Annotated in this window: 63 protein-coding genes (2 of these 63 running past the window's edge); 26 read left to right on the top strand and 37 right to left on the bottom strand. The window is 59.0% G+C overall.

The features are described 5' to 3' along the window. The 6 genes from recF to mutM form a co-directional block, all read right to left on the bottom strand. Nucleotides 1-638 carry the 5' portion of a DNA replication/repair protein RecF gene (gene recF, locus GOW09_RS19585; protein WP_171120207.1) on the bottom strand. It extends 460 nt beyond the left edge of the window, so the window shows 638 of its 1,098 coding nt (coding positions 1-638); its start codon is at nt 636-638; the stop codon falls past the left edge of the window. 59 nt (nt 639-697) lie between these two features. Beyond that, nucleotides 698-1,819: a DNA polymerase III subunit beta gene (dnaN, locus tag GOW09_RS19580; protein WP_171120205.1), complete on the bottom strand. Its 1,122-nt coding sequence runs from the start codon at nt 1,817-1,819 to the stop codon at nt 698-700. 225 nt (nt 1,820-2,044) lie between these two features. After that, on the bottom strand, nt 2,045-3,430 hold the full coding sequence (gene dnaA / locus GOW09_RS19575) for a chromosomal replication initiator protein DnaA (RefSeq protein WP_170345655.1): 1,386 nt from the start codon (nt 3,428-3,430) through the stop codon (nt 2,045-2,047). 555 nt (nt 3,431-3,985) lie between these two features. Next, the gene (rpsT, locus tag GOW09_RS19570; RefSeq protein WP_152459792.1) at nt 3,986-4,249 is read right to left on the bottom strand and encodes a 30S ribosomal protein S20; all 264 of its coding nucleotides are present in this window, start codon (nt 4,247-4,249) and stop codon (nt 3,986-3,988) included. Between the two features lie 221 nt (nt 4,250-4,470). Beyond that, on the bottom strand, nt 4,471-5,247 hold the full coding sequence (locus GOW09_RS19565; protein ID WP_117870917.1) for an enoyl-CoA hydratase: 777 nt from the start codon (nt 5,245-5,247) through the stop codon (nt 4,471-4,473). A 66-nt stretch (nt 5,248-5,313) separates the two neighbouring features. Beyond that, nucleotides 5,314-6,165, bottom strand: coding sequence for a bifunctional DNA-formamidopyrimidine glycosylase/DNA-(apurinic or apyrimidinic site) lyase (gene mutM, locus GOW09_RS19560; protein ID WP_171120203.1), 852 nt, complete (start codon nt 6,163-6,165; stop codon nt 5,314-5,316). 86 nt (nt 6,166-6,251) lie between these two features. Between mutM and ubiE the strand changes: the two genes are divergently transcribed. Then, complete coding sequence (gene ubiE, locus GOW09_RS19555; RefSeq protein WP_171120200.1) at nt 6,252-7,004, top strand: bifunctional demethylmenaquinone methyltransferase/2-methoxy-6-polyprenyl-1,4-benzoquinol methylase UbiE; 753 nt, start codon at nt 6,252-6,254, stop codon at nt 7,002-7,004. Between the two features lie 3 nt (nt 7,005-7,007). Continuing rightward, the gene (ubiB, locus tag GOW09_RS19550; RefSeq protein WP_171120198.1) at nt 7,008-8,537 is read left to right on the top strand and encodes a 2-polyprenylphenol 6-hydroxylase; all 1,530 of its coding nucleotides are present in this window, start codon (nt 7,008-7,010) and stop codon (nt 8,535-8,537) included. Nucleotides 8,538-8,633: 96 nt separating this feature from the next. Here ubiB and GOW09_RS19545 read toward each other — a convergent pair whose 3' ends face one another. Then, the gene (locus GOW09_RS19545) at nt 8,634-9,809 is read right to left on the bottom strand and encodes an acetyl-CoA C-acyltransferase family protein (RefSeq protein ID WP_171120195.1); all 1,176 of its coding nucleotides are present in this window, start codon (nt 9,807-9,809) and stop codon (nt 8,634-8,636) included. Between the two features lie 116 nt (nt 9,810-9,925). On the opposite strand from GOW09_RS19545, the gene GOW09_RS19540 reads away from it, so the two are divergent. The 6 genes from GOW09_RS19540 to GOW09_RS19515 all read left to right on the top strand — a co-directional run bounded on the left by GOW09_RS19540 (nt 9,926) and on the right by GOW09_RS19515 (nt 15,559). Next, on the top strand, nt 9,926-10,489 hold the full coding sequence (locus GOW09_RS19540) for a helix-turn-helix domain-containing protein (RefSeq protein ID WP_171120193.1): 564 nt from the start codon (nt 9,926-9,928) through the stop codon (nt 10,487-10,489). Between the two features lie 110 nt (nt 10,490-10,599). Beyond that, nucleotides 10,600-11,787: a glycine C-acetyltransferase gene (locus GOW09_RS19535; RefSeq protein ID WP_171120191.1), complete on the top strand. Its 1,188-nt coding sequence runs from the start codon at nt 10,600-10,602 to the stop codon at nt 11,785-11,787. Further along, the gene (locus tag GOW09_RS19530) at nt 11,784-12,734 is read left to right on the top strand and encodes a PLP-dependent cysteine synthase family protein (RefSeq protein ID WP_171120189.1); all 951 of its coding nucleotides are present in this window, start codon (nt 11,784-11,786) and stop codon (nt 12,732-12,734) included. The genes GOW09_RS19535 and GOW09_RS19530 overlap by 4 nt, the downstream gene beginning before the upstream one ends. Nucleotides 12,735-12,753: 19 nt before the next feature. Beyond that, nucleotides 12,754-13,782: an L-threonine 3-dehydrogenase gene (gene tdh, locus GOW09_RS19525; RefSeq protein WP_171120222.1), complete on the top strand. Its 1,029-nt coding sequence runs from the start codon at nt 12,754-12,756 to the stop codon at nt 13,780-13,782. 64 nt (nt 13,783-13,846) lie between these two features. Then, nucleotides 13,847-14,731 carry a tryptophan 2,3-dioxygenase gene (locus tag GOW09_RS19520; RefSeq protein WP_171120187.1) on the top strand — a complete coding sequence of 295 codons (885 nt, stop codon included), beginning with the start codon at nt 13,847-13,849 and terminating at the stop codon, nt 14,729-14,731. Between the two features lie 3 nt (nt 14,732-14,734). Then, nucleotides 14,735-15,559, top strand: coding sequence for an alpha/beta hydrolase (locus tag GOW09_RS19515; RefSeq protein ID WP_171120185.1), 825 nt, complete (start codon nt 14,735-14,737; stop codon nt 15,557-15,559). A 74-nt stretch (nt 15,560-15,633) separates the two neighbouring features. Here GOW09_RS19515 and infB read toward each other — a convergent pair whose 3' ends face one another. The 6 genes from infB to pip form a co-directional block, all read right to left on the bottom strand. Further along, complete coding sequence (infB, locus tag GOW09_RS19510; protein ID WP_152459782.1) at nt 15,634-18,108, bottom strand: translation initiation factor IF-2; 2,475 nt, start codon at nt 18,106-18,108, stop codon at nt 15,634-15,636. A gap of 8 nt (nt 18,109-18,116) precedes the next feature. Continuing rightward, nucleotides 18,117-18,740, bottom strand: a complete 624-nt coding sequence (locus tag GOW09_RS19505; RefSeq protein WP_171120183.1) for an RNA-binding protein — start codon at nt 18,738-18,740, stop codon at nt 18,117-18,119. Between the two features lie 22 nt (nt 18,741-18,762). After that, complete coding sequence (nusA, locus tag GOW09_RS19500; RefSeq protein WP_171120181.1) at nt 18,763-20,382, bottom strand: transcription termination factor NusA; 1,620 nt, start codon at nt 20,380-20,382, stop codon at nt 18,763-18,765. Beyond that, nucleotides 20,382-20,972, bottom strand: a complete 591-nt coding sequence (rimP, locus tag GOW09_RS19495) for a ribosome maturation factor RimP (RefSeq protein ID WP_170386826.1) — start codon at nt 20,970-20,972, stop codon at nt 20,382-20,384. Before rimP ends, nusA begins: the two co-directional genes overlap by 1 nt. Nucleotides 20,973-21,132: 160 nt before the next feature. Continuing rightward, nucleotides 21,133-21,954: an ABC transporter substrate-binding protein gene (locus tag GOW09_RS19490; RefSeq protein ID WP_171120179.1), complete on the bottom strand. Its 822-nt coding sequence runs from the start codon at nt 21,952-21,954 to the stop codon at nt 21,133-21,135. Continuing rightward, on the bottom strand, nt 21,951-22,928 hold the full coding sequence (gene pip / locus GOW09_RS19485; protein ID WP_171120177.1) for a prolyl aminopeptidase: 978 nt from the start codon (nt 22,926-22,928) through the stop codon (nt 21,951-21,953). The genes GOW09_RS19490 and pip overlap by 4 nt, the downstream gene beginning before the upstream one ends. 48 nt (nt 22,929-22,976) lie before the next feature. Between pip and ubiG the strand changes: the two genes are divergently transcribed. Beyond that, nucleotides 22,977-23,723 carry a bifunctional 2-polyprenyl-6-hydroxyphenol methylase/3-demethylubiquinol 3-O-methyltransferase UbiG gene (gene ubiG / locus GOW09_RS19480; RefSeq protein WP_171120175.1) on the top strand — a complete coding sequence of 249 codons (747 nt, stop codon included), beginning with the start codon at nt 22,977-22,979 and terminating at the stop codon, nt 23,721-23,723. A 4-nt stretch (nt 23,724-23,727) separates the two neighbouring features. Here ubiG and GOW09_RS19475 read toward each other — a convergent pair whose 3' ends face one another. Genes GOW09_RS19475 through GOW09_RS19460 form a run of 4 tightly spaced genes read right to left on the bottom strand, consistent with a single transcriptional unit; the run spans nt 23,728 to nt 26,071 of the window. Next, complete coding sequence (locus tag GOW09_RS19475; protein WP_171120173.1) at nt 23,728-24,168, bottom strand: MarR family winged helix-turn-helix transcriptional regulator; 441 nt, start codon at nt 24,166-24,168, stop codon at nt 23,728-23,730. A 12-nt stretch (nt 24,169-24,180) separates the two neighbouring features. Continuing rightward, the gene (locus tag GOW09_RS19470) at nt 24,181-25,011 is read right to left on the bottom strand and encodes a carbon-nitrogen hydrolase family protein (protein ID WP_171120171.1); all 831 of its coding nucleotides are present in this window, start codon (nt 25,009-25,011) and stop codon (nt 24,181-24,183) included. Next, nucleotides 25,011-25,268: a glutaredoxin 3 gene (grxC, locus tag GOW09_RS19465; protein ID WP_152459773.1), complete on the bottom strand. Its 258-nt coding sequence runs from the start codon at nt 25,266-25,268 to the stop codon at nt 25,011-25,013. The genes GOW09_RS19470 and grxC overlap by 1 nt, the downstream gene beginning before the upstream one ends. Nucleotides 25,269-25,306: 38 nt before the next feature. Continuing rightward, nucleotides 25,307-26,071 (bottom strand): double zinc ribbon domain-containing protein, encoded by a 765-nt coding sequence (locus GOW09_RS19460; RefSeq protein WP_371808060.1) that lies wholly within the window; start codon nt 26,069-26,071, stop codon nt 25,307-25,309. On the opposite strand from GOW09_RS19460, the gene GOW09_RS19455 reads away from it, so the two are divergent. Both GOW09_RS19455 and hemH read left to right on the top strand, forming a co-directional pair. After that, nucleotides 26,052-26,882, top strand: coding sequence for an SAM-dependent methyltransferase (locus tag GOW09_RS19455; protein WP_171120167.1), 831 nt, complete (start codon nt 26,052-26,054; stop codon nt 26,880-26,882). The genes GOW09_RS19460 and GOW09_RS19455 overlap by 20 nt on opposite strands. A gap of 55 nt (nt 26,883-26,937) precedes the next feature. Continuing rightward, nucleotides 26,938-27,987 carry a ferrochelatase gene (gene hemH / locus GOW09_RS19450; RefSeq protein ID WP_171120165.1) on the top strand — a complete coding sequence of 350 codons (1,050 nt, stop codon included), beginning with the start codon at nt 26,938-26,940 and terminating at the stop codon, nt 27,985-27,987. A gap of 71 nt (nt 27,988-28,058) precedes the next feature. Here the strand turns inward: hemH and GOW09_RS19445 are convergent, their stop codons facing one another. Together GOW09_RS19445 and GOW09_RS19440 are read right to left on the bottom strand one after the other, a co-directional pair. Beyond that, nucleotides 28,059-28,241 carry a hypothetical protein gene (locus GOW09_RS19445; protein ID WP_117870963.1) on the bottom strand — a complete coding sequence of 61 codons (183 nt, stop codon included), beginning with the start codon at nt 28,239-28,241 and terminating at the stop codon, nt 28,059-28,061. A 139-nt stretch (nt 28,242-28,380) separates the two neighbouring features. After that, a complete protein-coding gene (locus tag GOW09_RS19440) occupies nt 28,381-28,980 on the bottom strand; it encodes a L,D-transpeptidase (protein ID WP_152459769.1) in 600 nt (199 codons plus the stop codon). A gap of 169 nt (nt 28,981-29,149) precedes the next feature. Here GOW09_RS19440 and GOW09_RS19435 point away from each other — a divergent pair, with 169 nt between their 5' ends. Further along, nucleotides 29,150-29,665 carry a CAP domain-containing protein gene (locus GOW09_RS19435; protein WP_171120163.1) on the top strand — a complete coding sequence of 172 codons (516 nt, stop codon included), beginning with the start codon at nt 29,150-29,152 and terminating at the stop codon, nt 29,663-29,665. Between the two features lie 55 nt (nt 29,666-29,720). On the opposite strand, the gene ptsN is transcribed toward GOW09_RS19435, so the two are convergent. The 7 genes from ptsN to GOW09_RS19400 all read right to left on the bottom strand — a co-directional run bounded on the left by ptsN (nt 29,721) and on the right by GOW09_RS19400 (nt 34,504). Beyond that, entirely contained in the window at nt 29,721-30,185 is a 465-nt protein-coding gene (gene ptsN / locus GOW09_RS19430) for a PTS IIA-like nitrogen regulatory protein PtsN (protein ID WP_117872900.1), read from the bottom strand. A gap of 59 nt (nt 30,186-30,244) precedes the next feature. Beyond that, nucleotides 30,245-30,808, bottom strand: a complete 564-nt coding sequence (gene hpf / locus GOW09_RS19425; protein WP_171120161.1) for a ribosome hibernation-promoting factor, HPF/YfiA family — start codon at nt 30,806-30,808, stop codon at nt 30,245-30,247. A 252-nt stretch (nt 30,809-31,060) separates the two neighbouring features. Further along, nucleotides 31,061-31,819 (bottom strand): LPS export ABC transporter ATP-binding protein, encoded by a 759-nt coding sequence (gene lptB, locus GOW09_RS19420; protein ID WP_152459766.1) that lies wholly within the window; start codon nt 31,817-31,819, stop codon nt 31,061-31,063. Next, nucleotides 31,819-32,310 carry an LptA/OstA family protein gene (locus GOW09_RS19415; protein ID WP_371807913.1) on the bottom strand — a complete coding sequence of 164 codons (492 nt, stop codon included), beginning with the start codon at nt 32,308-32,310 and terminating at the stop codon, nt 31,819-31,821. The genes lptB and GOW09_RS19415 overlap by 1 nt, the downstream gene beginning before the upstream one ends. Before the next feature lie 3 nt (nt 32,311-32,313). Further along, nucleotides 32,314-32,895: an LPS export ABC transporter periplasmic protein LptC gene (lptC, locus tag GOW09_RS19410; RefSeq protein WP_253283988.1), complete on the bottom strand. Its 582-nt coding sequence runs from the start codon at nt 32,893-32,895 to the stop codon at nt 32,314-32,316. Between the two features lie 29 nt (nt 32,896-32,924). Further along, entirely contained in the window at nt 32,925-33,893 is a 969-nt protein-coding gene (locus GOW09_RS19405; RefSeq protein WP_171120156.1) for an SIS domain-containing protein, read from the bottom strand. Continuing rightward, on the bottom strand, nt 33,890-34,504 hold the full coding sequence (locus GOW09_RS19400) for a ribonuclease D (protein WP_171120154.1): 615 nt from the start codon (nt 34,502-34,504) through the stop codon (nt 33,890-33,892). Before GOW09_RS19400 ends, GOW09_RS19405 begins: the two co-directional genes overlap by 4 nt. A gap of 133 nt (nt 34,505-34,637) precedes the next feature. On the opposite strand from GOW09_RS19400, the gene GOW09_RS19395 reads away from it, so the two are divergent. The 8 genes from GOW09_RS19395 to GOW09_RS19360 all read left to right on the top strand — a co-directional run bounded on the left by GOW09_RS19395 (nt 34,638) and on the right by GOW09_RS19360 (nt 41,806). After that, nucleotides 34,638-34,895 (top strand): metal-sensing transcriptional repressor, encoded by a 258-nt coding sequence (locus GOW09_RS19395; RefSeq protein ID WP_171120152.1) that lies wholly within the window; start codon nt 34,638-34,640, stop codon nt 34,893-34,895. A 3-nt stretch (nt 34,896-34,898) separates the two neighbouring features. Beyond that, nucleotides 34,899-36,218 (top strand): MFS transporter, encoded by a 1,320-nt coding sequence (locus GOW09_RS19390; protein WP_171120150.1) that lies wholly within the window; start codon nt 34,899-34,901, stop codon nt 36,216-36,218. Between the two features lie 52 nt (nt 36,219-36,270). Next, nucleotides 36,271-36,699: an Lrp/AsnC family transcriptional regulator gene (locus tag GOW09_RS19385; protein WP_171120148.1), complete on the top strand. Its 429-nt coding sequence runs from the start codon at nt 36,271-36,273 to the stop codon at nt 36,697-36,699. Between the two features lie 73 nt (nt 36,700-36,772). After that, complete coding sequence (locus tag GOW09_RS19380; RefSeq protein WP_371808059.1) at nt 36,773-37,471, top strand: transglycosylase SLT domain-containing protein; 699 nt, start codon at nt 36,773-36,775, stop codon at nt 37,469-37,471. A gap of 9 nt (nt 37,472-37,480) precedes the next feature. Continuing rightward, nucleotides 37,481-39,568, top strand: a complete 2,088-nt coding sequence (flhA, locus tag GOW09_RS19375; protein ID WP_171120146.1) for a flagellar biosynthesis protein FlhA — start codon at nt 37,481-37,483, stop codon at nt 39,566-39,568. Then, nucleotides 39,565-40,338 carry a flagellar biosynthetic protein FliR gene (locus GOW09_RS19370; protein ID WP_171120144.1) on the top strand — a complete coding sequence of 258 codons (774 nt, stop codon included), beginning with the start codon at nt 39,565-39,567 and terminating at the stop codon, nt 40,336-40,338. The genes flhA and GOW09_RS19370 overlap by 4 nt, the downstream gene beginning before the upstream one ends. After that, nucleotides 40,335-41,423: a flagellar type III secretion system protein FlhB gene (flhB, locus tag GOW09_RS19365; protein ID WP_171120141.1), complete on the top strand. Its 1,089-nt coding sequence runs from the start codon at nt 40,335-40,337 to the stop codon at nt 41,421-41,423. Before GOW09_RS19370 ends, flhB begins: the two co-directional genes overlap by 4 nt. Further along, complete coding sequence (locus tag GOW09_RS19360; RefSeq protein ID WP_171120139.1) at nt 41,420-41,806, top strand: hypothetical protein; 387 nt, start codon at nt 41,420-41,422, stop codon at nt 41,804-41,806. Before flhB ends, GOW09_RS19360 begins: the two co-directional genes overlap by 4 nt. 33 nt (nt 41,807-41,839) lie before the next feature. Here GOW09_RS19360 and GOW09_RS19355 read toward each other — a convergent pair whose 3' ends face one another. From GOW09_RS19355 to GOW09_RS19315, 9 genes are read right to left on the bottom strand one after another with little or no spacing between them, the layout of a single operon-like run. Next, complete coding sequence (locus GOW09_RS19355; protein ID WP_171120138.1) at nt 41,840-42,346, bottom strand: flagellar basal body-associated protein FliL; 507 nt, start codon at nt 42,344-42,346, stop codon at nt 41,840-41,842. A gap of 9 nt (nt 42,347-42,355) precedes the next feature. Continuing rightward, nucleotides 42,356-43,087, bottom strand: a complete 732-nt coding sequence (gene flgH / locus GOW09_RS19350) for a flagellar basal body L-ring protein FlgH (RefSeq protein WP_171120216.1) — start codon at nt 43,085-43,087, stop codon at nt 42,356-42,358. After that, on the bottom strand, nt 43,087-43,503 hold the full coding sequence (gene flgA / locus GOW09_RS19345) for a flagellar basal body P-ring formation chaperone FlgA (RefSeq protein ID WP_171120136.1): 417 nt from the start codon (nt 43,501-43,503) through the stop codon (nt 43,087-43,089). Before flgA ends, flgH begins: the two co-directional genes overlap by 1 nt. Next, nucleotides 43,503-44,288 carry a flagellar basal-body rod protein FlgG gene (gene flgG, locus GOW09_RS19340; protein WP_171120134.1) on the bottom strand — a complete coding sequence of 262 codons (786 nt, stop codon included), beginning with the start codon at nt 44,286-44,288 and terminating at the stop codon, nt 43,503-43,505. Before flgG ends, flgA begins: the two co-directional genes overlap by 1 nt. A gap of 12 nt (nt 44,289-44,300) precedes the next feature. Further along, nucleotides 44,301-45,020, bottom strand: coding sequence for a flagellar hook-basal body complex protein (locus GOW09_RS19335; RefSeq protein ID WP_171120131.1), 720 nt, complete (start codon nt 45,018-45,020; stop codon nt 44,301-44,303). After that, on the bottom strand, nt 45,020-45,292 hold the full coding sequence (locus GOW09_RS19330) for a flagellar biosynthetic protein FliQ (protein WP_152459750.1): 273 nt from the start codon (nt 45,290-45,292) through the stop codon (nt 45,020-45,022). Before GOW09_RS19330 ends, GOW09_RS19335 begins: the two co-directional genes overlap by 1 nt. A 4-nt stretch (nt 45,293-45,296) precedes the next feature. Beyond that, nucleotides 45,297-45,587 carry a flagellar hook-basal body complex protein FliE gene (gene fliE, locus GOW09_RS19325; RefSeq protein ID WP_171120129.1) on the bottom strand — a complete coding sequence of 97 codons (291 nt, stop codon included), beginning with the start codon at nt 45,585-45,587 and terminating at the stop codon, nt 45,297-45,299. A gap of 12 nt (nt 45,588-45,599) precedes the next feature. Continuing rightward, nucleotides 45,600-45,986: a flagellar basal body rod protein FlgC gene (gene flgC, locus GOW09_RS19320; RefSeq protein WP_170345698.1), complete on the bottom strand. Its 387-nt coding sequence runs from the start codon at nt 45,984-45,986 to the stop codon at nt 45,600-45,602. An 11-nt stretch (nt 45,987-45,997) separates the two neighbouring features. Further along, nucleotides 45,998-46,384 carry a FlgB family protein gene (locus GOW09_RS19315; RefSeq protein WP_171120127.1) on the bottom strand — a complete coding sequence of 129 codons (387 nt, stop codon included), beginning with the start codon at nt 46,382-46,384 and terminating at the stop codon, nt 45,998-46,000. A 132-nt stretch (nt 46,385-46,516) separates the two neighbouring features. On the opposite strand from GOW09_RS19315, the gene GOW09_RS19310 reads away from it, so the two are divergent. From GOW09_RS19310 to GOW09_RS19285, 6 genes are all read left to right on the top strand, one after another. Beyond that, entirely contained in the window at nt 46,517-47,809 is a 1,293-nt protein-coding gene (locus GOW09_RS19310) for a FliI/YscN family ATPase (protein WP_371808062.1), read from the top strand. Nucleotides 47,810-47,894: 85 nt separating this feature from the next. Continuing rightward, entirely contained in the window at nt 47,895-48,734 is an 840-nt protein-coding gene (locus tag GOW09_RS19305; protein ID WP_171120122.1) for a flagellar motor protein MotB, read from the top strand. Nucleotides 48,735-48,825: 91 nt separating this feature from the next. Next, a complete protein-coding gene (locus GOW09_RS19300; protein ID WP_171120121.1) occupies nt 48,826-50,121 on the top strand; it encodes a flagellar hook protein FlgE in 1,296 nt (431 codons plus the stop codon). Nucleotides 50,122-50,153: 32 nt separating this feature from the next. Beyond that, the gene (gene flgK / locus GOW09_RS19295) at nt 50,154-51,605 is read left to right on the top strand and encodes a flagellar hook-associated protein FlgK (protein WP_171120120.1); all 1,452 of its coding nucleotides are present in this window, start codon (nt 50,154-50,156) and stop codon (nt 51,603-51,605) included. Between the two features lie 2 nt (nt 51,606-51,607). Then, the gene (locus tag GOW09_RS19290; protein WP_171120119.1) at nt 51,608-52,615 is read left to right on the top strand and encodes a flagellin; all 1,008 of its coding nucleotides are present in this window, start codon (nt 51,608-51,610) and stop codon (nt 52,613-52,615) included. After that, complete coding sequence (locus GOW09_RS19285) at nt 52,612-53,706, top strand: flagellar basal body P-ring protein FlgI (RefSeq protein WP_171120118.1); 1,095 nt, start codon at nt 52,612-52,614, stop codon at nt 53,704-53,706. The genes GOW09_RS19290 and GOW09_RS19285 overlap by 4 nt, the downstream gene beginning before the upstream one ends. A gap of 54 nt (nt 53,707-53,760) precedes the next feature. Here the strand turns inward: GOW09_RS19285 and GOW09_RS19280 are convergent, their stop codons facing one another. Both GOW09_RS19280 and GOW09_RS19275 read right to left on the bottom strand, forming a co-directional pair. Beyond that, entirely contained in the window at nt 53,761-54,405 is a 645-nt protein-coding gene (locus GOW09_RS19280; protein ID WP_152459741.1) for a DUF1523 family protein, read from the bottom strand. A 10-nt stretch (nt 54,406-54,415) separates the two neighbouring features. After that, on the bottom strand, nt 54,416-54,570 hold the 3' portion of the coding sequence (locus tag GOW09_RS19275; RefSeq protein WP_171120117.1) for a hypothetical protein. The gene runs 112 nt beyond the window's last position; 155 of the gene's 267 nt are visible here — the last part of the coding sequence; its start codon lies beyond the right edge, outside the window; its stop codon occupies nt 54,416-54,418.

Genomic DNA, 54,570 nt, shown 5'->3' with positions numbered 1-54,570 from the left:
AAAGCCGTTTCCGCCTGGTCCTGCGCCACCCGCAGATGGCTCAACGCCGCCAATCGCGCTGCGTGGATACGATGCCCCATCTCGGCCAGCTGACCCTCAAGCGCAGCATACCAATGCGCGTCCCGAACCTGCTCTTTCAGCAAACGGTTCCGTTCGCGCATTGCTTTTTCGTACGTCAGCGAGGCCTCTGCATGAGACGGATCAAAACTGAGCGCAATGCGATCAAGAAACCGGCGCCGGCCTTCGGCCCCTTCAATCCACAGGCGGTCCATGGATGGAACCAGCCAGACCACCCGCGCAAGTTTACTCAGATCAATCTGGGTGGCGGGTTTTCCATCAATCCTCACCTGCCGTGCTGCACCACCCTCAGACCAGGTTTCGATTTCGAAATTCTGACCCTGCGATTGCAACAGTCCCGACAGTTTCCAGCCCAACGCCTCGGGCCGCCGCGTCATCTCGGCCGCGCTTGCCCGCCGCATTCCGCGACCGGGTGAAAACAAGGACACCGCTTCCAGAATATTGGTCTTGCCCGCCCCGTTCGGCCCGTGAATCGCCACCGGTCGCCCGTCCAGAGACAACCGCGCCAGCTTGTGAGACCGAAAATGCGAGACCGTAAGCTCGGTCAGGGCCAATCCCATGACCCCTCCCTTCATCTTTTCAAAAATACTCCCGCCGGAGGCATCGCGCGTCCGCGCGATCAGACGCGCATTGGCATGACGACGTAAACCGCGCTCTGGTCATTGCCTTCGCGCATCAGGGTCGGATCGCCAGCTGAATTGAACATGAACACCGCATTCTCTCGATCCACCTGAGACGCGATCTCCAGCAGATATTTTGCATTGAACCCGATCTCCAGACGCTCATCACCATAGGCGACGGCCAGTTCTTCCTCGGCCGCGCCACTGTCTGGTGCATTCACCGACAGGACCAGCTTGTCGCCATCCAGTTGCAGCTTCACCGCACGCGAACGCTCGGAAGACACCGTTGCCACGCGGTCCACAGCCTGCGCGAACTCGGCAGCATCCACTTCCAGCTTGCGCGTATTCCCTTGCGGGATAACGCGCGTGTAGTCGGGAAAAGTGCCATCGATGACCTTCGAGGTCAGCGTGATATCCGGCGTGGCGAAACGCACCTTGGTTTCGCTGACCGAAACCGCGATATCCATTTCATCATCGTCCAGCAGCTTGCGCAGTTCGCCTACGGTTTTCCGCGGGACGATAACGCCCGGCATGCCCTCTGCACCATCCGGCAAATCGGCATCGATCCGAGCAAGCCGGTGGCCGTCGGTGGCCACGCAGCGCAGCACCTTGCCGCCATCGGATCCGTCGGCCACATGCATGTAGACACCATTCAGATAATACCGTGTCTCTTCTGTTGAGATTGCGAATTTCGACTTGTCGAACAACCGACGCAGCAGGGCAGCCGAAGCCGTGAAATTTGATTGATACTCCGACGACGCCATGACCGGGAAATCCTCTTTCGGCAGCGTCGCCAACGAGAAATTTGACCGACCGGCCTCAACCGTCAGACGCCCTGCCGCGCTGTCGGCGGTCAGCGTGACCAACGCTCCGTCGGGCAGTTTTCGCACGATCTCGTGCAAGGTGGTCGCGGCCACGGTGGTGGAACCGGCTTTCTCGACCTGCGCCAGGGCTTTGTCGACTACTTCGATATCCAGATCGGTCGCGCGAAACAGCGCCTGATCGCCTTCCGCCTCGATCAGGACATTGGCAAGTATGGGAATGGTATTGCGGCGTTCCACTACGGATTGGGCCTGCGAAACGGCCTTGAGAAGGGTGCCGCGTTCGATGCTGATCTTCATACCCTCAATTCCTCTGACTTGCGTACCGACATGGGCGGGACTGGCACGTTAGCGGTTCCACCCTGAGGCACAAGGATTTTTTACGGATTTCTGGGTTGGATTGCGTCCAGCGTCAAGGGCAGCGTGCCTGACAGGCACCAGTTCTGATCCAACCGCGGACTAATGCGCACAAGAAACGCCCCGGGCCCGGGGGACCGGGGCGGTTTCCTGCATTAGAGGCGCGGATCAGGCTTCAAGCGACCGGCGCAGCATTTCCACATCTTCAGCGATCTGACCGTCGGTCAGCTTCAACTCTTCAATTCGCTTGACGCCATGCATGACCGTCGTGTGATCGCGCCCGCCAAAACGGCGGCCGATCTCGGGCAGCGACCGGCTGGTCAACTGCTTGCACAGATACATCGCCACCTGACGCGGACGCGCGTAAGAGCGCAGGCGCTTCGGGCCGATGATGTCAGAAAGCCGGATGTTGTAGTACTCGGACACCTTCCGCTGGATCTCTTCAACGGTGATCTTGCGTTCCGAGGCGCGCAGCACATCCGCCAGACAATCCTGCGTCAGTTCCATGTCGATCTCGCGACCAACCAGCGAGGCAAAGGCGAACAGACGGGTCAGGGCACCTTCCAGCACCCGAACATTCGTCGAGATGCGATGCGCCAGAAATTCCAGAACGCCATCAGCAATCGCCAGGTCCGGATAGGATGAGCTGTATTGCTGCACCTTGTTCTGCAAAATGCCCAGACGCAGTTCATAATCGGTCGGGTGCAGGTCAACCACCAGACCACATTGCAGGCGGGATTTCACCCGATCTTCCAGATCCTTGATCTCACCCGGGGCGCGATCGGCCGAGATGATGATCTGCTTGTTCTGATCCACCAGCGCGTTGAACGTGTGGAAAAACTCTTCCTGAGTGGAATCCTTGCCGGCGATGAACTGCACGTCATCAACCATCAAAACGTCAACCGAACGGAACAGGTGTTTGAAATCCATCATCCGACGCTCGCGCAGGGCCTGCACGAACCGGTACATGAACTGTTCCGCCGACAGGTACAGAACATTGAGTTCCGGATGTTTGGTTTTCAGCTCCCATGCGATGGCATGCATCAAGTGGGTCTTACCCAGCCCTACACCGCCGTACAGAACCAGCGGATTGAAGGTCACCGGCCCGCCCTCGGATACCCGACGCGCAGCCGCATGGGCCAGTTCATTGGGCTTGCCGACGACAAAACTGTCAAAGGTAAAGCGGGAATCCAACGGGGCGGCCTGAAGCGATTCCAATGTATCCTGCGCCGGGTCCTCGCTCGGCGCGGCGACAGGTTCAGGCTTTGCCACCGGCGGCGTATCGACAGCTGGCTTGGGTCGGGCAGGCGAGTTTGCAGCGACGCGGAAATCCAGACGCTGCACAGTTTCACCTGCGGTGTTCAGCTCGTATAAAATGAGGTCCGCAAAATTCTGGCTGACGTAATTGCCCATGAAATTGGTCGGCACCGAGAAAACCGCCACGCCGTCCTGAAGCTCCTTGAATTCCAAAGGCTCGATCCAGGTCGTATAATTGTTCCGACCGATGGCCTTCAGCAACTTGTTACGCAGTAGTCCCCATTTCTCTTGTGTCATTAAGCGCCTCACGCATCCCATTCTTATTGGCCTGTCAGCCTTATTCATACGAAGCCGGTTTCCCGGTGTTGCATTCACACGCAATAGGTATCCAGTCACCAAACCAGTCGGCTTGGCGGGACCATCCCGAAGAGCTCGGCAACCCCAGTTCTGACGCTCAGCAATAACGGAACGTCCCGAAAATCGGGTTGCACGTCGCAATCTCAATTTTTAGACAGGGCCAAGATCACCGGGTTTATTCCGGCTTCCATGGCAGATCGGCAGCCTGGCTCAAGCCAGTCGTCGACAATTGTCCCCTGATCGCTCTGATGCCCGTCAGTTCGATCGGGAAAACAGCCTGTCCCCCCAAGCGAGTGAATCGCTGACATCAGTCGTAGCAATTCCGAGAGGGGCGCGGCAACGAAACTCTGATATTGACTCGGGTCTTTGGGCGAAAGAATCTCTCGGTTTTGTGAAGGCGCGGTTTTCTGGCAACACGAAAAAAGGCGCCGTGATGTGCGGCGCCTTTTCAGAATGGTTCAGCCTTTCTGACGTGACCTAGGGTCACCCCAAAGCTTAGCCCAGTGCTTTGACGCGCGAGGACAGGCGCGACATTTTACGGGCAGCAGTGTTCTTGTGAAAAACACCCTTGGTGACGCCACGCATCAGCTCGGGCTGAGCCGCACGCAGAGCAGCAGTCGCCGCGTCCTTGTCGCCGGATGCGATCGCTTCTTCGACTTTACGCAGATAGGTGCGGATGCGCGAACGACGCGCTTTGTTGATTGCAAAACGCTTTTCGTTCTGACGAGCGCGCTTTTTTGCCTGAGGCGAGTTTGCCATGTGAATCTGACCTTCGTTCGGTACGTTAATCTTGGGTTGCGCGCCACGGACATATCCGCACCGGATCAGAAATCACGAGTGTGAGTCGGGCCAAGCGGGCCGCACGCGCATGTATAACTGGGGTCTTTAGCCAAGTTCAAAGAGATTGCCAAGGTGATTCTTGGAACCATGGCCAAGAATATGGGGCGGGCTTAAAACACCCGCCTCAGAGGTTCCGCGCTTTACTTGTCGCGGAATTGCGCTGTGCGCTTTTCCAGGAACGCGGCCATGCCTTCCTTCTGATCTTCGGTCGCGAACATCGAGTGGAAGACACGACGCTCGAACAACATGCCTTCACTCAGCGGAAGCTCGTAGCTGCGGTTCACCGCTTCTTTCGCGGCCATTGCGGTCAGCTGCGATTTCTCGGCAATCTTCTGCGCTGCGCTCACGGCTTCTTCGATCAGCTTCTTTGCCGGCACCACCCGGCTGACAAGACCCGCACGCTCGGCTTCGTCGGCATCCATGAAACGCCCGGTCAGGTTCATGTCCATCGATTTGGATTTACCCACGAACCGCGTCAGACGCTGACTTCCCCCCAGACCGGCAATGACGCCAAGATTGATCTCGGGCTGGCCGAATTTCGCGGTGTCCGCCGCGATGATGAAATCGCACAGCATGGCAAGTTCACATCCACCGCCCAGCGCGTAACCTGCAACGGCCGCAATGATCGGCTTGCGAATTGCGGTCACACGATCATTCGCATCGGCAAAAAGGTTGATGTTGTAGACGTCGACAAAACTCATCTCGGACATTTCCTTGATGTCCGCGCCGGCGGCGAAGGCCTTGTCTGATCCGGTTATCACGATGCAGCGCACCTTGTCGTTGCTGTCCGCATCTTCCAGCGCGGTGCAGAGCTCACCCAGCAACTGGGTGTTCAACGCGTTCAGCGCATCCGGTCGGTTGAGTTTGATAAGTGCGACGTGGTCTTCGATTTCGACGATGATCGTCTCAAAAGCCATGAGGAGAAAGCTTCCGGTTGTTCCGTTCAGGTACGATTCCTTACCACGCGAAAAACTTGGATCAAGCTATCTTTGGCATTGCGCACAATAGAAGGATGAGCGACCGGACTGGGTGATTCTCTTGATCGGCGCTCCGCACCCTTCGGTCCGGCAGGCCTCGCCCTCGCGGCCGTAGACATCAAACTTGTGCTGAAAATATCCAAGTTCTCCATCGGCTTGGCGGAAATCCCGCAGCGAAGACCCACCGGCTTCGATGGCGTCCTGCAACACCTGCCGGATGATCGGAACAAGCGCCGCCACGCGGGGTTCGGAAATCTGTCCGGCTTTGCGACGTGGCGACACTCGGCCGCGATAAAGAGCTTCGCAAACATAGATATTGCCCAGACCGGCAACGATTCCCTGATCCAGCAGGGCGGATTTGACAGGGGTGTTCTTGCCTTTGAACGCCTTGATCAGGTGTTGGTCGTGAAAATCGTTGCCCAAGGGTTCAGGCCCCAGAACCGACAGCAGCTTGTGATCTTCGGCGTTGGCCGTTTGCAACAGGTCCATCGCGCCAAACCGGCGAGGGTCGTTGAAGGTGATGCGTGCGCCATTGGCCATATGAAAGACCACATGGTCATGTTTCTGCACGGCGGAATGGTCATGGACGAACTGTCCCAACGGGTCGCCCGACACCGTCATCCGCCCCGACATACCCAGGTGGATCAACAACGTCTCGCCGCTGCTGAGATCCGCCAGGATGTATTTCGACCGCCGCCGCAGCCGCTCTACCCGCTGCCCGGTCAACCGTTCGGCCATACGTTCGGGGAACGGCCAGCGCAGATCGGGGCGATTCACATCAGCCCGTTCGATCACGACCCCCTCCATGGCAGGGCTCAGGCCGCGTCTTACTGTCTCGACCTCAGGTAATTCGGGCATTACAGGGCTCCTAATTCAAAGGGCCGCATTGTGCCCGCCTCTCTTGGCCCTATAACAGAGGCGAAATTCGACAAACGGCAAGGCAAATGTCCGACAACAGCGACAAGACCACTCATTTCGGTTTCGAAACCGTCCCCGAGGCCGAAAAGGCCGGGCGTGTGCAGGGCGTATTCAACTCGGTTGCCTCGAAATATGACGTGATGAACGATGTCATGTCGATGGGCATCCACCGGGTCTGGAAGGACGCGATGATGGACTGGCTGGCGCCGCGCCCCGGCCAGCGGCTGTTGGACGTGGCTGGCGGAACGGGCGACATCTCGTTCAGGTTCCTCAAGCGCGCGGGCCACGGCCACGCCACGGTGCTGGACCTGACCGAGCCGATGCTGATCGAAGGGCGGCAACGCGCCGAGGCAGATCAGATGTCGGACAGCCTGAACTGGGTCGTGGGCGACGCCATGGCCCTGCCTTTCGAAGACAATACATTCGATGTTTACACGATCTCGTTCGGCATTCGGAACGTCACCCGCCCGCAAGAAGCTTTGAACGAGGCTTACCGTGTGCTGAAACCCGGCGGCCGCTTGATGGTTTTGGAATTCAGCCAACTGCCCAATGACGGGCTTCAGAAACTCTATGACCTCTACAGCTTCAACGTCATCCCGCGCATGGGGAAACTGATCGCCAATGACTATGACAGCTATCAATACCTGGTCGAATCGATCCGAAAATTCCCCGATCAGGAGACGTTCCTGAACATGGTTCGCGCCGCAGGTTTCGAAAACGCCAAATACCGGAACCTGAGCATGGGTATCGCCGCGCTGCATTCCGGCTGGAAGATCTGACACATGCGTGGTCCCCATAACATCATCCGCTTGATCCGCACAGGCGCCACGCTCGAGCGCACAGGCGCCATGAACGTGGTACTGGATGCGTTCGAAGCCCCGCGCGCCGTACGCATCCTGGCCCACGCATTGGGCAAACCCTTTCAATGGCTTGGCTACAAAGGCGACCCCGGTATGCCACCGGCCACGCGCGCCCTGACGGCGCTTGGCCCCGCCTATATCAAATTCGGGCAAGTGCTTTCGACCCGCCCTGACGTCGTCGGAAATGAACTGGCCGAGCAACTGCGCGTTCTGCAAGACAAACTGCCCCCTTTCTCCAAAGCCGACGCGATGGCCGAAGTCGAGAAAGAACTGGGTCAGCCGATCTCGGACATGTTCAGCGAATTCAGCGAACCGATTGCCGCAGCCTCGATTGCGCAGGTTCACAAGGCCAAGCTGACCAGCACGGGCGAGGATGTCGCGGTGAAAGTTCTGCGTCCGGGGATCGAACGCGCGTTCCGCAAAGATGTCGATGCGTTCTATTTCGCCGCCCGGATCGTCCAGCTCTTCGCCCCCGGCGCGCGCCGTCTGCGACCGGTGGAGGTGATCGAGCATTTCGACGGTGTCGTACGCGGCGAACTGGATCTGCGTCTGGAAAGCGCGGCGGCCTCAGAATATGCCGCTAACACAAAGGACGACACCGGCTTCTGGCTGCCGCCCGTTGTGTGGTCACTGTCCGCGCGGCGCGTCATGACGCTCAGCTGGGCGGACGGGATCGCGCTGGGTGACAATGATGCTCTGGATGCCGCAGGTCACAACCGCAATGATCTGGCCGAACGTGTCCTGCGCCTGTTCCTTCTGCATGCCCTGCGCGACGGCTTTTTCCACGCCGACATGCATCAGGGCAACCTGAAGGTCGCCGCGAACGGAGACATCATAGCCTATGACTACGGCATCATGGGGCATATCGATGAATACACGCGCCGGGTCTATGCCGAAATCCTGTTTGGTTTCATCCGACGCGACTACAAACGCGTGGCCGAGGTGCATTTCGAAGCCGGCTATGTTCCCGCCAACCAGGACGTGGACGAGTTCGCACGCGCTCTGCGTGCCGTGGGCGAGCCGATCTTCGGCATGGACGCCACGCATATTTCCATGGGGCGGTTGCTGAGCTATCTGTTCGAAGTGACCGAACGGTTCGGGATGGAAACCCGAACCGAGCTGATCCTGCTGCAACGCACCATGGTTGTCGTCGAAGGCGTCGCGCGCTCACTCGACCCTCATATGAACATCTGGGAAGTCGCCCGACCCGTGGTCGAAGACTACATCAAACAGTCCATCGGCCCCCGGGCGGCCCTGCGTGATTTTGGGAAAACCGCAATGGTGCTGGCCCGCTTCGGCCCGCGTCTTCCGGCACTGGTCGAAAACGCACTGATCGCGCAGACCCAGAAGGACGAACCGCAGACGCCCACTCTTTGGTCCTTTGCTCTGCCCGCCACGATCGGCGCCGCAGCAGGTGCGGCGCTGGTCTTGCTGATCAACGCGCTCAGCTGAACCAACCCGCCTGCTTCATCTGGCCACAAATATCCTCGGGGGGAATCGCGCCCTGGCGCGATGGGGGGCAGACAGCCCCCCCGCACCCCTTCCGGGTCAGAGCCGCTCGATGGCGATGGCAATCCCCTGACCGCCCCCAATGCACATGGTGATCAACCCTTTGGATCCGCCGGTACGTTCCAGCTCGTACAGTGCTTTCAGCGTAATGATCGCACCCGTGGCCCCCACCGGATGCCCCAACGCAATCGCACCGCCGTTGGGGTTCACCTTGTTTGCTTCCAATCCAAGCTCCTGATTCACGGCCAGAGCCTGCGCGGCGAAGGCTTCATTGCTTTCGATCACGTCGAAATCTTCCGCTGACAGGCCCGTCTTCTTCAACAGGTTTTGCACTGCCGGAACTGGACCGATGCCCATGACTTCCGGCCGCACGCCTGCATGCGCATAACCAATCACACGCGCCTTCGGTTTCAAACCGGCCCTTTCGGCCGCATCCGCTGTCGCCAGCACCATCGCCGCCGCGCCGTCATTGATGCCCGAGGCATTGCCGGCCGTCACACGCCCATCCTTCTTGAACACCGGGCGCAGCCCCGCCAGCGCTTCAGCGGTCGTCGCCTTTGGATGCTCGTCGACTCTGAAATCGACCATGTCCCGCTTGATCTTGACCTGTACCGGAGTGATCTGGCTTTCAAAGTACCCAGCCTCGATCGCCGCTGCCGCACGTGTCTGGCTGTCCAATGCGAACGCATCCATCTGTTCACGGCTGATCTGATGCTCATCCGCCACGTTTTCGGCCGTCACCCCCATATGTCCTGTGCCGAAGGGGCAGTTCAGCGCACCCAGCATCATGTCCAGAGAGGTGACGTCGCCCATCTTTGCACCCCAGCGCGCCTGCGGAACGATATAGGGGCTGCGTGACATGCTTTCTGCTCCGCCTGCTACGGCAAAGTCAGCATCGCCCAGCATCAGGGACTGAACGGCTGACACGATCGCCTGCGCGCCCGATCCGCACAGGCGGTTCACGTTCATGGCCGGCGTACCATTGAGGATGCCCGCCTGCATGGCGGCGACGCGCGACAGATACATGTCACGCGGTTCAGTGTTGATCACATGACCGAACACAACATGCCCGATCTGCGCCCCCTCAACCCCCGATCGCTCAAGCGCCGCTTCGGTCGCGACAGTGGCCAGATCAATCGGCGCGGTTGAAGCCAGCGCACCACCAAAGGTGCCAATTGCGGTGCGGGCACCGTCGAGAATAACGATATCGCTCATGAGCTACTCCTCCTGAATTTCGCTGCATTATGCATGCGCAGAATGGCACTGTCGCCCCAAACGTCCCGTCACGGCGGGAATTGACATTGCGTTGCACACCCCCCATGGATTCCGTCATGACGGAAGACACAGACGATATCCTGAACCTCCTGCCCGCTCGCCTGAAAGAGGCACGCCGGGCCAAAGGCCTGTCCCTGGAAGCGGTCGCCAATCTCAGCGGTGTGTCCCGGTCCATGGTCAGTCAGATCGAACGCGGCGAAAGCAGCCCGACGATCTCGACCTTGTGGAACCTGACACGCGCCTTGCAGGTGGATTTCGCCGGTCTCTTGGAGGGCACAAAGGCCACGGACCAGATCGAGGTACTCAGAAACTCCGAAGTGCCCAGCATCGACAATATGGGGCAGAACTGCCGAATTCGCATCCTGTCACCACCGGAAGAGGCCGGGGGTCATGAAGTCTATGATATCGAATTTGACGAGGAAGGGGCCCTGAACAGCCAACCCCACGCCCGCGGTGCCCGTGAACAGCTCACCGTGCTGGAAGGCGCGGTCAAAGTCACTTCAGGCAATGCGGTGTCCGAGTTGAACCAGGGGGACACGGCCCGATACGCCGCCGACATTGCGCATTCCATCTGTGCCCAAGGGCCAGCCCGAGTATTTCTGATCGTAAAAAACGCCTGACATCCGCGAAATTCCGCCTTCACGGATATTTTTCCTTCATATTGAATTTCCCCTATTTGGGAATTTCATCCGCTATGTTAGATGTGCGACTCAGTTGAACGGAGGTCGCCATGTCAGATGCATTCCTGTCCCATATCACGGACACACTTGCGCAGATCGAATCTGAGGGTCTTTTCAAACGCGAACGAATGATCACCTCGCCTCAGGGCGGTGAGATCACTGTGGGCGGCAAGCAGGTGATCAACCTCTGTGCCAACAACTATCTGGGTCTGGCAGATCACCCGGCGCTGATCGAGGCCGCGTCACAAGCGATGGGACCCAAAGGATTCGGCATGGCGTCGGTTCGGTTCATCTGTGGCACGCAAGACATTCACCGCGAACTGGAACAACGTCTTGCCAATTTCCTGAACAAGGACGACTCCATCCTTTTTGCCGCCTGTTTCGACGCCAATGGCGGGTTGTTTGAACCTCTGCTGGGACCGGAAGACGCCATCATTTCAGACAGCCTGAACCACGCCTCGATCATCGACGGCGTGCGGCTGTGCAAGGCCAAGCGCTATCGCTACATGAACAATGACATGAACGACCTCGAAGCCTGGCTGAAACAGGCGCGCGAGGACGGGGCACGGCATATCATGATCGCCACCGATGGCGTGTTCTCGATGGACGGCTATCTGGCCAACCTGCCGAAAATCAGGGAACTGGCCGATAAATACGATGCGGTTGTCATGGTGGACGATTGCCATGCGACCGGCTTCATGGGGCCGAACGGGGCTGGCACACCCGATCATTTCGGCGTCGATGTGGATATTCTGACGGGAACCTTGGGCAAGGCACTCGGGGGGGCAATCGGCGGCTATATCGCCGGGCCGCAGCCAGTGATCGACCTGCTGCGGCAGCGGGCGCGGCCCTATCTGTTCTCAAACTCGCTGCCGCCCTCCATCGTCGCTGCCGGATTGGAGGCGATCCGTCTGGTCGAAGAAGGCGACATGCTGCGCGCGCAACTGTTCGGAAACGCCAAGTACTGGCGCGCTGGCTTGGAAAAGCTTGGTTTTGACCTGCTGCCCGGGGAACACCCGATCATCCCGGTAATGCTGGGTGAGGCGACGCTGGCACAAGACATGGCCTCACGACTGTTCGACGAAGGCGTCTATGTTTCGGGCTTCTTCTTCCCGGTCGTCCCACGCGGGCAAGCGCGGATCAGAACGCAGATGAACGCGGCTCTGACCAGGGATGAACTGGACCGCGCCCTGTCCGCATTTGGCAAGGTCGGCAAAGAACTGGGGGTCATCGAATGATCCTTCCATCGGTCATTGATGTGATCGACGACACCCCCATGGTTGAACTGTCGCGCGTGTGTGCCCAGCAGAAGCTGAACGGGCGTATCATCGCCAAGCTCGACTACTTGCTGCCGGGATTTTCGAAAAAGGACCGCGCGGCAAAGTCCATCATCGAAACGGCGCGCGCAGACGGTTCTCTGTCACCTGGGCAAACGGTGGTCGAGTTGACCTCGGGCAATATGGGAACCGGGCTGGCTATCGTTTGCGGTATTCTGGGCCATCCTTTCGTGGCAGTCATGAGCGCCGGGAACTCGGTCGAACGTGCACGTATGATGCGGGCCCTGGGGGCCGAAGTTGTCATCGTGCCCCAGGCCCCGGGCAGCAAACCCGGCGAAGTCTCTGGGGCCGATCTTGAACTGGTCGATGTCGAGGCGAAACGCCTCACAGCCGAACGTAACGCATTTCGTGCCGATCAATTTGGTCATTCGGGAAATCCCAAGGCCCACGAAACCGGGACCGGGCCCGAGATCTGGGCGCAATCCGAAGGCACCGTTACGGCATTCTGCGACTTTGCAGGATCCGGTGGAACACTGGCTGGCGCGGCAGAGTATCTGAACCGACACGGCGTACGGTGTTATGCCATAGAACCCGAAGGCGCACGCGCATTGGCCGGTGAACCGGTTTCGATCCCGGATCACCCCATTCAGGGCGGTGGTTACGCCATGGGTGATCTGGTGCATCTGAAGGGCACCCAATTGGCTGGACACCTTTCTGTTTCGGGAAAGGCCGCGCGGGATTGTGCCCGGCTTCTGGCCCGCACCGAGGGGATATTCGCGGGTTATTCGGCAGGCGCGAACCTTGCCGCGGCAATTGAACTGCTTCGCGGTCCCGAGGAAGGCGGATGCGTCGCAATCATCATGTGTGACAGCGGCCTGAAATACCTGTCGACCGATTTGTGGGAGTAAGTCCATGCGACCCAACACGATGAAAGCACTGGAAAAATCCAAACCCGAAGAGGGGCTGTGGGTGGTGCAGGCCCCGATCCCCGAAATCGGCCCGGATGACGTTCTGATCCGTATCCACAAGACGGGCATCTGCGGCACCGACATCCATATCTGGAACTGGGATGAATGGGCCTCTCATACCGTGCCGGTTCCGATGATCACCGGCCATGAGTTTGCCGGAGAGATCGTCGAGATCGGACGCAACGTGACAGGGTTTGAAATAGGCCAGCGGTGCTCGGGCGAAGGTCATCTGATCACCACCGACAGCCGCCAGAGCCGCGCCGGAAAGTTCCACCTGGATCCGGGCACTCGGGGCATAGGAGTAAACGAACAGGGCGCATTTGCCGAGTATCTGAAACTGCCTGCTTTCAACGTGGTTCCCTTGCCCGACGACATACCGGATGAGATCGGAGCCATCCTCGATCCGCTGGGCAACGCAGTGCATACTGCCCTCAGCTTTGATTTGCTGGGCGAGGATGTTCTGATCACGGGTGCAGGCCCCATCGGCATCATGGCCGCTGCCGTCGCTCGTCACGCGGGTGCGCGCAACGTGGTCATCACCGACATCAATGCAGACCGATTGAAACTGGCGGAACATGTGGTTCCTTCGGTGCGGACCGTCGATGTATCCACCGAGGATTTGCAGGACGTCATCGCCGAGCTTGGGATGAAAGAAGGGTTCGATGTCGGGCTTGAGATGTCCGGCTCGCAGGCCGCCCTGGACCAGATGGTCGAAGCGTTGGTGATGGGTGGAAAGATCGCGTTGCTGGGAATTCCACCGGGCAAGTCTCCGGTTGACTGGTCGCGCATCGTGTTCAAGGCGATCACGATCAAGGGGGTCTATGGGCGTGAGATGTTCGAGACGTGGTACAAGATGATCGCCATGCTGCAAAACGGTCTGGATGTGTCCCGCGTGATCACGCACCGCTTTGCGGTTGATGATTTCGCCCAAGGGTTTTCCGCGATGAAATCAGGCCTGTCCGGCAAGGTTGTTCTGGACTGGACCTAACGCGCTGGAAAGTTGCAACCTCAGCCCCTAGACAGGTGCAGAACTTGCACAAGGGAGGCATGAGATGGGCGAGGACAAAGACGATCGTCTGTTGCAGCGGGGGGTCGAAGACACCCTGGTCACTGATTTCGCCGAAACGCACCGCAAAAGCTATGGCGACTTCCTGCAACTGAAGACGCTGCTGAACCTGCAAAAAACCTTTCAGGACCCCGCACAACCTGACGAGATGCTGTTCATCATCATTCATCAGGTCAGTGAGCTGTGGCTGAAACTGATGCATCACCAACTGGTCGAGGTCCGCCGGTTCCTGCAACAAGATGAATTCGGACCCGCCATGAAAAACCTCGACCGCATCAAGGCCATTCAACGGCAATTGATTGCGGCCTGGGAAACCCTGCTGACCATGACGCCGGCCGACTATATGACGTTTCGGCAGGCCCTGGGCAACTCTTCCGGGTTTCAAAGCTATGGGTACAGGCAGATCGAGTTCATTCTTGGCAACAAGGATGCCTCGACCCTGAAAGTGCACGAGCATGACCATGAGGTGATGGAGATGCTGACCGCCGCCCTGACCAAACCGTCCCTGTATGACGAAGTGTTGCACATGCTGGCCCGACAGGGGTTCGACGTTCCACGGGATTTGATCGAGCGGGACTACTCCGAGCCGTATTCCGGTGATCCGCGCGTGGTTCAGATCTGGGTTGAAGTGTTCCGCAACACGGAAAAGTACTGGGATCTGTACGCGCTGGCCGAAAAACTCATGGATGTGGAAAGCCTGTTTCAACGCTGGCGCTTTGACCACGCCACCGCGGTTGAACGTGTGATCGGAATGCAACCCGGCACCGGAGGTTCCAGCGGCGTGGCTTTCCTGCGAAAGGCACTTGAGTTGCGGTTCTTCCATGACCTCTACGATGTGCGGACGGAACTGATGTACAGCGGGCAGGGCTGAGCCATGCTGTATCGCGGATTTTCACAAGCCGAGTTGGAGCGGGAGTACTCTCCCAGTTCGATGATCGGTGGTGACCTGGCCCCCTATCTTGCCAGCTATCAAGCGCTTAGTGCGCAGGCCCGCGCCGAGCTGCCCGTTCAGGCCAACCTGGCCTATGGCGACACCCCGGCCCAGGTGCTGGATTTCTTTCCCGCGAAGGGGGCCGGCGCCCCGTTGCATGTCTTTATTCACGGTGGGTATTGGCAGGATCTCAGCCAGCGCGAATCGGCCATGATGGCCCCGGCGCTGATCCAGGCCGAGCAATCCTTTGCCACCTTGAACTACACGCTCGCCCCGGATGCGCGGCTGGATCAAATGGTCGACGAATGCCGCGACGCCCTTCTGTGGCTTGCGTCCCAGGCCGGGGCACTGGGATTCGACCCGACACGGATCACCTTGTCAGGGCACAGTGCCGGCGCCCATCTGGCAAGCATGGTCATGGCAAGCTCGGCCGGCGCATTGGCCCGCGCCGGGCTGCGCGTGCGTGATGTGCTTCTGATCAGCGGTGTTTATGATCTGGAACCCGTCAGTTTGACGTCCGTGAATGATCCGCTGCACCTGACGCCGGTCGAAGTGAACGATCTGTCCCCGATCCGCAACCTGCCCCCACCGGGCCCCCGCTATCATGTTTCAGTGGGGGAACGGGACACCGGCGAATTCATTCGTCAAAGCCGCGACTATGCGGAACGGCTGCGCAAGGCCGGGCACTCGGTCAGCTTTGCCTTGAAACACGGAATGCACCATTTCGACATCATCCTGCATTCCGGGACATTCCTGTCCGACACGTAACGAGGCATTTTTCAAACAAAAAACAGCGGCCCGATCGGTGCCGCTGTTTTTTTTTGAGTTCATCCCGCTTCGGATCAATCCAGGGTGCGGGTAACCTCTTCGCGCTCGAAGATCTCGATTACGTCGCCCTGGCGGATATCGTCGTAGTTTTCGAACGCCATACCGCATTCCTGACCCGACTGAACCTCGGCCACTTCGTCTTTGAAGCGCTTCAGCGTCTTCAGCGTGCCTTCGTGGATCACCACGTTGTCGCGCAGCAGGCGGACGCCTGCGGAACGGCGCGCAACACCTTCGGTGACCAGACAGCCAGCAACCTTGCCGACACCGGTAACCTTGAAGACTTCGCGGATCTCGGCATAGCCGATGAACTTTTCGCGGATCTCGGCGCTCAGCAGGCCGGACGCGGCCGCTTTCACGTCGTCGACCAGGTCATAGATCACCGAGTAGTAGCGGATCTCGACACCCTTTTGGTTTGCCGTGTTCCGCGCCGATGCGTTGGCACGGACGTTGAAGCCAAAGACCGGCGCGCCGGAAGCCTCCGCCAGACCAACATCCGTCTCGGTGATCGCACCCACGCCCGAGTGCAGCACACGCACGCGCACTTCGTCGTTGCCGATCTTTTCCATCGCCTGAACGATAGCTTCGGCAGAACCCTGCACATCGGCTTTGACGAGAATCGGCAACTCGGCCACGTTCTCGTCTTCCTTGGCCTTCTGCATCAGCTGTTCAAGGGTGGTCGCGGCACCTGCCGCGGCGCGTTTGTCCTTGGCGGCCTGTTCACGATAGGCGGCGATTTCACGGGCCTGCGCTTCGGTCTCGGTCACGTTCAGAACGTCGCCCGCTTCGGGTGTACCGTTCAGGCCCAGAACCTCGACCGGAACGGAAGGCCCGGCTTCCTTGACGCGTTCACCCTTGTCGTTGATCAGCGCACGGACCTTACCGTACTGCTCACCCACAACGAAGATATCGCCCTGACGCAGCGTGCCGTTCTGAACCAGAACCGTGGCGACCGGGCCACGACCCACGTCCAGCTGCGCCTCGATCACGGCCCCTTGGGCGGCGCGGTTCGGGTTTGCCTTCAGTTCCAGAATCTCGGCCTGAAGCGCGATGGCTTCCAGCAATTCGTCCAGACCCTGACCCGTGATTGCGGACACTTCGACATCCTGGACGTCACCGGACATTTTCTCAACGATCACTTCGTGCTGCAGCAGATCGGTGCGCACCTTGTCTGGGTTTGCATCCGGCTTGTCGACCTTGTTGATCGCCACGATCATCGGCACTTCGGCCGCTTTTGCGTGGTTGATCGCTTCGATCGTCTGCGGCATCACCGCGTCGTCAGCCGCGACGACCAGAACCACGATATCCGTAACCTGAGCGCCGCGCGAGCGCATCGACGTAAACGCCGCGTGGCCCGGAGTGTCGAGGAAGGTCAGCGTGGTGCCGCCATCGGTTTTCACCTGATACGCGCCAATATGTTGGGTGATGCCACCGGCCTCACCCGCCACAACGCGCGCGTCGCGGATCGCATCCAGCAGCGAGGTCTTGCCGTGGTCAACGTGACCCATGATGGTGATGACCGGCGGACGCGGCTGCAGATCGTCTTCGCTGTCTTCGACCTCTTTGATGACGTCTTCAACATCCGAATCGGATACGCGAGTGACCTTGTGGCCAAATTCTTCGATGATCAGCTCGGCAGTGTCGGCGTCGATGGTCTGGTTCTGCGTGACCATCATGCCCATCTGCATCAGCGATTTGACCACGTCAGCCACACGCTCGGCCATACGGTTGGCCAGTTCCGAGACCATGATCGCCTCGGGCAGCTGTACGTCGCGGATCACCTTTTCCCGTTCAACGGCACCGCCCATGGCTTTCTGACGCGCACGCTCCTGCTTGCGCTTCATCGCGGCCATCGAGCGCTGACGGTTGCCTTCGCCACCGGTCGCCTGACCCAGAGTCAGCTTGCCCGAACGGCGGTTGTCGTCACGACCCTTGCCACGGCCACGCTGCTCACGTTCGCGATCCTGTTTGCGCGGTGTGGCTGCCGGCGCAGGTTTGCTGGCCGGGGCGCGAGCCGCTTTGGGCTCTTCCGGTGCGGGCGCGGCAGCGGCGCGTTTGGCAGCTTCTTCCGCCTCTTTGCGCTTGCGTTCTTCTTCCTCAGCCTTCTGACGCGCACGCTCTTCGGCTTCGCGCTGTTCGCGTTCTTTGGCTTCCTGTTCCGCACGGCGGCGTGCGCGCTCTTCTTCGCGCGCCTTTTCAGCAGCCTCGCGCGCTGCGGCCTCTTCGGCTTCGCGTGCCTTGGCCGCTTGCAACGCCTTCATGCGGCGCGCCATTTCCGCATCGGAAATGCCCGCAGGACGACGCGACGGATCACCCGAAGGTGCAGCACCGCCACCCGGCTTTGCTGCGCCCGGCTTGGGAACCACCACGCGTTTGCGTTTGGTTTCCACCACGACATTCTTGGTGCGTCCGTGGCTGAAACTCTGTTTCACATTTCCGGGGCGTGCCCCGCCACGAAGACCCAATGTCTTTTTGCCGTCATTATCGCTCATAAAGCTACTTACCCTTCCGCGCGGCCCCTGCCGCCGTCATCCGTTTCGCGCAAGCCACGCAGGCGCTGCGCTTCCTCTACAACACGTTTGGCGAGTCCGCCAGAGGCCAAGGCCGCATGAATCACCGTTTGGCGCCCAAATGCCTGTCCTAATTCGTCTGCCGTCAGCCAACCTATGTATTTCCCGAAGTGCGGCGTGCTCAGTTTGGACTTGCCGCGCCCCGATCCATCAGCGGCCTGAATCAGCACCTGCGCCTCTTCCCGGTCCAGCCACGTCTTGACCTTTTCATACCCGGCAACCGCGTCGCCGGACTTGCGCGCCAGGCTGAGCAGCTCGATAACGCGCCGCGCGATCTGCTGTTCAACCTTTTCCGCCAGGTCCTTGGGCACAGACACCTGCGCCTTGAACCCCCGCGCAAACAGTTTCTTGCCAACGGCCTTGTCCAGGGCGGCACGATCCGCCGCCACATAGACCCCCCGCCCGGGCAATTTCGCCGCGACATCCGGAAAAACCTGACCGTCCGGCCCCGTCACAAAGCGGATCAACCCGAATTTGGGCTGCACCTCGCCCGTGGCGATGCACTTGCGCTCGGGTCCGTCGGACCGATCCTTATGGGCGCCACCGCGACTCATACACGCCACCCGAAGCCCGAGATCAGGCCTCGACCTCCTCGTCTGCTGCGTCGCCGTCGACGTCTTCTTCCGCCTGTTCCAGCTCGGCCGGATCAACCCAACCCAGCAGGATACGCGCCGTCATGACCATATCTTGCGCCTCTTCCAGCGTTACGCCGAAAGGCTCCAGTACACCGTCATCCTTGACACGCTCACCATCGACGGTCGTCCAGCCACCGGCCAGTTCCCAGTCGGCGCAAGTTGCAAAGTCTTCCAGAGTCTTCACGTCGTCCCTGGCCAGCGCCTCTACCATCTGGGGTGTCAGACCTTCGAATTCAATGAGACTGTCCTCGGCGCCCAATTCACGCGCCGCATCCAGTGCCGCCTTGGCCTGTGCTTCCAGGAATTCGCGGGCGCGGGTTTGCAGTTCCTGCGCGGTACCTTCGTCAACGCCGTCGATGACCAGCAGTTCTTCAATCTCGACATAGGCAACCTCTTCGAGGTTGGTGAAGCCCTCCGAGACCAGCAGTTGGGCAAAGAATTCGTCCAGATCCAGGCTGTCCATGAACAGTTTGGTACGGGCTTCGAACTCTTTCTGACGGCGCGCCGATTCTTCGGCTTCGGTCATGATGTCGATGTCCAGACCGGTCAGCTGGCTGGCCAGACGCACGTTCTGACCGCGGCGGCCAATGGCGAGGCTCAGCTGCTCTTCGGGAACGACAACTTCAATCTTGCCAGCTTCTTCGTCCAGTACCACCTTGGAAACTTCGGCAGGCTGCAGCGCGTTCACCAGGAAGGTCGGCTGATCTTCGTTCCACGGGATGATGTCGATCTTTTCACCCTGCAGTTCGTTCACAACGGCCTGCACGCGGCTGCCGCGCATACCGACGCAGGCACCGACAGGGTCGATCGAACCGTCATACGAAATCACGGCGATCTTGGCGCGCGAACCGGGGTCACGGGCCACGGCCTTGACCTCGATGATGCCGTCATAGATTTCCGGCACCTCCATCTTGAACAGTTCGGCCATGAATTCCGGCGCGGTGCGCGACAGGAAGATCTGGTGGCCACGAACCTCGCGCCGCACTTCCTTGATATAGGCGCGCACGCGGTCATTCGGGCGATAGCTTTCGCGGCCGATCTTGTCGTTGCGGCGCAGAACGGCCTCGGCACCGCCCAGATCGACGATGACATTGCCGAACTCTTCGCGTTTGACGGCACCGTTGATGATGGTGCCTGCGCGATCCTTGAATTCTTCGTACTGACGGTCGCGTTCCGCTTCACGCACCTTCTGCAGGATGACCTGCTTGGCGGATTGCGCAGCAATACGTCCCATTTCGACCGGCGGCACCTCTTCAACGAAGACGTCACCAACTTCGGGCGCTTCCATGTATTGCTTCGCCTGTTCGACGGTCATCTCGGCCTGGTAGTTCTCCAGCTCTTCATCCTCGACCACGGTGCGCACGCGGGTGAATGTCGCCTTGCCGGTCTTGCGGTCGATGCTGACGCGGATGTCCATCTCGGCGCCGTAGCGGCTCTTGGCGGCACGGGCGAGCGATTCCTCCATCGCTTCGACAACCAGGCCGGGGTCGATCATCTTTTCGCGGGCCACGGCCTCGGCGGTCTGCAGCAGCTCCAGCTGGTTGGCTGAGGTGATTGCCATCAGTTCGTCTCCTCTTCGGACCCTTCGGTCTCAATCTCGTCGAAAGCGTTTTCGTTCAGGGCACCCGCGTCTTTGCGCTGGCGCAGCATTTCCTTGATCAGGTCGTCGGTCAGGACCAGCTTGGCGTCGCTCAGCCAGTCGAATTGCAGACCGATGGTGATCGTCTCAGACCCCTCGGGGATGTTGATCAGAACCTCATCCCCTTCGATCCCGGCCAATTCACCCTTGAAGCGGCGGCGGCCGTCAATCAGTTCGGCGGTCTCGATCTTGGCCTCATACCCTTCGAAGGTCTCGAAATCCTTCAGACGGGTCAGAGGGCGGTCGATACCGGGGCTCGACACCTCGAGCGTATAGGCGTCAAGGATCGGATCCTCGACATCCAGCGTGGCGCTGACCGCGTTGGAAATTTCGGCGCAGTCATCCACTTCAATACCGCCATCGGGCTTGTCGGCCATGATCTGAAGCGTGGTCTGCTTGCCGCTCATCAGGCGGATGCGGACCAGCTCATACCCCAGATCCTCGATCACGGGCGTGATGATCTCGGCCAGTCGCCGGTCAATGGCAGCTTTTGCTATCAGGTCGTTTGTCATCTGGTACTCTACCCTGTCAGTCGGGCACAAAAAAACGGGCGCGCGGCCCGTCGAATTTTCCGGTGGAGCCTTGGACCAGAAGTCCAACGCGCCGCTGTTGAAACTGCATATACGCAGGATGGCCCGAGTCTGCAACCCCCCGAGGGATTCGCATTCGGATTTACACCATCCACCACCGTTCGGCGATGCGGCCATCGTCCAGCGCACCGTTCCCGGCAATCTGCCGCGGCATCCCGACAGCATCCGATACGGCAAGGGCCATGTCGGCCTCGGACGGGTGGAACCGGACACCGCGCGTGCCTCGCATTCCGGCCCGATCCGGAAGCGCCGCGATATCGACATACCCGTCCCGCAGCGCCTCGGCCCGCACGGCGGGGTCTGGGATTACAATGACCTCGACCGCGTCAGCCCATCCGGCCTGACCATCTTTGTAATGCCCCTCGACGCGGCGGCCCAGAAAATGGCGGCCATCTTCTGCCCGTTCGACACGATAGCAGCCGGTGCCGTAGGCCTTGCGCAACGGGGATACGGTTTCACCGGCGCGCGCAACAACAAAGCGGCTGTCGGCCAGCAGGAAAGGCAATCCGGGATTTGCCTCGGCAAGTTCAAGCCGCAGGCGGTTGGGGGCAAGCGCCTCGGGCCTTCCGATTTCGGCCAGAACGGCCATGACATCAGCGATCTGCAACGGTTCGCCATCGTGAAAGACCGCGTCATCACGCAGATCAAAGTTCCAGACCCGTGCGTCTGCGTCGGTTTGCCAGCCGGTCGCAAGCTCACCGCGCAACGTACCATCCGGGGCGATTTCGGTCATTGTGTCGAAAACGGCTCCACGCGCCACTTGCTCGAGGCTGTCATCGCGCGGAACGGCCAGACGCAATGTCCCGCCTTTTTTGGGCGTACCAGCAAGGGATGCTCCTGTCGCCGCCAGCAATGCGGCAGCGGCACCAGAGGCAAAGAGTGCACGGCGATCGATGCGGGTCATGCGACACCCTCCGCCACACGGTCCATGATTCGCACCAGTTCCGCGCTGATGCCCGGCTCGGACAGGGCGTGCCCCGCCTGACGAACCATTTTCAGTTCGGCATTCGGCCAGCGTTCCGCCAGCGACCACGCGGCCTGCGGCGGGCAGATCATGTCATAGCGCCCCTGCACGATATGGCCGGGGATATGCGCGATCCGGTCCATCTGATCCAGAATCTGCCCGTCCGTTTCCAGAAACGCCTTGTTGGTGAAATAGTGATTCTCGAGCCGCGCAAAGGTGCGCGCGTATTCGCCGGGGCTTTCGCCAACCGATCCGTTGGTGTGGATCGAGGCCAGCGCGTTTTCCCAATGCGACCAGGCCCGCGCATATAGGATCTCTGTCGCGCGGTCGCCCGAAAACAGACGTTTGTTATAGGCGGCAATGGTGTCGTCCAGTTCAACCTCGGGCAGCAGCGAGGTGAACTTCTGCCATTGCTCGGGCCAGAACCGCCCGGCGCCGCCGCCGTAAAACCAGTCAAGCTCGGCCTGAGTCGCCAGAAACACACCGCGCAACACCAACCGGCTGACGCGGTCGGGATGAGTCTGGGCATAGATCAACGCCAGAGTCGCACCCCAACTGCCACCAAATGCGATCCATTCTTCGATCTCGAACAGTTTGCGCAGCCGCTCTATATCGGCCACCAGATGCCACGTCGTGTTGTCTTCGACCGAGGCGGTGGGGCGCGACCGGCCACATCCGCGCTGGTCAAACAGAATCACCCTGTAGGCCTGTGGATCGAAGTATCGCCTCATGGCCGGGCTGCACCCCCCACCCGGCCCCCCGTGCAGGATCACGACGGGTATGCCGTCAGGATTACCGCATTGTTCCACATAAATACGGTGCCCATCGCCCATATCGACCATCCGCTGGTCGAAAGGGTCGATCGGCGGGTACAGATATTGAACTGCGCGCTTTTGGTCCGGGTACTTGTCCATTATCGCCCTATATAGTCCTTAAGCGTAAAAGAGCACACGGAGACAGGAATGCAAGCGCATCCGAACACGGTGGACCCGTCCGAGATCGCAAAATTCGAGGCGATGGCCGCGGAATGGTGGGACCCGCACGGAAAATTCAAACCATTGCACATGCTTAACCCGTGCCGGCTGGACTATATAACGCAGCAGATCGCCGGAGAATTCGATCGCGACCTAAAGTCGCCTGTGCCGTTCGAAGGTCTGCGCCTGCTGGATATCGGCTGCGGCGGTGGGCTGCTGAGCGAACCGATGGCGCGTCTTGGGGCCGACGTTGTGGGCGCCGACGCCGCGGAACGCAATCTGCCCGTGGCGCGCATTCACGCTGAACAATCCGGGCTGAAGATCGACTATCGCCATACCACGGCCGAGGACATGGCCGCTGCCGGTGAGCAATTCGATGTTGTGCTGAACATGGAAGTGGTCGAACACGTGGCTGATCCCCTGTCCTATCTGACCGCCACGCGTCAGTTGCTCAAACCCGGCGGGTTGGAGATTTGTTCAACCATCAACCGCAACCCGAAGTCTTACGCCATGGCGATTTTCGGGGCCGAGGTCGTCATGCGTTGGCTGCCGCGCGGCACGCATGAATGGAACAAGTTCATCACGCCGGACGAGCTGTTCGACCTGCTGCGTCAGGCCGGGCTGGACCCGGTGGACCGCAAAGGGTTCGTGTTCAACCCGATCCTTTGGAGCTGGTCCATCTCGGATCGGGACTTGAGCGTGAATTACGTAACGGCGAGCGTGAAGCCACAGTAGGGGGTTATTCCCCCTCCAACTGCATGCGCAAGTCCCGAAGCACTGGCAGGGCGCTGCGGACCCGGTCCGGCCCGAGCTCTCCGACCACGCGGTTGATCAGCGGGGCAATCGAGGAAATCGCCTGATCCCGCGCCCGTCGACCTGCGGGGCTGATCGCCACCATCTTGCGGCGGGCGTCGTCCCAGTCGGGGCGGATGTGGATGTACCCGGCCCATTCCAGCTTGGCCAAAGTATTGGTCATCGCGCCACGGGTCACGTGGAATGTGTTGGCCAGTTGCGCCGGGCTACGTTCGTCCCCGACGAAAACCAGATGATTCAGCACCGAGAAATGCGAAATTTCCATACCCTTGGGCAGCACCCGGCTGAGCCGGTTGCGCAACAACTGATCCGCGGTCAGGATCTCGCTGAACAGCGTGACCGCAAGGGCGTTGGTGTCTTCCGTCATTGTTCAATTCTGTCAGGGTCCAGTGAAAGACCGGGTGTGTGTCAACGACGGCACGCGGCGGCGTGCCTCTGTCACAGAACTATCATCCAAATCGAAAATGTGAATGCCCGGATCGGTACCTGCGTCGATCAGCACCTTTCCCCAGGGGTCGACGACCATGCTGTGCCCATGGGTAAAACGCGTCTTTCCGCGCGTTGATGGGTGTTCCCCCGTTTGCGCGGGGGCCAAGACCCAACAGCCTGTCTCAATCGCCCGGGCCCGCAACAGCGATTCCCAATGCGCGGCGCCCGTAACAGGTGAAAACGCTGCCGGAACGGTCAGGATTCGCGCGCCTGCCTGCGCCAAAGCCGCATGCAGGTACGGAAACCGGATGTCATAACAGATGGTCAAACCCACCTTGCCAAAATCAGTTTCGGCTATGACCGCCTGTTCGCCGGGGCGGTAGTTCTTTGATTCGCGAAACGTCTCGGTCTCGGTGACCTGCACGTCGAACATATGGATCTTGTCGTAACGCGCCACGATCCGACCTTGCGGATCGATCATGAAAGACCGGTTGGCAAACCGCCCGTCAGCGTCATGAGTCTTGATCCCCAGTGACCCGATCAACACCCACACGCCCAGTCGGGCGGCCTGAGCCCGCAGGCCGGCCAAGGTGATGTCGTCTTCTTCGTGCTGAAGAACCTCGTTTTGCCGCGTCGTACTGTTTGACACGCAATTCGTGACCTCTGGCGTCAGGATAAACCGCGCGCCCTGCCCTGCCGCGTCGGCCGCCATGGCGCGCACCATGTCCAGGTTTTCGACCGGATCATCCGACGAGGTGATTTGCAGCAGCGCGGTCTTCATCAGGCCGCAAGCAGACGGTCAAGCTTGCCTTGCCGCTCCAGCTCGTAAAGGTCGTCGCAGCCGCCCACATGCTGTGTCCCGATGAAAATCTGAGGCACGGTGCGTTTGCCGCCTGCGCGCTGGATCATCTCGGGCTTACGTTTGGGGTGCATCAGAATGTCAACTTCCTTGAACTCAACGCCTTTCTGCTTCAGCAGACGTTTGGCCGCGTGGCAAAAACCACAGAGCGGCGAGGTATAGATTTCTACGGGCTTCATGTTCCGGTCCCTTTGGGTTTCGTGCGATCTTGGGCGAATTAGGCATCCTTGGCAACGCGCGCCAGTGCCAACACGAAAATATGATTTGCCCCTGCGGCCCGACACGCACGCGTGCACGCCGCCAACGTCGCGCCGGATGTCATCACGTCATCCACCAGCAGGACATCGCGCCCCTTCAAATGCAGCGCCCGCCTTGGGTGGATGTCAATTGCGCCTGCCAAGGCTTCGCCCCTTTCCCGCGCGGTCTTTCCGTCCAGCACCGGGGTCCGCCGTTTGCGCACCAGCAGATCCGGCACGCAGTCCAATCCGGTTTCTCGCCCCAGGTTGCGTGCCAGCAGCGCAGACTGATTGTATCGCCGTTTCAGCAGGCGTGACCAATGCAACGGCACCGGAGCGATCACCATCCCGGGACGCAGCAACTCGCGCCCGGCCTGCGCCATCCAACGGGCAGCGGGGCGGGCCAGTTCGGTCCGGTCACCATGTTTCAAAGCCAGAACAAGTGACCGCGCCTTCCCATCATACATCAGCGCAGCGCGGCCCGTGTTCCAGGGCGGAGGGGTTTTCAGACAATCGTCGCACTCGGTCCGGAACCTGTCTGCACTTCCGATCACGGGCACACCACAGCTTTCGCAAACCGTGCCACCGATGAACGGCGTATCCCGCCAACACGCCCCACACAGGCCGAAATCGGATTCCGTCAGCTCTCCGCAGCTCATGCAACGCGGCGGGTAGATCAGTGCAAGGGCAGTTTGAATCCGCTGCGCAATGCGATACTTGCGACCTATGAAACTGCCCGAGCCCACCGCACCCTCTCTTTTCGACCGTAACGCCATTCTGCATCATCGCGCCCGCGCGAAGGACGACGCCCTGTTCTTGCACCGCGCCGCCATTGATGAGGTTCAAGATCGGCTCTCCATGGTTAACAGAACCTTTACGGCACCTGCGGTTGTGACCCCTTTCCCACAGCTTTGGGCAGGCGTTTTTCCGGATGCCGCCATTGTCGCGGATGACGATGTGCTGTCACTTCAACTCGGTGCGCATGATCTGGTGATTCATGCGATGGCGCTGCACTGCGCCAATGACCCGGTCGGACAGTTGATCCAATGCAAAAGGGCTTTGAAACCGGATGGGTTGCTTCTTGTTGTATGCCTTGGGGGTGAGAGCCTTCACGAATTGCGCGCCGCGCTGGGTCAGGCCGAAATCGAAGTCACGGGCGGGCTCAGCCCCCGCATCGCCCCCATGGCCGAACTGCGCGATCTGGGTGGGTTGCTGCAAAGGGCCGGTCTGGCATTGCCAGTGGCCGATGCCGTACCGCTGACGGCAGAATACCGCGATATCTGGCACCTGATGCATGATCTGAGGGACATGGGTGAGACCAACGCTCTGGCTGCCCGGTTGAAATGCCCGACCCGGCGCAGAGTCTTCGAAGCCGCACAGCGTGTCTATTCGGATCACTTTTCGACGGGAACAGGCCGTCTTGCCGCAACCTTCGAACTGATTTGCCTGACCGGTTGGTCCCCCGATGACAGCCAACCAAAGCCGCTGCGCCCGGGGTCAGCCCAAATGCGCCTGGCAGATGCCCTGCGCACGGAAGAGGGCAAACTGTCGGATTGACGCGCAACCAAATCCCTTTATCTCAGGTCGGAACACGAAAATTCAGGAATGCCCAATGTTTGATGCCACTCGTCCCGCTCATGCCCCTGCCGACCATCCCAAGGTCAAGATGGGCCGTGTTGGCATTTTGCTGGCTAATCTGGGCACGCCGGACAATTATACCTATTGGCCGATGCGTCGCTATCTGAACGAGTTTCTGTCGGATCAGCGGGTCATCGACTATCCGAAATGGAAATGGCAACCGATTCTTCAGGGAATCATCCTCAGCAAACGGCCATTCAGTTCGGGTGAAGCCTACAAATCGATCTGGAATCATGAAAAGGGCGAAAGCCCGCTGATGACGATCACCAGGGACCAGACTGCCAAGCTGCGCGACGCGATGCAGGATCGGTATGGGGATCAGGTGATGGTCGATTTCTGCATGCGCTATGGCAACCCGTCAACAAAGTCCAAAGTGCGCGAGATGGTTGCCGCGGGCTGTGACCGTATTCTGTTTTTCCCGCTTTACCCACAATACGCGGGCGCAACCACGGCCACCGCCAATGACCAATTCTTTCGTGCACTGATGGATGAGGCCTGGCAGCCTGCCACGCGAACCGTACCCGCCTATTTCGACCAACCCGCCTATATCGACGCCCTGGCGCAATCCGTTGAACGTGCTTATGCAGCGGCGGAGATAAAACCCGATATTCTGGTCTGCTCGTATCACGGGATGCCGGAACGGTATCTGCAACAGGGTGACCCCTATCATTGCCAGTGCGCCAAGACGACACGGCTGCTGAAGGAACGGCTGGGATGGTCTGACGATCAACTGGTTTCAACGTTCCAGTCGCGATTCGGCCCCGAGGAATGGCTGAAACCCTATACAGTGGATCATGTGGCGGATTTGGCCAAACAGGGCAAAAAGAACATAGCGGTCATCGCGCCGGCATTCTCGGCCGACTGCATCGAAACGCTGGAAGAGATCAACGAAGAGATCAAGGAAAGCTTCGAAGAAGCGGGCGGCGAAACCTTCACCTATATTCCATGTCTCAATGACGATGCGGCGCACATTGCTGCATTGGGCACAGTGATCGAAGAAAACTTGCGCGGCTGGCTGGACTGACCTGCACAGCCTTGGGAAACAAAAAAGGCGGTGGATTACTCCACCGCCTTTTTCATGAATTCCGTGTCGGATTAGCTTGCAGCAACAGCAGCAGCAACAACGACCAGCAGGATCAGCGGCAGCAGGATGCCCTGCGACGAACCCTGAGTTTCTTCTACAACAACAGGTGCTTCAACAACCGGCTCTTCCAGGTTACCAGCATAAGCGGTCGAAGCAGCAGCAGTCAGTGCAGCAGCGAGAACGAGTTTCTTCATATTAACCTCCAGAATTTGCGCAGTTCCAATGCCCGGAACCACACATCTAAGACTTACCTCGTGGTTTTTTCTAATCAGCATTGACGCTGGAATGCAATTGCAACTTGACCGCTAAGCGGGTTCCCACACGAAAATGTCGTCAAATTAGCAACACTTGCGTGCCGACCTTCGCCATCGAGAACAGCTCGGCAATGTCTTCGTTGAACAGACCGATACAGCCATTCGACGACCGGCGTCCGATTTTTCGCGTATCGTGCGTTCCGTGAATGCGATAGTACTTCCAACTCAGGTATAAAGCATGTGTTCCCAGCGGGTTATCCGGCCCCGGAGGGATATAGTCAGGCCATTCCGGGTTTCGCTTTTTCATGGACGGTGTCGGAGACCAGCTGGGCCCTTCAACCTTTCTGATCACGCTGGTACGCCCCCGGCGGGTCAGTTCCTCGGTCAGGGGAACCGATGAAGGGTAGAGTTTGTATATACTTTGATCATCTGACCAATAGTGCAGCGCGCGCGACACGGTATCGACCAGAATGGCACCGTTTCTGGTGTTCGAAAAGTACGGCTGCCAATCCAGCGCCCGGAAACCCGATACGTTGCGGCGCACCGACGGTTCGGGTTCGGGTGCAGGGCGCAGCGGATCACCGGGGATGTACTGCGCCAGTGCGGGTGTTGCCAGCGTTGCAGTGGCCCCAGCCAGAAAACCCCTGCGTGTGGACGTTTGAATGCGCTTTTTGACCATGACAACGGGTCCTGTGTTCAAGTGAGGTCTGAAATCCGTGACATTCTATTGCCAGAATGCTTCAGTCGCAAATCAAACCGGCAGAATCACGCAAGTTTAGGCTATTGCGCGTTTGCTCAGAGCTGTCAGGCGCGCTATGCCCTGTAATGACACAATAACCAGGTCGATCATGACGCGTATCGTTTCTTTACTCTTGATTTGCTTTGTCGCGCTGGCGGCATGTACAGACACCGGCACCACGACCATCGGTGCAGACGGTCGCCCGCTGCCCACGGTCTACAAAATTCGCGGCAACCCGGAAAAGTTGCAGTTCCGTATGGTTGATTCGGTCAATGCCCTGCGTCAGGCCCAAGGATTGCAGCCTGTCCAGCTGAACGCGCAGCTGAACGCAGCAGCGGCGACCCATTCCAAGGACATGGCCAGACAGAACCGGCCCTGGCACTTCGGGTCCGACGGCTCCTCTCCGATCGATCGGGCTGCACGGGTCGGATATTTCGGCACGTTCCTCGGTGAAGCCATTTCCGAGACCTACGAAACCGAAACCGAAACCCTTGCCGCCTGGATGCAGGAACCCGGACCGCGCGCCGTGATCATGGACCCCAAGGCCACGCAGATGGGGTTCGCCTGGCATCAGGAAAAAGGCGGGAAAATCTGGTGGACGCTGGAAATGGGAACCGGCGGCTGACCCCGATCACCGTACACACAAAAAAGCCCCCGAAATCCGGGGGCTTTTTTTCTGATTACGCTGCTTGCATGGACTGCGCTTCGGTCAGGATCGCATAAAGCTTGACCGGATCGGGGTTCGCCCGAAGCTTGGTGCACACCGAGGTGTCCCTCAGCGTGCGTGACACAAGGGCCAGCGCCTTGAGGTGATCGACGCCGGCCTCTTCCGGTGCAAACAGTGCAAAGGCGATGTCCACGGGTTGACGATCAACTGATCCAAAGTCGATGGGCTTTTCCAGCATAACGAATACGCCGGAAACCGAATCCAGCTCGGGCAAACGCGCGTGCGGAAGCGCCACGCCATGCCCCACGCCGGTCGGGCCCAGGCTTTCCCGTTCAAGCAGACAGTCGACGACGGCCTGAGAATCGAGCCCCAGATTGGCGGCTGCGACATCGCCGATTTCCTGAAACAACCGCTTCTTGCTGGAAGCGGCGGATAGTACACGCACTGCTTCGGGCTTCAGTATGCTCGAAAGCTCCATGATCACGCTCCATAGGCACGGCACCCGCGTCGGCGGGTGCGGCCCCGTATCCTTGCCTGTTAAGGATCAATCCAGCCGATGTTACCGTCTTCGCGACGATACACGACGTTCAATCCATCCTTGTTCTCATTTCTGAACACCAGCACCGGGGCACCGGCAAGTTCCATTTGCATCACGGCTTCACCAACGCTCAAAGATGGGATTTTTGTTTCCATCTCAGCCACAATCATGGGCTGTAGCGATTCGGGTTCATCGGCCGCGTCCGATTCGTCAGAGGCGAGGATATAAGAGGACGCCCCAAAGAGTTCAACCGGCTCGGACCGATCCTTGTGGTGGTCCTTCAAACGACGTTTGTAGCGCCGCAGCTGTGTTTCCATTTTGTCGCAGCATGCCTCGAACGCCGCATAAATTTCGGTTGCATGCGCCTTGGCCTGAGCGGTCAGCCCGGTGGACAAGTGCACTGTTGTTTCGCATACATATTCATGCGCTGAACGGGAAAAGACGACGTTGGCATCGGTAGGCCGCTGAGCATATTTACTCACAACCTCGCCCAATTCGGTCTGCACGTGAGTCTGAAGCGCCGCACCGATGTCGATCTGTTTTCCGCTGATTTGGTAACGCATGTGATCTCCTTCACAATTCACACCCATTCTGACGTCACGTTACGCGACGAACTTGTTTTTATCGGGTGGGGGGTCGAGACACTTTCCGCGGTTGTCTTAACTCCAGCCCTTCAACGAAGGGACAACGATCTCCAGACTGGAACCGGGTAAATGCCATGGGACAATTGAGGCAAGAGACGACGGAAGAGTCAATCAAAACAGGTGTGTATATACGCGATTTCCGCCATGCATCCGACGCAGACCATAACAAGCCTATGAAATACGGAAGTTTTCGCCAAGATAGACACGGCGGACATTCTCGTTCTCGACGACCTCGTCCGGTGTGCCCGACATCAGAACCTGCCCGTCATGCAGGATATAGGCGCGGTCGACAATTTCCAGCGTTTCCCGCACGTTATGGTCGGTGATCAGAACACCGATCCCCCGTTTTTTAAGGTCGGCAACCAGATGCCGGATATCGCCGACGCTGATCGGATCAACACCCGCAAATGGTTCGTCCAACAAAAGATATTTCGGGTCTGCGGCCAAACATCGCGCTATCTCAACGCGGCGGCGCTCACCGCCGGAAAGGGCAAGAGCAGGCGCGCGGCGCAGATGTTCGATCGAGAAATCTGACAACAGCTCTTCCAGCCGTTCTTTCCGCCTGTGAGCATGAGGAACCGTGATATCCAGCACCGCGGCGATATTGTCTTCGACGCTCATGCCGCGAAAGATCGACATCTCCTGCGGCAGGTAACCGATGCCCATCCGCGCACGCCGGTACATCGGCAACGTCGTAACATTCTGGCCGTCAATCGTGACTTTGCCGGCCTCTGGGAAAACAAGCCCCGCCACGGAATAAAAGGTCGTGGTCTTACCCGACCCGTTGGGTCCCAACAGGGCAACGACTTCGGACCGGTCCAGTGTCATCGAGACATCGCGGATCACCGTTTTCTTACGGTAGGATTTCCGCAGTTTCTCGATGCGCAGCCCGGAATTGCCTTCGGCCACTGACAAGTCGGGTCGCGCCATCAGTTGTTTCCCTGCTGAAGGATCGTCTTGACGCGCCCGGTCATGGTCGCTGTGCCCGTTGTCAGATTGGCGTTCATCTGATCGCCGCTGATGATGCTGGGGCCTTGCGTCAGCAGGACATTGCCTTTCATGACGATCACACCGGAATCTATCGTGTATTCCGCCCAATCGCCCTCTGCCGCATCCGGCGGGCTGACCAGAACAACATTCTCGGTGGCTTCCATCCGTTCAATCGCCGAGCGTTCCTCGTTGTAGATCACGAGAACCCGCTCAGCAGTCAGCCGCATTTCGCCCTGAATGACGACGACATTTCCGAGGAATTCGGCAGAACCGTCCTCCTGGTTGACGTTCAACGTTTCGGACGTGACTTCGACCGGAAGGCTCGGGTCGGCATTTGCGGAACCAAAAGCCACCTGCGCCTCCTGCGCTGTCGCGGTTGCGGCACCTGCAAACAGAGCAAGGCACAAAGGAACAAAACGAAAATCGAACACAGGTTATCTTTCTGCTTTTTCAGGCTCGTATACCAGCTTCACGCCGTCTGTAAAAACAATATGGACCGGTCCGTCCTTTTTTTCAGTCCCAAAGGTCATGCGTCCGGCGGAGAAATTGCCGATCGGCCCGGTTCCGTTCACCCGCCCCGGCGTGTCGCCCCGGATTTCGTCCAGCGACGTGTTGAGCAGGTCAGTCGTGACTTGAAGTCCGTCGGCAGTGGTAATCACCACGTCGCCGACAAAAGTTGCCGTACGCTCATCAGGGCGGATCAAACCTGAATTGGAATCCAGAAATATCGTTCCACCACTGAGAAGCCCCAGACGGCCCCGAAACTCGGATGCGTTCGGGGTTTCGTCTTCGTCGCCCTGCTTGGCTTGGATAGCTTCGATCTGGACATCTTCGCCTTTGCGGGTTGTCCCGCGGTACTTCGGCTGTGTGACCACCTGTTGCGCCAACCGCTCGTCAATGTCTTTTTCGGCGAATGGCACCGTTACGTTGGTTTCGATGCTGCGGGACAGAAGGAACACTGTGGACAGCATCAGAATGGCCGCAAGCGGCAACAGAACCTTCAGGAACTGTACCATGCGGGAATACCTGTCCAATTCGGCCTCCCTCAGCCCAGACCGACGCGCAAACAGTCGTGGATATGCAGAAGACCCAGCGCCTGCCCGGATGCAGCCTCGTCGACCACAAACAGCGAAGTGATCTTGCGATCATTCATGATCGCCACCGCCTCTTCGGCCAATGCGCCCGGTGTTATGGTGGTCGGATTGGCGGTCATGACCTGCTCGGTCGTTTTGTCCAGCAGACCGTCCATATGCCGCCGCAAGTCACCGTCCGTAATGATGCCCGACAAATGCCCCTGCGCATCCGTTACACCGGCCACGCCGAAACCCTTTTGGCTGATTTCGATCAGCGCGTCGCTCATCGGGGTGTTCGCCGCGACCAGAGGCAGAGCGTCGCCGGTATGCATCAGGTCACGCACCGTACTCAGCCGCGCACCCAGTTTTCCGCCGGGGTGGAAGGCGCGAAAATCCTCGGGGCGGAAGTCGCGATACTTCATCAGCGCAATGGCCAGCGCATCGCCCATGGCTAGGGTCAGCGTCGTCGAGATCGAAGGCACCATGCCGAAACCGCAGGCCTCGCCCATCGACGGGATCAGCAGATGCACATCGGCCTGTTTCATCAACGTGCTTTCTGGCTTGCTGGATAGCCCGATCAGCGGAATGCCAAAGCGGCGCGTAAAGGCCAGCAGGTTGGCCAGCTCGGGCGCTTCGCCCGAATTCGAAATCGCCAGCACCACATCGCCTTTGGAAACCATGCCCAGATCGCCATGGCTGGCCTCGGCCGGGTGCACGAAATAGGCAGGCGTTCCGGTACTGGCCAGAGTGGCGGCAATCTTGTGGCCGATATGGCCCGATTTTCCGATGCCGCTGATAATGATGCGCCCGGTGGCTTTCAGGATCAGATGCACCGCCTCTGCAAAATGCTCGTCAAGGCTGTCGGCCAGCACGTCCAGCGCGCGGGCCTCGTCGGTGACGACCTGGCGGGCGGTTCTCAGGAATGCTTCGGTGTCGGTCATGAGTGTGCAAAGATATCCGTTTCGGGCCAACCGGCGAGATCCAGCTTCGCACGCATCGGCAGGAAATCAAAACAGGCCTGCGCCATCTCGGTCCGGCCCTCGCGCGCCAGTCGCTTGTTCAACTCGTCCCGCAGGCGGTGCAGATAAAGAACGTCCGAGGCCGCATAGTCCAGCTGAGCATCCGTGAGGGTATCAGCGCCCCAGTCGCTCATCTGCTGTTGTTTCGAGATATCCACGCCAATCAGTTCCTGGCACAGGTTCTTCAACCCGTGGCGGTCGGTGTAGGTGCGCACCAGCCGGCTGGCGATCTTGGTGCAGTAAACCGGCGCGGCCAGGGCACCAAAGGTGTGATACATCGCGGCGATGTCGAACCGCCCGAAATGGAACAGCTTCAGGACATCAGGGTTTTCCAGCATGGCACTCAGGTTCGGGGCTTCGGTCTGGCCCTTGTCCACCTGGATGATATGGCTGTTTCCGTCACCGCCTGAAATTTGAATCACGCACAGGCGATCGCGATGCGGGTTCAGCCCCATGGTTTCACAGTCAATGGCCACAACCGGGCCCAGATCCAGCCCATCCGGCAGATCGTTTTTGTACAAATGGTTCGCCACGCGACTATTCCTTTGTGCGATATCGCCTCCGAGATAGGCGGTTTGGTCTCCAAACTCAACGCCGTCCGAAAGTCGCGGGCCATTCGATGCCAAATCCTTGACCATATCCCCATCGGGGGGATATGGATAAGCCATGTCAGACAACGCCCACCAGTCACATCCACAGATTACGGCCCGGCTGAAGCGGGCCCATGGGCACCTGGCCAAGGTCATTGCCATGCTCGAGGAGCACGCGCCCTGTTCGGACGTCGCCCAACAGTTGTTTGCAGTAGAAAAAGCCGTCACCAATGCCAAACGCGCTTTGATTCACGATCATATCGAACACTGCCTGTCCGCTGACGACCATGGCGGCGGGATCGAAGACTTCAAGGCGATTACAAAGTACCTCTGAGCCATGCTGAGTATTCTGAAACACCGCACCTACCGCCACCTGTTCGCCGCCCAGATCGTTGCTCTGACCGGAACCGGGCTGGCCACGGTCGCCCTTGGGCTGCTCGCCTTTGATCTGGCCGGGAATGCTGCGGGCCTTGTCCTTGGCACGGCACTGACGATCAAAATGGTGGCTTATGTCACCGTTGCACCGCTGGCCGCTGCTTTTGCCGAGCGTCTGGATCGTCGCAAGATGCTGGTCGTGCTGGACCTGATCCGCGCTGCGGTGGCAGTGTGCCTGCCGTTCGTGACCGAAGTCTGGCAAATCTACGTGCTGATCTTCGTGCTGCAATCTGCGTCGGCGGGCTTTACGCCCGCCTTTCAGGCCACGATTCCGGACGTGCTGCCGGACGAAGCTGAATACACGCGTGCCTTGTCGCTGTCGCGCCTGGCCTACGATATGGAAAGCCTGCTGAGCCCGATGTTCGCCGCCGCATTGCTGCTGCTGGTCAGCTTCAACAGCCTGTTCTGGGGTACTGCGCTGGGTTTTGTCGCATCGGCAATGCTGGTTGTCTCGGTCGTGCTCCCGTCACCCAAGCCAAGCCGACCCCGCGGCATCTATGACCGCACAACACGTGGCATACGTATCTATCTGAAAACACCCCGGTTGCGCGGGCTGCTTGCACTCAGCTGGAGCGCGGCGGCGCTGAGCTCGATGGTGATCGTGAACACCGTGGTCATCGTGCGTGCCAATCTGGGCCTGTCGGAAAGCGCCGTGGCCATTGCCCTGGCCGGGTTCGGGGGCGGATCGATGCTGGCGGCCTTTTCCTTGCCCCGCCTTCTGGATCGGATCGAGGACCGTCGGGTCATGGTCGCGGGCGCCGCTTTTGCCACTGGTTCCATGGCCGTCGCCGCGATGCTGGCCGCAATTGCTCCTCTGTCGCTCGGGTTGCTGACCGCGTTGTGGGCATTCACCGGTTTCGGATATTCCACCACCCTGACACCCTCGGGCCGCCTTTTGACCCGGTCGGCCCACCCCGAGGATCGCCCTGCCGTCTTCGCCGCACAGTTTACCCTTTCGCATGGCTGCTGGCTGGTTCTTTACCCGCTGGCAGGGTGGCTGATGACCGTGTTTGGTCCGACCGTGACACTCAGCAGCATGGCGACGCTGTCCGTGGCCGGCGTCGTCGGTGCAATCGGCCTGTGGCCGCGCCTCGACCAGGAACCGATCACCCATGATCACCCCGACCTGCCGCCCGATCATCCACATCTGGCCGGGTCAGGCCCGCACGCGCATCCGATCATCATCGACGATCTGCACCCGCGCATCCCGCGCGAACCCTGAGCGGGCGCTTGGACCTGATCTCAACCCGCAATGACCACAAACCAGAGCCCCAATGGACCAGCTTGACCGTCGCATCATCGCCGCCCTGCAAGCCAACGCGCGCGCCTCGACCACGCAGATTGCGACCACACTGGGTGTTGCCCGGACAACCGTGCACGAGCGAATAAACCGGATGGAACAGCGCGGCCTGATCGAAGGATATTCCGTACGCCTCGGGTCCACTGAAGACACGCCGAAAGTGCAGGTCATCGTCATGCTTGAAGTGCAGCAAAAGGAAACCAGCCGGATCATCAGGCGGCTCGAAGCCTACCCCGAGGTCAAGCTATGCCTGTCGATCAACGGAGAGTTCGATCTTATGCTGTCGGCAGAGGCGCCCAGGCTGGAGGATCTGGACATTCTGGTCGACGACCTGGCGAAGATCCCCGGTGTCCTGCGCACCAATACCAGCGTTGTGTTCGGGCGCAGGATAGATCGAAACTGAAGCGGCGATAACTCTCTGTAAACCGATCGTTGGCTAGCTTGGCCGGGACAGATCAGAATCCCGGACCGGCAGAATGCCAAATCAGAAGTTCCCGCTGTTACTCATGTTGGTGCATGTGCTTTTGGCGCAGGCAGGGTTTGCCATGCCAGATGCCAAAACCGGTGACCTGTGCGATCAGGCCGCGCGCCGCGCCGCTTTGTCCGAAGGCGTGCCCCTGGACGTGCTGCGCGCCATCTCGCGCGTTGAAACCGGGCGCAGGCTGGACGGCCGGTTGCAGCCCTGGCCCTGGACGATCAATGTCGGCGGTCAGGGGTACTGGTTCAAGTCCGAGGTCGAAGCCAAGGCCTATGCGTTCAAAATCTTCAAAACCGGCGCACGCAGCTTTGATGTGGGCTGTTTTCAGATCAATTATCGCTGGCACGGCAAAGCCTTCCGTTCGATAGACGCGATGTTCGATCCAGATGAGAATGCAACCTACGCCGCCCGGTTCCTGAACGAACTCCATGCCGAGCTTGGATCGTGGCCCGCGGCAGCGGGGGCTTACCATTCCCGCACATCACCCCTTGCCGAAGCTTACAAAGAGCGGTTTCAAACGGTGCTGGCACAGCTCGAGGGTGGCCCCCGAACCCGGGTTGCGGCCAGATCTCGGGATCCGTTCACCGGGGCCGGACTCCCCTTGATCCCCATTCCGGCGGCATCGCCCCGTACCGGCGCGCTTGGGTCTCTGGTGCCAGCCGCAGGCGCCGCAACAGCGTTTATCGCCTTCAATTAGGAGTTTCGCGTGCCCAAGATCGACATCCAGTCCCTGTTTTCGCCTACTGTCCTGCTGGCGATTGCGCTGATGACGGTTATCGTCATGATGATCCTGCCCATGCCAGCCTGGGTTCTGGACGTGGGTTTGGCGGCCTCCTTTGCGCTGGCGATCCTGATCTTCACCCTGACCCTGTTCATTGAACGCCCGCTGGACTTTTCGTCCTTCCCGACGATTCTGCTGGCGTCTCTGATGTTGCGCCTGTCGCTGAATGTTTCGTCGACGAAACTGATCATCGGGCAGGGGCACACCGGCCCGAATGCGGCAGGAGACGTGATCGAGGGTTTTGCCAGTTTCGTCATGGGCGGCAGCATTTTTCTTGGCCTGGTGGTGTTCGGCGTGCTGCTGATCGTGAATTTCATGGTCATCACCAAAGGCGCCGCCCGAATGGCCGAAGTAGGCGCACGCTTTGCGTTGGACGGGATGCCCGGCAAACAACTTGCGATCGACAGCGACATGTCCGCCGGGGCAATCGATCATCAGCAGGCCAAGGAACGGCGAGAGCTGGAACAGCAGGAGACGACATTCTTCGGTTCGCTCGACGGTGCGTCGAAATTCGTGAAAGGTGACGCCGTCGCCGGGCTTCTGATCACGTTGCTGAACCTTGTCATGGGCCTGGTCATGGGCGTCGTCGTACATGGAATGCCCGTGGCCTCGGCGTTCGAAACCTATGCGATTCTGACCGTCGGCGACGGGTTGGTGTCCCAAATTCCCGCCGTCATCATTTCCATAGCGTCCGCCCTTCTGCTGGCACGGGGCGGCACGCAGGGGGCCACAGACAACGCCATCTTTTCTCAACTTGGCCGCCACCCGGCAGCATTGTCCACCGTCGCGGTGCTCATGGTTCTGTTCGCTCTGGTGCCCGGTCTCCCTTTTCTGCCATTCATCCTTGGCGCGGCCATTCTGGGATACGCGGCTTACAATGTTCACCGAAAACAGCAAGACGCAACCGCATCGGCAAACCTGCCCTCGACCGAAACCGAAGCGCCGACATCCCAAGCTATCGGCGACATCCTGGACCTGGATGATGTCCATCTGGACTTCGCGCCGGATCTGGTCAGCATGGTTCTGAATCCGGGCACCGGGCTGGACGCCCGAATTGCCAATATGCGGACCTATGTGGCGTCGACCTTTGGCCTGATCCTGCCCGAAATCCGCTTGACCGACCGCGCCGACCTGCCGACCGGAACGTATGTGATCAAGGTTCAGGGCGTCGAACAGGCACGCGGTGTCTTGCACCCCGATCTCATCCTGGCGCTCGTGCAGGACGGGTTTGACCTGCTGCCGGAGGGCAATGACGTGACCGAGCCGGTCTATGGTGCTCCGGCACGCTGGATCCTGCCCAAGGATCAGGAGGACGCCGCGCTGAATGGTGCCACTATAGTCTCACCGCCCGAAATTCTTGCCACCCATCTGCTGGAGATCATCAAACAGAACTTCTCGCGCCTGCTGACCCTGAAATCCCTCCGTCGCCTGCTGTCGGAAATGACCCGTCTGAGCGACCCGGTACGCGCCGAAGCCAACCGCAAACTGCTGGATGAACTGATCCCCGACAAAGTGCCGATCGACACTTTGCACGCGGTTCTGCGCCTGCTGCTTGACGAACGTGTGTCGATCCGGAACATGGCGCTGATCCTTGAAAGTGTCGCCGAGGCGCGGCTGACCACAACCCAGCCCGAAGGCATCTGTGAACTGGTGCGTCAGCGTCTTGGCTTTCAGCTGGTCGCGGACATGAAGCGCGAGGATGGTTCGATCCCTCTGATCCAGTTGGCCCCGGAATGGGAGGACACATTCGCCTCTTACCAGATCGACGCCCCAAATACCGGCATGGACGTCGCGCTGCCCCCGAACGTGTTCAACAAACTGGCCGACGGAGTCGTGAGCACCATCGCCAAATCCGCTGACAACGGTCTGTTTCCGGCCGTCGTGACCTCGACCCGGCGCCGTCGGTTGCTGCGCACCGTCATGCAGGCACGCGGCGTGCCCAACCCGGTTTTGTCCTTCGAAGAAATCGGGCTGGAAGCCAAACCTGCCTTGGTCGGAACTGTTGCAGCGTGATTGCCCTGCCGCCAGAAATGCTGTCGCAGCTGGCCGAAGCAATCTGGCAGGCCTTTGTCGTATTTCTGCGCGTCTCCGCTCTTGTTTCGCTGCTTCCAGCTTTCGGTGAGCGCAGTATTCCGACACGGGTAAAGCTTGGTGCTTCCGTTGCTTTCACGCTGATCATACTGCCCGCTGCGCCCCCCGTCAGAATAGATCCCAGCCTTTGGGCGACCGTGCGGCTGGTCGGCACCGAAGTTCTGATCGGGCTTGTCCTGGGGATAGGCCTGCGCCTGTTCGTTCTCGCGCTGCAAACCGCGGGGTCTATTGCGGCTCAGTCCACGTCATTGTCGCAACTGCTGGGTGGCGCGGCGGCCGATCCGGTCCCCGCCATGGGATACCTGCTGACCCTGGCAGGGCTGACACTTGCCGTAATCATGGACCTGCACATCCGGGCCGCGCAGTTCCTGATCCAGAATTATGCCCTGTTCCCAATAGGGCTGGTACCTGATGCCGCAGATGCGTCGCGCTGGGGATTGCATCAGGTCGCCAACAGCTTTGGGCTGGCTTTTGCACTGGCAACGCCGTTCGTCATCGCCTCTTTGATCTACAACCTGGCACTTGGGGTCATCAACCGGGCAATGCCCCAGCTGATGGTGGCCTTCGTAGGCGCTCCTGCAATCACCTTCGCCGGGCTGTTTCTGCTGTTTGCCGGTACACCGCTGATCCTGTCCGTGTGGGCTGACGCGCTGGTTGCCTTCTTCACCAACCCGATGGGAGCGCAAAGATGAGCGCAGGTGATGACGACAGCGACAAGTCATACGAGCCGACACCGCAAAAGCTGCTGAAGGCGCGCGAGAAGGGTGAGGTTCCAAAATCCAACGACTTGTCGGTTGTGGCGGCATATACCGGGCTTCTGATCTCCCTGCTTACAGTCGGTCAATACAGCGTCGAGCATATGGGCACCGGGTTCATGGTTCTGATCGATCAGTCCGACGCATTTGCACGGCTTCTGACGGATGGGCCATCGCATGCTCCGGTTGCGGGGGTTTTGAAAAGTGCCCTGCTGCCTGTTGCTTTGCTGTTCTGCCTTCCTGCGGCGGCTGTTCTCCTGAACTTGATCGCCCAGCGCGCGCTGATCTTTGCCCCAAGCAAATTGAAACCAAAACTTTCGCGTATCTCTCTGGTTTCGAACGCAAAGAACAAGTTCGGGCGGGGTGGCCTGTTCGAGTTTGCCAAAAGCACCACCAAACTGTTGATCTACAGCACCTGCCTTGCGCTTTTTCTGAAAGCCAATCTAACCGAGATTCTGTCTGCCAGCGCGGCACCGGCAAAGTCATCCATTCTGCTCATGATGAACCTGCTGTTTCGCTTTCTGTTCATCGTGATCGCAATCGCACTGGCCATCGGGGTCGTCGATTTCCTTTGGCAATATGCCGAACACATGCGCAAGAACCGTATGTCCCGCAAGGAGATCATGGATGAAACCAAGGATGCCGAGGGCGACCCACATGTCAAACAACACCGGCGCCAGCGCGCACAGGAAATCGCAACCAACCAAATGTTGGCAAATGTTCCAGGCGCGGATGTCGTGATCGTAAACCCCACCCATTATGCTGTGGCGCTTAAATGGACACGGGTTGCGGGCAGCGCCCCGGTTTGCGTTGCCAAAGGGGTGGACGAAATCGCCGCCACTATCCGATCCGCCGCAGGAGAAGCAGGCGTTCCGATCCATTCAGACCCTCACACAGCTCGTGCCCTTCACGCGACCGTGGAAATAGGTCAGGAGATCGCCGAAGAGCACTATCGTCCTGTTGCCGCCGCGATCCGGTTTGCCGAAGCGATGCGAAAACGCGCGAAGGAGCAAGTTCGATGACTCAGACGCAATTACCCGATCTGGAAAAAGTGACCAACGCAGCGTTTCAGAAGCAATTTCAAGCGCTGCGACCGATCCTGGAGGCCGAGGCACGGATCAAGCAGCAACTTGCCAGATTGGACGGTCAACTCCGTCAGGCGCGCCAAGACAGCACCAAGGTCGAAGGCTATCAGGTTTCAGGGACCGACGTACTCTGGAATAGTTGGGAGTCCGCGACGCGGAGACAATTGAACCTGCAACTGGCACGAACGCGCGCGCAGAAACTGGCCGGAATGGAAGCTTTGCGTACTGCCTTTGGGCGAAAACAAGCGGTGGAAACACTGCGGAAGAAAATTCAGCAGGCAAACCGAAAAGCAAATGCCAAAAAGCACTTCGGGCCCTAGCTTGACCGACCCGACGTATCGGGCCGGTCAGTGTCAGCTGTCTTGTCGGTTTACACTCAGGATCAGCACTTTGGACACGTCGTCGCCAAATTCTTTGCGCGCCACTTCCAGCAAGGAATTCCGCAATACATCCAAGTTCCCGGATTCTGTAAAAGCCCCGTCAAAGCCGCCCGTGTTTGCATGGTCAAAAAGAACCTGAAGAAAGCCATCCCTGAGTTTAGGCTCGATTGCATAAAAGGTTTCTGTAATGTCCGGGTTCGCCTCAAGGCTCAGCGACAGCGTTACCATGGCTTCGATCTGGTCGTCTTTTACAACGGGGACGACGAATTGCTTGGTCATTTTCAGATAACCAAAGCTTTCCCCCTCGCCTTTTTCCTTTGATTTCCCGGTTTTTTTGCCGGCCGACTTATCCTCTTTGACTGCTTCTTTTTCGGCAACGGCAGTTTCAGGTTTTTTTGCAGGTGCAAGAACCAGACCCGCGCCAATACCCGCGCCGAGTCCAACAATCAGAAAAATCACGGGAATCAATTTCGCGACCACGATCTCACCTCAGAACGGCAAAAGGGAATCAAGAACTTGCTGACCATAGCGGGGTTGCTGGACATCCGTTATCTGCCCTCTGCCGCCATATGACACGCGCGCTGACGCGATTTTGTCATAGGTTATTTCGTTTTGCCGCGAGATGTCCTGCGGGCGGACATATCCCGTCACAAGAAGCTCTCGCAGTTCGAAGTTGACCCGCAACTCCTGGGATCCCGATATTGAAAGAACTCCGTTCGGCAACACATCCAGCACTGTTGCGGCAACACGCAGAGTCAGTTTTTCGTTTCTCCTGACGGATCCCCGGCCAGAGCTCGAGGAATCCGCTTCAATCGAAACGGCTTCATCCAATGACGCGCCCTGGGGCAGGTTCTTTTGCACGCGCTGAGGCAGGCCGAAGAGGCTGGGGACTTCGAGGTTCTCGGACCCAGATCGGGATCGTCTGGTATTGTTCGAAATTTCTGCCTTCTCGTCCAGCTCGATGACGACGGTCAGAATGTCGCCTTTCTTGATCGCCCGCTGGTCGCCCAGCAACGAATGCTGCCCGCCGCTCCACAAAGAGGACCGGTCGACGTTTCGCTGGGGTTGGGTGTGCAATGGCAATCCCGGCCACAACATTGCAACCTGTTCCGGGGAATCCTCGTTGGGTGTGAAACTTGGCGGTTTGCCCAAATGATCCATTCGTCCACATGCGGACAAGGCAAAAGCCGTCAGGACAAGGGTTTTTGGCAATCCGTGCATCATTGTACCTCGATTTGACCGTCCGGACGGATTCGGCCTGTTACGGTTGTTCGGGATGAAAGGTTCATGACCCGAATGCGATCCCCCGCCGCGCCGCGCCCCAAGGCCCGGCCCTCTGTGGTGATCGACAAGGGTTGGCTGCTGAACACCAGCACGACCAGATCGTTTCGATCCACGATGGCAGGTGGCCCGACATCAGAGCCGCGAATTGGCCGACCGGGGTAGAGCGCCACCCGGGCCTCTTGTCCGATCAGAAGATCAGGGTCTGAAATTGCATCGGCAACATCTGTTGGCTTCAACTCGAGATCGGCCGCAGAAATGACTTCCTTGGCCCGGATCGTACGTGTCGGCACCACAATGTCAGCCTGGGCGGCAATTGGCGCCAGAAGCACCAGAGAAAGAACCAGAAGTCGCATCACCGTACCTGCGTTGTCGCGCTCATCATCTGGTCCACCGCCGTGATGACTTTGGCATTCATCTCATAGCCGCGTTGCGCTTCGATCAGCTCGGTAACTTCGCGAACGGCGTCAACCGAACTGTCTTCCAGATAACCCTGTCGCAAAGTTCCCAGACCGTCTTCGCCCGGCGTACCCAGAACCGGAGCACCCGAAGCTTCGGTTTCCTTGAACAGATTGCCTCCGACGGCTTCCAGGCCTTTGGCGTTCGAAAAACTGGCCAGCGTAAACTCCCCAAGCAACTGACCTTCGGGGGAATCGTCAAAATATGCATAGACCTCGCCCGACGCGTTGATCGAAACAGAACGCGCATCGTCAGGGATGGTGATTTCCGGCGAAACCGCAAACCCGTCAGAGGTGACGATCAGGCCCTCTGCCGACCGCTTCAAACTGCCGTCGCGCGTATACGCGGCCTGACCGCTGGGCAAGGTCACCTCCAGATATCCGCGACCTTCGATTGCAACATCCAGATCGCTCCCGGTGGCCGACAAGGCCCCTTGTTCCAATTGAACTGTCACCGCGGCCGGTCGCACACCCAGACCCAGTTGAATACCCGTGGGCAGAACCGTTCCGTCCGACGCGTTCACGGTGCCGGCCCGCGCCATCTGTTGATAATGCAGGTCGGCGAATTCGGCCCGTCGGGCGTTGTAGCCGGTGGTGTTCATATTCGCGAGGTTGTTCGAGATCGTCTCGACCCGCATCTGTTGCGCTGTCATCCCGGTGGCGGCAATTTTAAGGGCCCGCATATCTAACTCTCCTCATCCAAATCTGCGCATCAGCGCCTTGAGTGCTCCACGCACGCGCTCATCTTCGCTCTCAAGAAAGCTTTGCCCCAGTTCATAGGCGCGCTGGATTTCCACCAAACGGGTAACTTGCTGAATCGCGTTCACGTTTGACCCTTCGAGAAAGCGTTGCAAAACCACCGGCTCGTCGACCGGCTCAATCGCACCGTCGGTGCGGAAACGAGTGTTTCCTTCGCGTACAAGTTCGTTCGTATCGGCGACGTTGAAAACGCCCAGCTGACCCAGAAGCTGACCATCGACACTCAGCGTTCCGTCGCTGCCGACATCGATTGACGCGGCGTCAGGCGGGATGAACACAGGCGCGCCATTGGCATCGAGCACGCGCGCACCATCCATTGAAACCAGATCGCCATCGGCATTGGGAGAAAAGCTGCCAGCCCGCGTCAGCCGGTTGCCGTTCTCGGTTTCGACCATGAAGAACCCGTCGCCCTCGATGGCAAAATCAAATTGCCCGCCGGTTTGCGTCAGCACGCCTTGTTGTATTGACGAATTTCGCGCCTCGGCCCGGCTCATGGAGAGGGAGGGGCTGTTCGGCATATCTCGAATGTATTCCGAGAACACCAGCCCCTGCTGGCGATAGCCGGTCGTGTTGGCATTTGCGATGTTATTCGCCACCAGGCGCATTTCGTTCATCAGCCCGGACTGGCGGGACAGGGTGACATAGGCGGTGTCCATCAGCGACCTCCTGCGATCAATGGAACAAGCGTACCGGTGAAAAACGTAACAAGGGTCTGAGTCATGAACCCCATCGAGATCCAGAACACGACGACGATGGCGATCAGTTTGGGAACAAAGGTCAGTGTCATTTCCTGTATCGACGTCAGGGCCTGAAACAGACCAACGATCAGGCCTGACACCAGAGCAACTGCCAGAATCGGGACCGATGTGATGACGGCGATCCAGAGAGCCTGACGTACGATGTCATAGAAAAGACCTTCGCTCAGCATGGTATCAGACCGGCATCCGAAGGATTTCCTGATAGGCCTCGACCACCTTGTTGCGAACGATCACAGCTGTCTCGACGGCCAGTTCGGTCTGTGCCAGCGCCTGCACCAGCGCGTGCGGGTCGGCTTGCACGACCATCGCGGTCTGCGACATCTGCTCGCTGTGTTTCAACGTGGAGGCAAAGTCCTGAAAACTTGCCTTCAGCCTCTGCACCATGCCCGAGTGATCTGGGTCGGCCTGGGTTGCAGGACGGGCGCCGGCATAATTCTGCGCGGCGGTCAAGGATCGGATGTCCATTCTGGCTGTCCTTTATTTTCTGAGCAGTTCCATCAATGACGACGACATTTGCCGTGTCTGATCGAACATCTTGAGGTTAGCTTCGTAGCTCCGCTGCGCCTCACGCGCGTCGGCTATTTCGATCATCAGATCGACATTCGATCCCAGATAGTGACCACTGGCATCTGCCATCGGGTGGCCGGGGTCGAAAATTCGTGTCAGGTCGCGTCGATCAAGCTTTACGCGGCCAGCTTGCACCACGTTCTGACCATCTTTTTCTATGGTCTCAAACGGCACCGTCTTGCGCCGGTACCCGGGCGTATCCGCATTCGATATGTTTTCGGACACGTGGCGCAGCCGGGCTGCCTGCGCACGCAGGGCGCTGGCGGATGCCGCAAGTGAGTGGGAAAAATCGCTCATCCTCGGCCTCCTTATCCACGTCCCAGACTGGTGCGAAGGATGTTCATCGAGGATTTGTAGATCGCCAACGCGCGGTCGTGCTGTCGTTTGACCTCGACCGATTTCAGCATCTCTTCTTCAAGCGATACGCCGTTGCCATTTGGATCACCCGACGGAGCGGCCTGGTGCTCTGCCCAAGGCTGCGTACCCGTACCGCCATGCAGATGACCCCGCCGCGTGGCCATCATGGTCACTTCGCGTCCCGAGTTTTCAAGTGCTTTATGGAAGGGGTCGATATCGCGCGGCTGGTAGCCCGGCGTATCCGCATTGGCCATGTTGCGCGCAATCACCGCCTGCCGTTGCCCGGCATGGGTTGCCATTGCGTACGCGGTCTTAAGGACGTTCAAGTCATAGAACATCGGGGCTTCTCCCTCGATCAATTTCAATCAAGGCTTAACCCCGATTCCTTTAGAAACCGTTTTCGGAACCCAATTGGAGAACCCAAGATGTCCGATCTCGACCCGATGCTTCTGAAACATGAATTCGATCGGATGACTTCGATCCGCCACGTGGGCCTGGTCAGTAGCGTCGCACAAGGGTTGATCGAGATCAGTGGCCTCAACGAACATGCGCGAATCGGAGACTTGCTTACATTGCGGCGGCGCGCGGGGCCCGATCTGGCCGGTGAAGTGCTGCATGTCGGTGCAGACCATATCCACATGATTCCGGGTTCCGCCCCGGACGGTGTCAGCCTCGGGGACCGTGTGTACCTTGATCCCTCGCCGGGGTTCGCGCCCGCATTGCACTGGCTTGGGCGCGTCATTGATCCGTTTGGCAAACCGCTGGACGGAAAACCCCTGCTGAACGGGCCACAGGATCGCGATATCATGCAAGCCCCCCCGCCTGCGGTGGCGCGCAAGCCATTGGGAAAGCGGATGGCCACCGGACTATCCGTTCTCAACACCATGCTGCCGATCGTGCGCGGTCAACGCGTTGGGTTGTTTGCGGGATCGGGTGTGGGGAAATCAACGCTGCTGTCGACGCTGGCGCGCTTCATGCAGGCTGACGTGGTTGTGGTGGCTCTTGTCGGCGAACGCGGGCGTGAAGTGAACGAATTTGTTGCCCGCGCCATAGGCCCGGAAGCCATGAAGCGCACTATCGTAGTCGCCGCGACGTCCGACCAGTCTGCATTGGCGCGCAGACGGTGCGCGTGGTCGGCCATGTCGGCGGCAGAGTTTCTGCGGGATCTGGGGCTGAACGTCCTGTTTCTGGCCGATTCGGTAACCCGTTTCGCGGAAGCGCACCGTGAAATCGCCGTTGCCATGGGCGAAGCCCCGTCACTCCGAGGGTATCCACCCTCTGTCACCCCCCTGATTGGCAATCTGTGTGAACGCGCAGGCCCCGGCACGCAGGAGCAGGGTGATATCACCGCCGTGTTCAGCGTCCTCGTTGCGGGCTCCGACATGGATGAACCCATCGCTGACATTCTGCGCGGTGTGTTGGACGGGCATATCGTGCTCAGCCGCGAGATTGCCGAACGCGGGCGCTTCCCGGCCATCGACCTCAGCAAATCCGTATCCCGCAGCCTTCCAGAGGCCGCGTCAGAGGCCGAGAACCAGATGATCAACGAAACCCGCAAACTTGTCGGCAGCTACGAACAATCCGAAGTCATGATAAAGGCCGGGCTGTATTCAGAAGGATCAGATCCGCTCTTGGATCAGGCCGTGCGCGTTCATGAGGAGTTGGACGCGTTTTTCGGCAAACCCGATTCCGAAGGGATTGAAAACAGCTTCAACCGCTTGTCCCTGATTCTGCGCCGTGCCTCGGCCGGCCTGCCGCGTTAGTGAACTCGGAACAGTTTTAAGTATTAAGGCCGCCTTAAGACCTGCACTGCTATTCCGATAGTCGGGTGATAAAAAGGTGGTGGAGATGGGTGCGCAAACCAATGCAGCGCCAATCATCATCAAGAAGAAGCGTGTATCGGGTGGCGATGGCCATCACGGTGGCGCGTGGAAAGTCGCGTATGCCGACTTTGTGACGGCCATGATGGCCTTCTTCATGTTGATGTGGCTGCTGAACGCAACAACGGAACAGCAACGAAAAGGGTTGGCGGATTATTTCGCGCCGACAATCCCGCTAAGCCCGGAATCCGGCGGCGGGGACGGGGCGTTTGGCGGCGACAGCATGCTGTCTGAAGAAGTGCTGCTGCGGGACGGTCAGGGTGCCACGACCACACATCCGACCGAATCGCATCAGGCCCGTGGCTCGATCGGAGTGAATGCCGAGGGCGGCGGCAAAGGGGCCAAGGAAGATTTCTCTACCCTGGAGGCGCAACTGCTGGGGCGCACGGGTGAAAGCGAGGTCTCGGACAAACTGCTCAAGCATATCGTCACACGGGTCACCGATGAAGGATTGGTGGTGGAACTGTTCGACACCGACGATCAGGCATTGTTCGAATCGGGTTCTGACAAGCCAACCAGCTTTCTGCGGTCCCTGGCCCTGATCATCGCCCGAGCCTCGGATCTTGTCGTCAATTCGATCGCCGTCGAAGGGCATGTCAGCGCGTCTCCGGTTGTGCAGGCGCGCAACACTGCCTGGGAACTGTCCACGGCAAGGGCCCAAAAATTGCGTCAATTGCTACAGGACAAGGGCGTTGCGGCACAAAGGATGGATCGTGTTACGGGCCATGCAGACCGAGAATTGTTCGCCGACAATCCCATGGCTGCGCGGAACAACAGGATCGAAGTGATCTTTCTGCGCCAGCCCTAAATGATAGAGCGTATTTTACATGTTAGCGCGCTGTTAAGGGGCAGCGCGTTACCTGTTGCATCAAAGACGGACGCAACAGAAGGGCGCACCCATGACCATTTCCTCTTCGCTCAATGCCGGTGTGGCGGCGCTGAAAGCCAATGCCAACAGGTTGGCGACGATTTCCGACAACATCGCGAATTCTTCAACCTACGGGTATAAACGGGTCGAGACGGATTTTCATTCAATGGTCACGTCGGGCCAGGGTGGCAGCTATTCGGCAGGCGGCGTGCGGACGACAAGCCAGCGCATGATTGATCAACGCGGGCCCCTGGTCACAACCAGCAACTCAACCGATCTGGCAGTTCGCGGGCGCGGCATGTTGCCTGTGCGCCCCAGTTCGCAGATCGGGAATAATTCGAACGAGATGCTGCTGACAACCACCGGGTCGTTCCGCACCAACGAAGAAGGGTATTTGGTTACCGAATCAGGCCTTGTTCTTCTGGGGTGGCCCGCGGCACTTGATGGCACTATTCCACCGGTTTCGCGAGATACACCCGCCGCGCTTGAACCCATTCAGCTGAGCGTGAACCAGCTGTCGGGTTCACCAACCACAGAAATGAAACTGCGTATGAACCTTCCGGCCACGGCGACAAATGCGGGCGCGCCGGGCGACGTTCAACCTTTGTCGGTTGAGTATTTCGACAATCTCGGCAAGTCTGAAAGCGTCGATATCCAGCTGATCCCAACGGTTCCCGCAACCGGCAGCAGCAACGAATGGACCATGGTCTTGCGTGACTCGGCGTCGGGTGGCGCGGTCATCGGTGAATACACGCTGACATTCACCGACAACCGAACGGCAGGCGGCACTCTGGCCAGCGTCACACCTGTTTCTGGCGGAGCTTATGATCCGGCAACGGGCAGTGTCATGGTCAACGTCGCCGGCGGACCGATGGAGGTCAATATCGGCCTGATCGGGGATGCAGACGGGATAACCCAATTGTCCGACACGTTCGCGCCTGTTTCGATCACACGTGACGGTTCTGCCGTGGGAACAATGACCAGCGTTCAGGTCGATGAGAGAGGATATGTCTACGCGTTCTACGACACCGGCGTCAGTCGCCGGATGTACCAGATTCCGTTGGCAGATGTCCCCAATCCCAACGGTTTAACCGCGTTGGACAGCCAGACTTACGCGCCTTCCCGTGAAAGCGGTACGTTCTTTCTTTGGAATGCCGGCGAAGGCCCGACCGGGGATCTTGTTTCTTTCGCGCGTGAGGAATCCACCACGGATGTAGCGACCGAGCTGACCTCACTGATTCAGACGCAACGTGCTTACTCCTCCAGCGCCACGGTGATCCAGACGGTGGACGAGATGTTGCAGGAAACGACAAACCTGAAACGTTAATCCAGCTCTGACCCAAAGAAAGGAGCGGCCTCATGAACATGTCGACAGCACTCAATAACGCATTGGGCGGGCTGACTGCGGCCAGTCGCGGGGCCGCTGTGGTGTCCGGAAACATCGCGAATGCGCTGACCCCCGGCTATGCGCGCCGGTCCCTAGAACTTGCCACAAGCCCAATTTCCGGAAATGGCGTACGCACCGTTGGCGTGATCCGGCATCAGGATCCGGTTTTGACCGCCAACAGACGTTCGTCTGATGCCGAACTCGCCTTTCGGTCGGACGTTTCAGATTTTCACGCACGGTTCGAACAACTGGTGGGGTCTCCTGATGACGGCCCTTCGCTGTCTACCCGTCTGTCCTCGTTGGAAAACGCCTTTATCACGGCGGCCAGTCTGCCTGACTCGATCGAACGGCTGGATCAGGTTGCGCGCTCGGCCCGCGATCTGACCAACGAGCTGAACGCGGCGTCCGAAGGCGTACGCCAGGCACGCTCGGATGCTGATCGAAAAATTGGCGCCCAGATCAACACCCTGAATCAGACTCTGAAAGATATCGAAGAACTGAACGCCAAGATTCCCGCCATTCAAAACTCTGGCGGTGACATCGGTGCCCTGCTGGATCAGCGGCATGTCCTGATCGACCAGGTCAATACCTTGATCCCGGTCAATGTCGTGCCGCGCGCCAATGATCAGATATCCCTGTACTCGGAGGGCGGGCTGATCCTGCTGGAAGGCACGGCCTCGGAGTTCACTTTTTCCACGACCGGCGAAACAAAGCCTCACATGACCGTGGCAAATGGTCTGTTGTCCGGTCTGGAGATGAACGGCAACCCGGTACGGACAAGTGGAGACAACGCTCAAATCCGCGGCGGGGCACTGATGGCGCAGTTCACCATCCGCGACGACTTGGCAGTCGAGGCGCAGGTTCAGCTCGACACGGTTGCAAGGGACCTGATTGAACGATTTGAAACGCCCGGTTTGGATTCGTCGGCTCTTGCGACAGACCTTGGTCTGTTCACCGACGATGGCAACCGATTTGATCCTGCATCTGTTGTCGGGCTGGCATCACGGATTTCACTCAATTCAACCGTGGACCCTGACAATGGCGGGGACAGTTGGAAACTGCGCGCGGGTCTGGGTGCCGCAACTCCGGGTGACCCCGGGCAGGCTGCTCAACTGCGCGCGTTCGGGAACATATTGAACGACGCACGTCCGGTACCCGGCGGGCTGTTCGGCACGGGAAACATGCGCGCTGCCGAGTTGACCGAGGCCCTGTTGTCGAAAGCGGGCGCACACGCCCATGCCGCAGATCAACGCAAGACTTTTGCAAACAGCTTCCAGCAGCAAATGGCGCAAATCGAGGCCGCGCAGGGCGTGGATACCGATCAGGAACTACAGCGGCTCATGCAGGTCGAACAGACTTATGCCGCAAACGCTCGTGTCATCTCGGTTGTTGACGAGCTTATGGAAACTCTTCTGAGGTTGTGACCATGAATATCACTTCTATCGGCGATTTGGCGCGAGGAATGACCTTGCGAACCCGCGCAACAGATATCAAAACCCAGATCGAAACCCTGTCTTATGAAATGTCCACCGGGCGGGTACAGGACGTCTCGGGGCGGCTTGGCGGGGATTATTCGCAAATTCTGGATCTCGACCGCAGCCTCGCCAGACTCGACGCCTTTGGCATCGCAACGTCCGAAGCGGCCCTGTTCACCGATACCATGCAACTGAGCCTGAAAACCTTCGGAGATTCGGTCGGAGACATGACCGCGTCTTTGCTGGCCTACGGAACCGCCAATCAGCCCGTCAATCATGAACAAGCGTCCCAGCAGGCGAAGAATGAGCTGGACACGATGATCTCGGCACTGAACACGCGCGTAGGAGGGCGCAGCCTGTTTTCCGGTACCGCCACCGATGTGTCGCCCCTGCAATCTTCGAACGATCTTTTGACGGCGCTGAAATCGCAGTTGACGGGGCTTGCCACGGTCGCTGATATCAGGCTGGCGGCAGAAAACTGGTTCAATGACCCAGCCGGTTTCGACGCCGTGATTTATCAGGGGTCAAACAGCACCCTGTCTCCGATGCAGATTTCGGAAAACGAAAGCGTCACGCTGCCGATCACGGCAACGGATCCGGCGTTCAAGGCCGCACTCAGGGACGTCGCCGTTGCGGCGCTGGCCACCGACAGCGCATTGGCACTTTCGCCCGATCAACGCACCGCTTTGTTCACGCAGTTAGGGGTCGATCTGGCCAACGCACAGGATGCCACCGTCAAGCTCCGGGCGAAAGTCGGTGCGGCCGAAGCCCGCATCGAAGAGGCGGCAACACGCAATTCGTCGGCCCGAACCAGCCTGGATTTCAGCCGAAACGAACTGATCGCGGCCGATCCTTATGAGACGGCAGCGAAACTGCAAACGGTGCAATTTCACTTGGAAAGCCTGTATTCCGTAACCGTTCGCAATGCGAGCCTGTCGCTGGTGAACTTTCTGAGATGAGGGCGTTGATTTTTCTCCTGCTTCTCCTTCCCGGCATGGCTTGGGCTGGGACAATCCGTCTCAAGGACCTCGTGGATTTTGACGGTGTACGCGGCAACGATCTGGTGGGTTACGGCCTGGTGGTCGGCTTGAACGGAACCGGCGATGGGTTACGAAACGCGCCTTTCACCGAAGAAATCATGTCCAACATCCTCGAACGTCTTGGCGTCAACGTCACCGGTGAGGATTTTCGGCCCAAAAACGTGGCAGCGGTATTGGTCACGGCCAGCCTGCCGCCTTTTGCACGGGTGGGGGGTCAAATCGATGTAACGGTTTCAGCCATAGGCGATTCAAGCAGCCTGTTGGGTGGAACATTGATCATGACCCCGCTTAACGCAGCCGATGGCCAAATCTATGCGGTCGCGCAGGGCACAATCCTTGCAGGTGGCGTTTCGGCTGAAGGAGAGGCAGCCTCGGTCGTGCGTGGGGTGCCAACTTCGGGCGTGATCCCATCCGGTGCAAGGGTCGAGCGTGAAATTGACTTCGATTTGTCAACTCTCACTCAAATGCGCCTTGCACTCAGAGAGCCCGATTTCACCACAGCCGCGCGCATCGAAACCGCGATAAACACCGAGTTCAACAGAGTTGTGGCAATCATGCGGGATTCCGGCACGGTTGAGATCAACGTCGCGGCGACGCAGGCGGTTTCGACAGCCCACGCCATAGGGCGTATCGAAAACATTCTGGTCGAGCCTGAATCGAAAGCGCGCGTTGTTGTCGATCAGCGCTCTGGCACCATTGTCATGGGGCAGGAGGTCCGAATTTCGCGTGTTGCGGTGTCTCAAGGCAACCTGACTCTGACGGTTCAGGAGGCACCGATTGCGGTGCAGCCCAACCCGTTCGCCAGAGGTGAAACAGTGGTCGTGCCACGTACAATCGCAGGTATCGAGGAAGAAGAGGGAACCGGCCTCGCCGAAATCCCCGAGGCCACCACGTTGTCCGAGGTTGTCGCAGGTCTGAACGCGCTTGGGGTCTCGCCTCAGGACATGATCGACATTCTGAAAACGATCAAGGCAGCAGGCGCGCTGCATGCGGAATTCATCGTCAGGTGAAAGGCACCGCCAGCGGGATAGGCGTGCTGCTGGCACGCCCACCAAAGCTTGTATCTATTTCGATTTCCAGCTGTCCAGCCAGCGCCGAAATCTGTTATGTCGCTCTTCTATGGCGTCACCGGCCGCATATAGGCCATCTTCCACGTTTTCGATCATCGGATCAATCCGTGCTTGCCGGAACCTGCGCCAACGCACCCATATCGCCCAGACGAACGCCGCAAAGATCGTCAGGAAGATGATATTGAACCAGGGAATGATCCGAACATCCGGCCCTTCAACGTCTTTGATGAAAATGGCGTTGGGAAAGATCGACATGAATTCGTTGCGCCACCCGTAGTGGGTTACGACCACCCATTTCGGGTTTTCCTTGGTGGATTTCGCATCATTGGCCTCGGTATACAGGTTCGCCGTGTCGAACTTGAAATACGGGGGCCATCCCCAGCCGGTATCCTCATTTCGGTACACGATGGGTTTTCCGTTAGCCCGCACCGCCTGAATGAACTGCACATCCCGGTTGGACAGGCTGGTGGATTGATCTTCCGGCTCTGACCAAAAGATCCGGGTCCAGTCGTTCAGATCCTGCCGTTCTTCATAGGTGTTGACGATGCGCACAATGTCATGCTGGGGCAGAGAATATTGCAGGATCACGGCAATCGTACCCCAGAAAATGATAATGAACGCCCATTTCACATAGGCCATGCCTAAACCCTCACATGTAATTCACGATGTAGATCAGCGCGCCAATCGCCACCCACGGCACGATATAGACACCCAGGATCAGTTTACGCCGAAACGAGTTGTCATACACATGCAATCCGCGTTCGACAAAGGCTTCTTTGTTGCCCGTCTTGCCCTTTTCGTCCC

The sequence above is a fragment of the Ruegeria sp. HKCCA5463 genome, from assembly GCF_013034175.1.
Classification (GTDB): domain Bacteria; phylum Pseudomonadota; class Alphaproteobacteria; order Rhodobacterales; family Rhodobacteraceae; genus Ruegeria.
This window is presented reverse-complemented; position numbering and strand designations above follow the sequence as displayed.

What these genes read in the sequence shown, in the direction of transcription:
- dnaN (WP_171120205.1), bottom strand. Translation starts at nt 1,819, where the DNA reads ATGAAGATCAGCATCGAACGCGGCACCCTTCTCAAGGCCGTTTCGCAG.
- dnaA (WP_170345655.1), bottom strand. Translation starts at nt 3,430, where the DNA reads ATGACACAAGAGAAATGGGGACTACTGCGTAACAAGTTGCTGAAGGCC.
- rpsT (WP_152459792.1), bottom strand. Translation starts at nt 4,249, where the DNA reads ATGGCAAACTCGCCTCAGGCAAAAAAGCGCGCTCGTCAGAACGAAAAG.
- GOW09_RS19565 (WP_117870917.1), bottom strand. Translation starts at nt 5,247, where the DNA reads ATGGCTTTTGAGACGATCATCGTCGAAATCGAAGACCACGTCGCACTT.
- mutM (WP_171120203.1), bottom strand. Translation starts at nt 6,165, where the DNA reads ATGCCCGAATTACCTGAGGTCGAGACAGTAAGACGCGGCCTGAGCCCT.
- ubiE (WP_171120200.1), top strand. Translation starts at nt 6,252, where the DNA reads ATGTCCGACAACAGCGACAAGACCACTCATTTCGGTTTCGAAACCGTC.
- ubiB (WP_171120198.1), top strand. Translation starts at nt 7,008, where the DNA reads ATGCGTGGTCCCCATAACATCATCCGCTTGATCCGCACAGGCGCCACG.
- GOW09_RS19545 (WP_171120195.1), bottom strand. Translation starts at nt 9,809, where the DNA reads ATGAGCGATATCGTTATTCTCGACGGTGCCCGCACCGCAATTGGCACC.
- GOW09_RS19540 (WP_171120193.1), top strand. Translation starts at nt 9,926, where the DNA reads ATGACGGAAGACACAGACGATATCCTGAACCTCCTGCCCGCTCGCCTG.
- GOW09_RS19535 (WP_171120191.1), top strand. Translation starts at nt 10,600, where the DNA reads ATGTCAGATGCATTCCTGTCCCATATCACGGACACACTTGCGCAGATC.
- GOW09_RS19530 (WP_171120189.1), top strand. Translation starts at nt 11,784, where the DNA reads ATGATCCTTCCATCGGTCATTGATGTGATCGACGACACCCCCATGGTT.
- tdh (WP_171120222.1), top strand. Translation starts at nt 12,754, where the DNA reads ATGAAAGCACTGGAAAAATCCAAACCCGAAGAGGGGCTGTGGGTGGTG.
- GOW09_RS19520 (WP_171120187.1), top strand. Translation starts at nt 13,847, where the DNA reads ATGGGCGAGGACAAAGACGATCGTCTGTTGCAGCGGGGGGTCGAAGAC.
- GOW09_RS19515 (WP_171120185.1), top strand. Translation starts at nt 14,735, where the DNA reads ATGCTGTATCGCGGATTTTCACAAGCCGAGTTGGAGCGGGAGTACTCT.
- infB (WP_152459782.1), bottom strand. Translation starts at nt 18,108, where the DNA reads ATGAGCGATAATGACGGCAAAAAGACATTGGGTCTTCGTGGCGGGGCA.
- GOW09_RS19505 (WP_171120183.1), bottom strand. Translation starts at nt 18,740, where the DNA reads ATGAGTCGCGGTGGCGCCCATAAGGATCGGTCCGACGGACCCGAGCGC.
- nusA (WP_171120181.1), bottom strand. Translation starts at nt 20,382, where the DNA reads ATGGCAATCACCTCAGCCAACCAGCTGGAGCTGCTGCAGACCGCCGAG.
- rimP (WP_170386826.1), bottom strand. Translation starts at nt 20,972, where the DNA reads ATGACAAACGACCTGATAGCAAAAGCTGCCATTGACCGGCGACTGGCC.
- GOW09_RS19490 (WP_171120179.1), bottom strand. Translation starts at nt 21,954, where the DNA reads ATGACCCGCATCGATCGCCGTGCACTCTTTGCCTCTGGTGCCGCTGCC.
- pip (WP_171120177.1), bottom strand. Translation starts at nt 22,928, where the DNA reads ATGGACAAGTACCCGGACCAAAAGCGCGCAGTTCAATATCTGTACCCG.
- ubiG (WP_171120175.1), top strand. Translation starts at nt 22,977, where the DNA reads ATGCAAGCGCATCCGAACACGGTGGACCCGTCCGAGATCGCAAAATTC.
- GOW09_RS19475 (WP_171120173.1), bottom strand. Translation starts at nt 24,168, where the DNA reads ATGACGGAAGACACCAACGCCCTTGCGGTCACGCTGTTCAGCGAGATC.
- GOW09_RS19470 (WP_171120171.1), bottom strand. Translation starts at nt 25,011, where the DNA reads ATGAAGACCGCGCTGCTGCAAATCACCTCGTCGGATGATCCGGTCGAA.
- grxC (WP_152459773.1), bottom strand. Translation starts at nt 25,268, where the DNA reads ATGAAGCCCGTAGAAATCTATACCTCGCCGCTCTGTGGTTTTTGCCAC.
- GOW09_RS19455 (WP_171120167.1), top strand. Translation starts at nt 26,052, where the DNA reads ATGAAACTGCCCGAGCCCACCGCACCCTCTCTTTTCGACCGTAACGCC.
- hemH (WP_171120165.1), top strand. Translation starts at nt 26,938, where the DNA reads ATGTTTGATGCCACTCGTCCCGCTCATGCCCCTGCCGACCATCCCAAG.
- GOW09_RS19445 (WP_117870963.1), bottom strand. Translation starts at nt 28,241, where the DNA reads ATGAAGAAACTCGTTCTCGCTGCTGCACTGACTGCTGCTGCTTCGACC.
- GOW09_RS19440 (WP_152459769.1), bottom strand. Translation starts at nt 28,980, where the DNA reads ATGGTCAAAAAGCGCATTCAAACGTCCACACGCAGGGGTTTTCTGGCT.
- GOW09_RS19435 (WP_171120163.1), top strand. Translation starts at nt 29,150, where the DNA reads ATGACGCGTATCGTTTCTTTACTCTTGATTTGCTTTGTCGCGCTGGCG.
- ptsN (WP_117872900.1), bottom strand. Translation starts at nt 30,185, where the DNA reads ATGGAGCTTTCGAGCATACTGAAGCCCGAAGCAGTGCGTGTACTATCC.
- hpf (WP_171120161.1), bottom strand. Translation starts at nt 30,808, where the DNA reads ATGCGTTACCAAATCAGCGGAAAACAGATCGACATCGGTGCGGCGCTT.
- lptB (WP_152459766.1), bottom strand. Translation starts at nt 31,819, where the DNA reads ATGGCGCGACCCGACTTGTCAGTGGCCGAAGGCAATTCCGGGCTGCGC.
- lptC (WP_253283988.1), bottom strand. Translation starts at nt 32,895, where the DNA reads ATGGTACAGTTCCTGAAGGTTCTGTTGCCGCTTGCGGCCATTCTGATG.
- GOW09_RS19405 (WP_171120156.1), bottom strand. Translation starts at nt 33,893, where the DNA reads ATGACCGACACCGAAGCATTCCTGAGAACCGCCCGCCAGGTCGTCACC.
- GOW09_RS19395 (WP_171120152.1), top strand. Translation starts at nt 34,638, where the DNA reads ATGTCAGACAACGCCCACCAGTCACATCCACAGATTACGGCCCGGCTG.
- GOW09_RS19390 (WP_171120150.1), top strand. Translation starts at nt 34,899, where the DNA reads ATGCTGAGTATTCTGAAACACCGCACCTACCGCCACCTGTTCGCCGCC.
- GOW09_RS19385 (WP_171120148.1), top strand. Translation starts at nt 36,271, where the DNA reads ATGGACCAGCTTGACCGTCGCATCATCGCCGCCCTGCAAGCCAACGCG.
- GOW09_RS19380 (WP_371808059.1), top strand. Translation starts at nt 36,773, where the DNA reads ATGCCAAATCAGAAGTTCCCGCTGTTACTCATGTTGGTGCATGTGCTT.
- flhB (WP_171120141.1), top strand. Translation starts at nt 40,335, where the DNA reads ATGAGCGCAGGTGATGACGACAGCGACAAGTCATACGAGCCGACACCG.
- GOW09_RS19360 (WP_171120139.1), top strand. Translation starts at nt 41,420, where the DNA reads ATGACTCAGACGCAATTACCCGATCTGGAAAAAGTGACCAACGCAGCG.
- flgH (WP_171120216.1), bottom strand. Translation starts at nt 43,087, where the DNA reads ATGCACGGATTGCCAAAAACCCTTGTCCTGACGGCTTTTGCCTTGTCC.
- flgA (WP_171120136.1), bottom strand. Translation starts at nt 43,503, where the DNA reads ATGCGACTTCTGGTTCTTTCTCTGGTGCTTCTGGCGCCAATTGCCGCC.
- flgG (WP_171120134.1), bottom strand. Translation starts at nt 44,288, where the DNA reads ATGCGGGCCCTTAAAATTGCCGCCACCGGGATGACAGCGCAACAGATG.
- GOW09_RS19335 (WP_171120131.1), bottom strand. Translation starts at nt 45,020, where the DNA reads ATGGACACCGCCTATGTCACCCTGTCCCGCCAGTCCGGGCTGATGAAC.
- GOW09_RS19330 (WP_152459750.1), bottom strand. Translation starts at nt 45,292, where the DNA reads ATGCTGAGCGAAGGTCTTTTCTATGACATCGTACGTCAGGCTCTCTGG.
- fliE (WP_171120129.1), bottom strand. Translation starts at nt 45,587, where the DNA reads ATGGACATCCGATCCTTGACCGCCGCGCAGAATTATGCCGGCGCCCGT.
- flgC (WP_170345698.1), bottom strand. Translation starts at nt 45,986, where the DNA reads ATGAGCGATTTTTCCCACTCACTTGCGGCATCCGCCAGCGCCCTGCGT.
- GOW09_RS19315 (WP_171120127.1), bottom strand. Translation starts at nt 46,384, where the DNA reads ATGTTCTATGACTTGAACGTCCTTAAGACCGCGTACGCAATGGCAACC.
- GOW09_RS19310 (WP_371808062.1), top strand. Translation starts at nt 46,517, where the DNA reads ATGACTTCGATCCGCCACGTGGGCCTGGTCAGTAGCGTCGCACAAGGG.
- GOW09_RS19305 (WP_171120122.1), top strand. Translation starts at nt 47,895, where the DNA reads ATGGGTGCGCAAACCAATGCAGCGCCAATCATCATCAAGAAGAAGCGT.
- GOW09_RS19300 (WP_171120121.1), top strand. Translation starts at nt 48,826, where the DNA reads ATGACCATTTCCTCTTCGCTCAATGCCGGTGTGGCGGCGCTGAAAGCC.
- flgK (WP_171120120.1), top strand. Translation starts at nt 50,154, where the DNA reads ATGAACATGTCGACAGCACTCAATAACGCATTGGGCGGGCTGACTGCG.
- GOW09_RS19290 (WP_171120119.1), top strand. Translation starts at nt 51,608, where the DNA reads ATGAATATCACTTCTATCGGCGATTTGGCGCGAGGAATGACCTTGCGA.
- GOW09_RS19285 (WP_171120118.1), top strand. Translation starts at nt 52,612, where the DNA reads ATGAGGGCGTTGATTTTTCTCCTGCTTCTCCTTCCCGGCATGGCTTGG.
- GOW09_RS19280 (WP_152459741.1), bottom strand. Translation starts at nt 54,405, where the DNA reads ATGGCCTATGTGAAATGGGCGTTCATTATCATTTTCTGGGGTACGATT.